The 57671-nt window shown below is 31.4% G+C and carries 63 protein-coding genes, 1 pseudogene and 1 riboswitch (2 of these 65 only partly in view); of the genes and pseudogenes, 9 read left to right on the top strand and 55 right to left on the bottom strand.

Annotated elements, in window-relative coordinates:
• The 13 genes from CLHOM_RS09125 to CLHOM_RS09185 form a co-directional block, all read right to left on the bottom strand.
• On the bottom strand, positions 1-1009 hold the 5' portion of the coding sequence (locus CLHOM_RS09125) for a cobyrinic acid a,c-diamide synthase CobB (RefSeq protein ID WP_052221389.1). The gene continues 365 nt to the left of window position 1, outside the view; the window shows 1009 of its 1374 coding nt (coding positions 1-1009); the start codon lies at positions 1007-1009; the stop codon falls past the left edge of the window.
• 10 nt (positions 1010-1019) lie between these two features.
• A complete protein-coding gene (locus CLHOM_RS09130; RefSeq protein WP_052221390.1) occupies positions 1020-1793 on the bottom strand; it encodes an ABC transporter ATP-binding protein in 774 nt (257 codons plus the stop codon).
• Positions 1794-1796: 3 nt separating this feature from the next.
• The gene (locus CLHOM_RS09135) at positions 1797-2840 is read right to left on the bottom strand and encodes a FecCD family ABC transporter permease (RefSeq protein WP_052221391.1); all 1044 of its coding nucleotides are present in this window, start codon (positions 2838-2840) and stop codon (positions 1797-1799) included.
• A 10-nt stretch (positions 2841-2850) separates the two neighbouring features.
• On the bottom strand, positions 2851-3798 hold the full coding sequence (locus CLHOM_RS09140) for a helical backbone metal receptor (protein WP_052221392.1): 948 nt from the start codon (positions 3796-3798) through the stop codon (positions 2851-2853).
• Positions 3799-3829: 31 nt separating this feature from the next.
• Positions 3830-4915: a nicotinate-nucleotide--dimethylbenzimidazole phosphoribosyltransferase gene (gene cobT / locus CLHOM_RS09145; RefSeq protein WP_052221393.1), complete on the bottom strand. Its 1086-nt coding sequence runs from the start codon at positions 4913-4915 to the stop codon at positions 3830-3832.
• Position 4916: 1 nt separating this feature from the next.
• Positions 4917-6011, bottom strand: a complete 1095-nt coding sequence (locus CLHOM_RS09150) for a pyridoxal phosphate-dependent aminotransferase (RefSeq protein WP_052221394.1) — start codon at positions 6009-6011, stop codon at positions 4917-4919.
• A 13-nt stretch (positions 6012-6024) separates the two neighbouring features.
• A complete protein-coding gene (gene cbiB / locus CLHOM_RS09155) occupies positions 6025-6987 on the bottom strand; it encodes an adenosylcobinamide-phosphate synthase CbiB (RefSeq protein WP_052221395.1) in 963 nt (320 codons plus the stop codon).
• A 1-nt stretch (position 6988) separates the two neighbouring features.
• Entirely contained in the window at positions 6989-8473 is a 1485-nt protein-coding gene (locus tag CLHOM_RS09160; protein WP_052221396.1) for a cobyric acid synthase, read from the bottom strand.
• A 184-nt stretch (positions 8474-8657) separates the two neighbouring features.
• Positions 8658-8843: riboswitch (cobalamin riboswitch) on the bottom strand.
• Between the two features lie 140 nt (positions 8844-8983).
• The gene (gene cobS, locus CLHOM_RS09165) at positions 8984-9724 is read right to left on the bottom strand and encodes an adenosylcobinamide-GDP ribazoletransferase (RefSeq protein ID WP_052221397.1); all 741 of its coding nucleotides are present in this window, start codon (positions 9722-9724) and stop codon (positions 8984-8986) included.
• A gap of 15 nt (positions 9725-9739) precedes the next feature.
• Entirely contained in the window at positions 9740-10288 is a 549-nt protein-coding gene (gene cobU, locus CLHOM_RS09170) for a bifunctional adenosylcobinamide kinase/adenosylcobinamide-phosphate guanylyltransferase (RefSeq protein WP_052221398.1), read from the bottom strand.
• 1 nt (position 10289) lies between these two features.
• Positions 10290-10886: an alpha-ribazole phosphatase gene (cobC, locus tag CLHOM_RS09175; protein WP_052221399.1), complete on the bottom strand. Its 597-nt coding sequence runs from the start codon at positions 10884-10886 to the stop codon at positions 10290-10292.
• A 40-nt stretch (positions 10887-10926) separates the two neighbouring features.
• Positions 10927-11463: a permease gene (locus CLHOM_RS09180; protein WP_052221400.1), complete on the bottom strand. Its 537-nt coding sequence runs from the start codon at positions 11461-11463 to the stop codon at positions 10927-10929.
• On the bottom strand, positions 11460-11939 hold the full coding sequence (locus tag CLHOM_RS09185; protein WP_052221401.1) for a permease: 480 nt from the start codon (positions 11937-11939) through the stop codon (positions 11460-11462). Before CLHOM_RS09185 ends, CLHOM_RS09180 begins: the two co-directional genes overlap by 4 nt.
• A gap of 119 nt (positions 11940-12058) precedes the next feature.
• Between CLHOM_RS09185 and CLHOM_RS09190 the strand changes: the two genes are divergently transcribed.
• Positions 12059-12403, top strand: a complete 345-nt coding sequence (locus tag CLHOM_RS09190; protein WP_052221402.1) for an ArsR/SmtB family transcription factor — start codon at positions 12059-12061, stop codon at positions 12401-12403.
• A 67-nt stretch (positions 12404-12470) separates the two neighbouring features.
• Entirely contained in the window at positions 12471-13244 is a 774-nt protein-coding gene (locus CLHOM_RS09195; RefSeq protein WP_052221403.1) for an EFR1 family ferrodoxin, read from the top strand.
• A 98-nt stretch (positions 13245-13342) separates the two neighbouring features.
• On the opposite strand, the gene CLHOM_RS09200 is transcribed toward CLHOM_RS09195, so the two are convergent.
• The 13 genes from CLHOM_RS09200 to CLHOM_RS09260 all read right to left on the bottom strand — a co-directional run bounded on the left by CLHOM_RS09200 (position 13343) and on the right by CLHOM_RS09260 (position 27674).
• Positions 13343-14119: an enoyl-CoA hydratase-related protein gene (locus tag CLHOM_RS09200; protein WP_052221404.1), complete on the bottom strand. Its 777-nt coding sequence runs from the start codon at positions 14117-14119 to the stop codon at positions 13343-13345.
• A 60-nt stretch (positions 14120-14179) separates the two neighbouring features.
• Positions 14180-15274 (bottom strand): glycerol dehydrogenase, encoded by a 1095-nt coding sequence (locus CLHOM_RS09205; RefSeq protein WP_052221405.1) that lies wholly within the window; start codon positions 15272-15274, stop codon positions 14180-14182.
• Between the two features lie 47 nt (positions 15275-15321).
• Positions 15322-16320 (bottom strand): electron transfer flavoprotein subunit alpha/FixB family protein, encoded by a 999-nt coding sequence (locus tag CLHOM_RS09210; protein ID WP_052221406.1) that lies wholly within the window; start codon positions 16318-16320, stop codon positions 15322-15324.
• 54 nt (positions 16321-16374) lie between these two features.
• Entirely contained in the window at positions 16375-17166 is a 792-nt protein-coding gene (locus tag CLHOM_RS09215) for an electron transfer flavoprotein subunit beta/FixA family protein (RefSeq protein ID WP_052221407.1), read from the bottom strand.
• 23 nt (positions 17167-17189) lie between these two features.
• Entirely contained in the window at positions 17190-18332 is a 1143-nt protein-coding gene (locus CLHOM_RS09220) for an acyl-CoA dehydrogenase (protein ID WP_052221408.1), read from the bottom strand.
• Positions 18333-18659: 327 nt separating this feature from the next.
• On the bottom strand, positions 18660-20138 hold the full coding sequence (locus CLHOM_RS09225) for a sigma-54 interaction domain-containing protein (RefSeq protein WP_139205608.1): 1479 nt from the start codon (positions 20136-20138) through the stop codon (positions 18660-18662).
• Positions 20139-20335: 197 nt separating this feature from the next.
• Complete coding sequence (locus CLHOM_RS09230) at positions 20336-21718, bottom strand: GntP family permease (protein ID WP_052221409.1); 1383 nt, start codon at positions 21716-21718, stop codon at positions 20336-20338.
• A 107-nt stretch (positions 21719-21825) separates the two neighbouring features.
• A complete protein-coding gene (locus CLHOM_RS09235) occupies positions 21826-23379 on the bottom strand; it encodes an acyl CoA:acetate/3-ketoacid CoA transferase (protein ID WP_052221410.1) in 1554 nt (517 codons plus the stop codon).
• Positions 23380-23906: 527 nt separating this feature from the next.
• Positions 23907-24764 carry an arsenite methyltransferase gene (locus tag CLHOM_RS09240; protein ID WP_082204391.1) on the bottom strand — a complete coding sequence of 286 codons (858 nt, stop codon included), beginning with the start codon at positions 24762-24764 and terminating at the stop codon, positions 23907-23909.
• An 80-nt stretch (positions 24765-24844) separates the two neighbouring features.
• On the bottom strand, positions 24845-25156 hold the full coding sequence (locus CLHOM_RS09245; protein ID WP_052221411.1) for a sigma factor-like helix-turn-helix DNA-binding protein: 312 nt from the start codon (positions 25154-25156) through the stop codon (positions 24845-24847).
• A 21-nt stretch (positions 25157-25177) separates the two neighbouring features.
• Positions 25178-26923: an arsenical pump-driving ATPase gene (arsA, locus tag CLHOM_RS09250; RefSeq protein WP_052221412.1), complete on the bottom strand. Its 1746-nt coding sequence runs from the start codon at positions 26921-26923 to the stop codon at positions 25178-25180.
• Positions 26924-26943: 20 nt separating this feature from the next.
• Positions 26944-27315 (bottom strand): arsenite efflux transporter metallochaperone ArsD, encoded by a 372-nt coding sequence (arsD, locus tag CLHOM_RS09255; protein ID WP_052221413.1) that lies wholly within the window; start codon positions 27313-27315, stop codon positions 26944-26946.
• 26 nt (positions 27316-27341) lie between these two features.
• Entirely contained in the window at positions 27342-27674 is a 333-nt protein-coding gene (locus CLHOM_RS09260) for an ArsR/SmtB family transcription factor (protein ID WP_052221414.1), read from the bottom strand.
• A gap of 565 nt (positions 27675-28239) precedes the next feature.
• Between CLHOM_RS09260 and CLHOM_RS09270 the strand changes: the two genes are divergently transcribed.
• Positions 28240-28929: a cytochrome c biogenesis CcdA family protein gene (locus CLHOM_RS09270; protein WP_082204392.1), complete on the top strand. Its 690-nt coding sequence runs from the start codon at positions 28240-28242 to the stop codon at positions 28927-28929.
• 52 nt (positions 28930-28981) lie between these two features.
• Here the strand turns inward: CLHOM_RS09270 and CLHOM_RS09275 are convergent, their stop codons facing one another.
• From CLHOM_RS09275 to CLHOM_RS09310, 8 genes are all read right to left on the bottom strand, one after another.
• Positions 28982-30139, bottom strand: coding sequence for an MFS transporter (locus tag CLHOM_RS09275; protein WP_052221417.1), 1158 nt, complete (start codon positions 30137-30139; stop codon positions 28982-28984).
• 88 nt (positions 30140-30227) lie between these two features.
• Positions 30228-30461 carry a thioredoxin family protein gene (locus tag CLHOM_RS09280; RefSeq protein WP_052221418.1) on the bottom strand — a complete coding sequence of 78 codons (234 nt, stop codon included), beginning with the start codon at positions 30459-30461 and terminating at the stop codon, positions 30228-30230.
• Between the two features lie 143 nt (positions 30462-30604).
• The gene (locus CLHOM_RS09285) at positions 30605-30847 is read right to left on the bottom strand and encodes an ATP-binding protein (protein ID WP_052221419.1); all 243 of its coding nucleotides are present in this window, start codon (positions 30845-30847) and stop codon (positions 30605-30607) included.
• A gap of 36 nt (positions 30848-30883) precedes the next feature.
• Positions 30884-31900 carry a permease gene (locus CLHOM_RS09290; RefSeq protein ID WP_052221420.1) on the bottom strand — a complete coding sequence of 339 codons (1017 nt, stop codon included), beginning with the start codon at positions 31898-31900 and terminating at the stop codon, positions 30884-30886.
• Positions 31901-31905: 5 nt separating this feature from the next.
• Complete coding sequence (locus CLHOM_RS09295; RefSeq protein ID WP_052221421.1) at positions 31906-32271, bottom strand: ArsR/SmtB family transcription factor; 366 nt, start codon at positions 32269-32271, stop codon at positions 31906-31908.
• A 199-nt stretch (positions 32272-32470) separates the two neighbouring features.
• Positions 32471-32881, bottom strand: coding sequence for an arsenate reductase/protein-tyrosine-phosphatase family protein (locus CLHOM_RS09300; protein ID WP_052221422.1), 411 nt, complete (start codon positions 32879-32881; stop codon positions 32471-32473).
• Between the two features lie 29 nt (positions 32882-32910).
• Positions 32911-33972, bottom strand: a complete 1062-nt coding sequence (arsB, locus tag CLHOM_RS09305; RefSeq protein WP_052221423.1) for an ACR3 family arsenite efflux transporter — start codon at positions 33970-33972, stop codon at positions 32911-32913.
• A complete protein-coding gene (locus CLHOM_RS09310) occupies positions 33956-34357 on the bottom strand; it encodes an ArsR/SmtB family transcription factor (RefSeq protein WP_052221424.1) in 402 nt (133 codons plus the stop codon). The genes arsB and CLHOM_RS09310 overlap by 17 nt, the downstream gene beginning before the upstream one ends.
• A gap of 131 nt (positions 34358-34488) precedes the next feature.
• On the opposite strand from CLHOM_RS09310, the gene CLHOM_RS09315 reads away from it, so the two are divergent.
• Entirely contained in the window at positions 34489-35370 is an 882-nt protein-coding gene (locus tag CLHOM_RS09315; protein ID WP_052221425.1) for a LysM peptidoglycan-binding domain-containing protein, read from the top strand.
• Between the two features lie 55 nt (positions 35371-35425).
• Here CLHOM_RS09315 and CLHOM_RS09320 read toward each other — a convergent pair whose 3' ends face one another.
• On the bottom strand, positions 35426-36634 hold the full coding sequence (locus CLHOM_RS09320) for a GGDEF domain-containing protein (protein WP_052221426.1): 1209 nt from the start codon (positions 36632-36634) through the stop codon (positions 35426-35428).
• 62 nt (positions 36635-36696) lie between these two features.
• Positions 36697-37110, bottom strand: a complete 414-nt coding sequence (locus CLHOM_RS09325; protein WP_052221427.1) for an Lrp/AsnC family transcriptional regulator — start codon at positions 37108-37110, stop codon at positions 36697-36699.
• Between the two features lie 109 nt (positions 37111-37219).
• On the opposite strand from CLHOM_RS09325, the gene CLHOM_RS09330 reads away from it, so the two are divergent.
• Positions 37220-37972: an MBL fold metallo-hydrolase gene (locus tag CLHOM_RS09330; protein WP_052221428.1), complete on the top strand. Its 753-nt coding sequence runs from the start codon at positions 37220-37222 to the stop codon at positions 37970-37972.
• A 124-nt stretch (positions 37973-38096) separates the two neighbouring features.
• Here the strand turns inward: CLHOM_RS09330 and CLHOM_RS09335 are convergent, their stop codons facing one another.
• Positions 38097-38279 carry a 4Fe-4S binding protein gene (locus CLHOM_RS09335; RefSeq protein WP_052221429.1) on the bottom strand — a complete coding sequence of 61 codons (183 nt, stop codon included), beginning with the start codon at positions 38277-38279 and terminating at the stop codon, positions 38097-38099.
• A 196-nt stretch (positions 38280-38475) separates the two neighbouring features.
• Here CLHOM_RS09335 and CLHOM_RS09340 point away from each other — a divergent pair, with 196 nt between their 5' ends.
• From CLHOM_RS09340 to CLHOM_RS18800, 3 genes are all read left to right on the top strand, one after another.
• Positions 38476-39279 carry an AraC family transcriptional regulator gene (locus tag CLHOM_RS09340; RefSeq protein WP_052221430.1) on the top strand — a complete coding sequence of 268 codons (804 nt, stop codon included), beginning with the start codon at positions 38476-38478 and terminating at the stop codon, positions 39277-39279.
• Positions 39280-39354: 75 nt separating this feature from the next.
• A complete protein-coding gene (locus CLHOM_RS09345; protein WP_052221431.1) occupies positions 39355-40266 on the top strand; it encodes a DMT family transporter in 912 nt (303 codons plus the stop codon).
• Between the two features lie 184 nt (positions 40267-40450).
• Positions 40451-40585, top strand: a complete 135-nt coding sequence (locus tag CLHOM_RS18800; protein ID WP_278321728.1) for a hypothetical protein — start codon at positions 40451-40453, stop codon at positions 40583-40585.
• 199 nt (positions 40586-40784) lie between these two features.
• Here the strand turns inward: CLHOM_RS18800 and CLHOM_RS17890 are convergent, their stop codons facing one another.
• From CLHOM_RS17890 to CLHOM_RS09380, 8 genes are all read right to left on the bottom strand, one after another.
• A complete protein-coding gene (locus tag CLHOM_RS17890; RefSeq protein ID WP_074782701.1) occupies positions 40785-40955 on the bottom strand; it encodes a DUF1540 domain-containing protein in 171 nt (56 codons plus the stop codon).
• 137 nt (positions 40956-41092) lie between these two features.
• Complete coding sequence (locus CLHOM_RS09350; RefSeq protein WP_082204393.1) at positions 41093-42451, bottom strand: sensor histidine kinase; 1359 nt, start codon at positions 42449-42451, stop codon at positions 41093-41095.
• The gene (locus CLHOM_RS09355) at positions 42412-43104 is read right to left on the bottom strand and encodes a response regulator transcription factor (RefSeq protein ID WP_052221433.1); all 693 of its coding nucleotides are present in this window, start codon (positions 43102-43104) and stop codon (positions 42412-42414) included. The genes CLHOM_RS09350 and CLHOM_RS09355 overlap by 40 nt, the downstream gene beginning before the upstream one ends.
• A 98-nt stretch (positions 43105-43202) precedes the next feature.
• Positions 43203-46241, bottom strand: coding sequence for an efflux RND transporter permease subunit (locus tag CLHOM_RS09360; RefSeq protein WP_052221594.1), 3039 nt, complete (start codon positions 46239-46241; stop codon positions 43203-43205).
• Positions 46242-46257: 16 nt separating this feature from the next.
• Entirely contained in the window at positions 46258-47463 is a 1206-nt protein-coding gene (locus tag CLHOM_RS09365) for an efflux RND transporter periplasmic adaptor subunit (protein WP_052221434.1), read from the bottom strand.
• A gap of 33 nt (positions 47464-47496) precedes the next feature.
• Entirely contained in the window at positions 47497-47742 is a 246-nt protein-coding gene (locus CLHOM_RS09370) for a hypothetical protein (RefSeq protein WP_052221435.1), read from the bottom strand.
• Positions 47743-47926: 184 nt separating this feature from the next.
• Positions 47927-48673 (bottom strand): AAA family ATPase, encoded by a 747-nt coding sequence (locus tag CLHOM_RS09375; protein WP_052221436.1) that lies wholly within the window; start codon positions 48671-48673, stop codon positions 47927-47929.
• Between the two features lie 90 nt (positions 48674-48763).
• Positions 48764-50836 carry an MASE3 domain-containing sensor histidine kinase gene (locus CLHOM_RS09380; protein WP_052221437.1) on the bottom strand — a complete coding sequence of 691 codons (2073 nt, stop codon included), beginning with the start codon at positions 50834-50836 and terminating at the stop codon, positions 48764-48766.
• A gap of 272 nt (positions 50837-51108) precedes the next feature.
• Here CLHOM_RS09380 and CLHOM_RS09385 point away from each other — a divergent pair, with 272 nt between their 5' ends.
• Positions 51109-51792 (top strand): TIGR01906 family membrane protein, encoded by a 684-nt coding sequence (locus CLHOM_RS09385; RefSeq protein ID WP_052221438.1) that lies wholly within the window; start codon positions 51109-51111, stop codon positions 51790-51792.
• Positions 51793-51817: 25 nt separating this feature from the next.
• Here the strand turns inward: CLHOM_RS09385 and CLHOM_RS09390 are convergent, their stop codons facing one another.
• From CLHOM_RS09390 to CLHOM_RS09430, 10 genes and pseudogenes are all read right to left on the bottom strand, one after another.
• On the bottom strand, positions 51818-52939 hold the full coding sequence (locus tag CLHOM_RS09390) for a hypothetical protein (RefSeq protein WP_052221439.1): 1122 nt from the start codon (positions 52937-52939) through the stop codon (positions 51818-51820).
• The gene (locus tag CLHOM_RS09395; protein WP_052221440.1) at positions 52936-53562 is read right to left on the bottom strand and encodes a TetR/AcrR family transcriptional regulator; all 627 of its coding nucleotides are present in this window, start codon (positions 53560-53562) and stop codon (positions 52936-52938) included. The genes CLHOM_RS09390 and CLHOM_RS09395 overlap by 4 nt, the downstream gene beginning before the upstream one ends.
• Positions 53563-53828: 266 nt before the next feature.
• Positions 53829-54082 (bottom strand): annotated as a pseudogene (locus CLHOM_RS17895) (ATP-dependent Clp protease proteolytic subunit); the annotation flags it as partial.
• Positions 54055-54270 carry an AraC family transcriptional regulator gene (locus CLHOM_RS09400; RefSeq protein WP_052221441.1) on the bottom strand — a complete coding sequence of 72 codons (216 nt, stop codon included), beginning with the start codon at positions 54268-54270 and terminating at the stop codon, positions 54055-54057. The pseudogene CLHOM_RS17895 and the gene CLHOM_RS09400, both read right to left, overlap by 28 nt.
• A gap of 224 nt (positions 54271-54494) precedes the next feature.
• Positions 54495-54827, bottom strand: a complete 333-nt coding sequence (locus CLHOM_RS09405; protein ID WP_052221442.1) for a CGGC domain-containing protein — start codon at positions 54825-54827, stop codon at positions 54495-54497.
• A gap of 18 nt (positions 54828-54845) precedes the next feature.
• On the bottom strand, positions 54846-55418 hold the full coding sequence (locus CLHOM_RS09410) for a class I SAM-dependent methyltransferase (RefSeq protein WP_052221443.1): 573 nt from the start codon (positions 55416-55418) through the stop codon (positions 54846-54848).
• A gap of 18 nt (positions 55419-55436) precedes the next feature.
• Positions 55437-55841, bottom strand: coding sequence for an ArsR/SmtB family transcription factor (locus CLHOM_RS09415; protein ID WP_052221444.1), 405 nt, complete (start codon positions 55839-55841; stop codon positions 55437-55439).
• A 58-nt stretch (positions 55842-55899) separates the two neighbouring features.
• Positions 55900-56400 (bottom strand): GNAT family N-acetyltransferase, encoded by a 501-nt coding sequence (locus tag CLHOM_RS09420; protein WP_052221445.1) that lies wholly within the window; start codon positions 56398-56400, stop codon positions 55900-55902.
• 35 nt (positions 56401-56435) lie between these two features.
• On the bottom strand, positions 56436-57254 hold the full coding sequence (gene arsM, locus CLHOM_RS09425; RefSeq protein WP_052221446.1) for an arsenite methyltransferase: 819 nt from the start codon (positions 57252-57254) through the stop codon (positions 56436-56438).
• Positions 57255-57271: 17 nt separating this feature from the next.
• Positions 57272-57671 carry the 3' portion of a MarR family winged helix-turn-helix transcriptional regulator gene (locus tag CLHOM_RS09430; RefSeq protein ID WP_052221447.1) on the bottom strand. 41 nt of this gene lie beyond the right edge of the window, so the window shows 400 of its 441 coding nt (coding positions 42-441); its start codon lies off the right edge, out of view; it ends in the stop codon at positions 57272-57274.

Below are 57671 nucleotides of genomic sequence, written 5' to 3' on the forward strand. Positions count from 1 at the left end.
TTAAATACATAAGCCCTCCGCATTCTGCGTATGTAGGAAGTCCATTTTCTAATTTATCTTTTATGTCTTTTAAAAGTTCATGGTTATTGCTAAGTTCCTTCTCAAAGACTTCTGGATAACCACCTCCAATATAAAGAAAATCAATATCTTCAGGCAGCTTTTTATCCTCTAGTGGACTAAAAGGGATTAACTCTCCAACCCTTTCAAATAACTCTAGATTATCCTTATAATAAAAACTAAAGGCTTTATCATAAGCATAGGCTATCCTAATGGGCTTGCTTACAATAAGGCTCTTAATATATTCAAACTGTTTATTAGCATTCCTACGGTTATATTCCTCTGACTCATCTAAGGAATTTATTATTCCTTCAACATCAACATTCTCTCCCAATATCTTAGAAGAAAGATTTATCTTTTTGTCTAAGTTTTCTATTTCGCTGCTCTGAATTAATCCTAAATGTCTGCTCCCAAGTATTATTCTTTCATTCTTTGGCAGATACCCAAATACTTTTAATGGAGTATTTTTTTCTATAAGCTTTTTTAGCAGCTTGTAATATCCCTCACTAATATTGTTAAGAACTACTCCTTTAATATTTGCATTTTCATAGTTTATAAGTCCTAAAAGCTCAGCACACAGTGTATTGCTTTGAGCCTTTGGTGTTATTACTAATATTATAGGTAAATTGAGGACCTTAGATAAATCATATGTAGAACACTTACTATCGTAGCCTAAACCATCATATAATCCCATAGCTCCTTCAATAATTCCTATGTCACCTTGTCCTTTTGAAAAGCTGGTCTTTACTCCCTCTTCTCCCATTAAAAATAAATCTAAGTTTCTTGAAGCTTTCTTGCATAGATGAGTATGAAAAGCTGTATCTATATAATCTGGGCCAGACTTATAGCCTTGAACACTATATCCCCTATTTATTAATGCTTTCATCAATGCTAAAGTAAAAGTTGTTTTACCTCCACCGCTGCAATTTGACGATATAATTATACTTTTCATTTTTCACCTCCTACACAATAGGAATTACGTAAGGACATTTACTAATAGGATTTTCAATGATTTCTACAGAAAGCTTATATACGTTTTTAATATTTTCCTTGTTTATAACTTCCCAAGGAGTTCCTTTAGCTGCCACTTTTCCATTATTTATTAATATTACCTGATCACTAAAAATGGATGCTAAATTTAAATCGTGTAAGACAGCAATTATTACTTTATTACTCTTCAAATTCTTGAATATGTTTAAAAATTCTATTTGATATTGTATATCTAAATGTGAAGTTGGTTCATCCAGTAGAATTATATCCGTTTCTTGACTTAGAGCTCTTGCAGCTATTACCCTTTGAAGTTCACCACCACTGAGTTCTGTAATAGGTTTATCTTTTAATTTCCACGTATTTGTAGCTTTCATGTATTTTTCTATTATTTTCTCATCCTCTGAATTGAAATCCTCAAATCTTCTTTTATAAGGACTTCTTCCCATCATAACTATATCAAAAACAGTAAAATCATAATCTATTAATGTATTTTGAGGTATTACTGATATTATCTTTGCTAGATTTTTGTTATTAAAACTATAGATATCCTGATTGTCTACAAAAACACTTTTATGCTCTGGTGCTATTAACTTTGATATGTTCTTAATAAAAGTTGATTTTCCTGAACCATTAGGACCTATAATTGAGTAAAAATTGCCCTTACAAAAACTTAAGCTTATATCATTTAAAATTTTTTTATCTTCATAAGAAAAATTAAGATCTCTTATTACTAAATTATTTTTCAATGTTTAACTCCTTTTTTTCATTTTAATAAGCAGATATATGAAATAGGGAGAGCCGATTAATGCTGTAACGGCCCCCACAGGTAACTCAGCTGGTGAAGCTGCGGTCCTTGCAATAGTATCTGCAAATAGTAAAAATATTGCTCCAATCAAAGCCGAAAATGGAATTAATGCCTTATTGTTTGGTCCAAATAAAATTCTTACCATGTGAGGCACTATAAAGCCTACAAAACCAATTATTCCCGAAAAAGAGACACTAACAGCTACAATCATTGATGAAACTATTATTATAAGCTTTTTTAATTTTTCCGTATCAACCCCTAGGCTTTTAGCATTATCATCTCCAATAAGCATCAAATTAAAATCTCTATAAAAAAAGTAAATAATTATTGTACCAATTAATGTTACAGGGGCTACTATGAAAATATTCTTCCAACTTGAAGCATTAAAACTTCCCATCATCCAAAATACTATTTTATGAACCTCTTCTTGATTAAAAACCATTATCACTGAAATCAAGGCTGACATTAAGAAGCTAACTGCACTTCCAGATAGTAATAAATTTGTTGTTGCTACCTTTCCTCTTACCTGTGCTATAGAATAAATCAAAATAGTTGTGCCTAATGCACCTAAAAATGCAAATATAGTTACAGCGCTTAGTTGTATTGTTATAACTGGTATATGTAAAACTATAGCTAAAGCTGCTCCAAGAGCTGCGCCTGAGGATATTCCAAGTACATGAGGATCTGCCATGGGGTTTTTAAATAAAGATTGAAAAGCCGCTCCAACTACCGCAAGCCCCATTCCCACGAGACTGGCCATAATTATTCTTGGCATCCTTACCAAGAATATAATGAGAAAATGTGTACTAGACACATTTTCTTTAATATATTCACCTATACCAGGGATAGTTTTTAAAATGACAATTAAAACATTGTAGGGTGTTATATTTGCACTTCCAATTGAAATAGCCACAATTGCAAGCACAGCATAAGCTACTAATAATATAACAAAGGATTCTTTTCTTCTATTCTTTGTGAATTTGTTCATCTTCTACACCTTACTTAAATAAATCTGGATGAAGTATCTTAGCTAGTGCTTCAACCCCCTCTGCAAGTCTTGGTCCTTGTCTATTTAATAGATTGTCATCTATTTCTATAACCTTGTTATTCTTTACAGCTGACAGTTCTTTATAGCCAGCAGTTGTTATAAATTGTGCTTTCATATCATAGTTTTTTGATAGGACTATATATTCTGGATCATTTTCAATTATCTTTTCAAGACTGTATTTCCATCCTGTTGCATCTTTTGCTATGTTAGTTCCACCAGCCATTTGAATAATTTGTCCTATGAAAGTATCTCCAGTAGCAGTATAATCACCATCTTTACCGAAACCAACAACGTAATATACCTTTGGTGCTTCTTTACCTTCTACTTTACCTTTAACCTCTTGAATCTTTTTCTGCATTGCAGAAACTAAAGTTCTAGCTGTATCTTGAGCATTCACTATTTTTCCTAATGTATCTATAATATCATAAACCCCATTGAAATCCTCAGCATTGTATAGCACAATTATCTTTATACCTAAATCCTCTAATTTCTTAGCTACATCATCTTTAAAATGTGTAGATGCAATAACCACATCTGGTTTTAATTCAATTATTTTTTCAACGTTAGGATTTGTTAATGAACCAATACTTTGAACATTTTTAGCCTCAGCTGGATAATCACAATAGTCTGTTCTTCCAACAAGCTTATTCCCTTTTCCCAATGCATATATTAACTCAGTGACATTAGGAGCTACAGAAATAATTCTCTCTGGTTCCTTTTCTATAACAACTTCTTTTCCTTTTGAATCCTTAACTGTAAGGGGATATTTTGTTACTGAAGCTTCTATATTATCCTTATCCTTATTTCCATTATTATTTGTATTTCCGCAGGCTGCAAAAGTAACCATCATTACTACTGCAAGTAAAGCTACAATAAAATTTTTGACTATTCTTTTCATTATTAATCTACCTTTCTTTTATAAAATTATTTTAATTTTCTTCTCTTATATCTACAAGCTTATCCTTTGACTCCTCACCAATACCTATATCATTAAAAGTAGCCATATTATTAACTACATAAAGAGCTGCCTCTATAACATTGAAAGCAAGAGGGCATCCGCTGCCTTCTCCAAGTCTCATATCTAAATACAGTATAGGTTCTAATCTTATATAGTTAAATACATAATTTACAGCCTTTTCATCAGATTTATGAGATGTAAACATATAATCCTTGCACTCTGGCTTTAAAATATAAGCACAAAGAGCTGCTGCACAGGAAATAACTCCATCTATAACTATTGGCTTTTTATTCTTAGCTGCTGATAAAAAGCATCCACACATTCCTGCAATATCAAAACCCCCTACCTTGCTTATAACATCTATAACATCCTCTTTATTAGGATTATTGATCTTTAAAGCCTTCTTAAGAACATTTTTCTTATTTTTAAACTGCTCTTCAGTTAGACCTACTCCCTTACCAACTAATTCTTCAATATCTACTCCTAAAAGTGAAGCTATAACCGCTGCACTAGTAGATGTATTTCCAATTCCCATTTCTCCAGTTCCAAACAGATCACAGCCTTCACTGCATAGCTTATCTGTAATCTCTATACCAACCTCTATGGCCTTTATGGCTTCTTCCCTAGTCATAGCTGGTCCCTTAGCCATATTTGCTGTACCCTCATTAACTTTTCTGTTTATTACCTTAGGATTATTAATCTTACCTTTTACTCCTACATCAACTACTGTTAATTCAGCATTTGCAAAGGAAGCTAATACACCGACACCTGTTTTCATTTCCGGAATACCTTCTGTCATTACTTTAGTGATTATCTGATCTGCTGAACTTACTCCCTCTTCACATATTCCATTGTCAGAACACATTACAATTATGTTTCTCTTGCTTACCTTATTGAAAACCTCTCCTGTAATGCCAGAAAATTTTGCTGCAATCTCTTCCAGCTTTCCAAGACTTCCAAGAGGCTTAGTTAGATTGTCAATATGTTTCTTCGCTCTCTGTACTGCATCTTTGTCTGCTGGGTTTATGCTGCTAATTGTATTCATAAATTGATTCATATTATTTCCCTCCTATTAACTGCATCTCTAATTCTTTAAAAATATTTAATAACTTTTGGTTATCCTCTCTGCTTTTAATTGCTAATCTTATAAATCTATCATCAAGTCCTCTAAAGTTTCTGCATCGCCTTATAAGTACACCCCTTGAAAGGCAAAAATTGAACATATCTTCACCAGTGATATTTATTGATCTTAAAAGTTGAAAATTTGCATGGGTTTCATAGATCTCATCTATGAAATTAAATCTTTTTAGTTCTTCAATGAAATATTGTCTCTCTATGTTGTGCTTATCTTTAGAAGCATTTATATACTCCTGATCCTTTAATACACTTTTTATTGCTATCTCTGCAAAAGTATTAATATTCCAAGGTATTTGGAGCTTAGATAAACTTTCAATAAAATCTATATCTAAGCTTACTCCATAGCCAAGCCTGATTCCAGGCATTGCGAAGAATTTAGTAAAAGCTCTTATTATAAATAAGCACTTAAAGCTTGAACATTTGTCCACAAAGCTTTGATTTTCATCTTCCACAAATTCTATAAAGGCTTCATCTATTATAATTTTCTTTTTATGTTCCTCACAATAATAGATAATTTTTTCAAAGGATTCTTTATTAATTATTCCCCCATTAGGATTGTTAGGGTTCCCTATAACTAAACCATCACATCCTTTAAGCCTTTCCATAATATCATTGTAGTTATAGCTAAAGTCCTCATTTAAATAGGAAAAGACTATTTCTTTACTATAGGCTTTTGCAGTAGTTTCATACTCAGAAAAAGATGGAACAACAATGCAAGGCTTTTTTAAGGCTCTAATAGAAAGATTTATTATTTCCGCTGCTCCATTGCCTAGAATAATATTCTCTTCCCTTATTCCTGCTTTTAGGTACTCACTAATATGCAGCTTTGCTTCTCTATATTTTAAATCTGGATAACAAATAATATCTTCTAAGGCTTTGTGCACATTATTTGTAAAGCTCTTAGGAACTCCTAGAAAATTAATATTAGAACTAAAATCTATAAGCTCAATACCTTTAAATTTACCTTCTGTGTAGATGTCTCCACCATGCTCCAAAAAGCTTTTATGATCATTCATAAAACATTCTCCTCTAAGTTAGATAAACTATTATTGTGGCAATTGCTGCAAATAAAAACTCAGTTAAAAACATAATTTTGTTTGAAGATACTATATCCTCTCTTTGGAGCTCACGAGTCTTATCTCCAATTGTAGGTTTTTCAACAACTTCTCCAAAATAAATATTATTTCCACCCAGTTGAACCTTTAAAATTGCTGCTACAGCAGCTTCTGGATATGCACAATTAGGACTTTTGTGATTATTTCTATCTCTTATCATGATTTTTAAACTATTATAACAACTAGCCTTCATAAATAAAGCTGTCATGCACATAAAAAATCCAGTAATTCTAGCTGGTATGAAATTAAATACATCATCGGTCTTTGCAGAAAAGAAACCAAAATAAGTGTATAGTTCATTAAGATAACCCACCATAGAATCCATAGTATTTATTCCTTTGTACATCATTGCTAGAGGTGCTCCCCCTATAAATCCATAAAATAAAGGAGCAATCACTCCGTCAGAAGTATTTTCTGCAACAGTCTCCACAGTTGCTCGTATCAACTGTTTTTCATCAAGATTTTGAGTCTCTCTGCCTACTATGTATGAAGTAAACTTTCTTGCAAGGGCTATATCCTTCTTTTCTAAAGCAAAATAAACCTTCATGCTTTCCTCTTTTAAAGACTTTGCTGCAATGGTGGTCCAAAGAAGCATAATATTCACTACATGAAATAATGGTTTTACTGACCAAGTAAAATATAAAATAATTGCTGGTAGTAAAAAACATATTAAAACTACAATTAAAACCATAATTCCACCAAGATACTTCAGTTGTTTATTATTTTTAGCTGTGGCTCTCATTTTATTTTCTATAATCTTTATTAATTTACCAATAAAAATTATTGGATGAGGTAACCAATATGGATCTCCTAGTATTAGATCTATTATTACTGCTGCAATAACATCTAATGAATTGATAACTAAAAAATCTTCCATACTACTTAAGCCTCATTATTTCGTAAATTTTGTTCATATCTAAGGCTTTTCTAACAATGTCAGCTAGCTTATTTAGCTCTTCTTCCCTAAAGCCTTCATACACTGGAGACTTTCTTTGTGTCATAGATTTTTTCGTTCTTATCTTATTCAGTAAATACTCTCTAAATTCTGTAGAATCTAAAATCCCATGTACATAGGTTCCAAAAATGGTTTCACTGTTATTAAAAACACCATCAAGTTTATTAGTTTCAACACCATTTTCCCTATTTATTGTTATAAAGCTGTTTACATCATCGCCTACTATAGTTTTTCCCATATGAATTTCATAGCCATATATATTTCCTTTAAAATTAGGCAGGTTCACATTTCCCTCTACCCTTGTCATTACTTTTTCACTTTCAATAGTTGTGATAGTATCTAAAAGCCCAATTCCTTTTATACTTTCCATGCTGCTTTCAATATTTAAAGGATCTCCAATCTCTTTTCCCATCATTTGGTAACCACCGCAAATACCCAGTGTAATACCCTTTTTACTGTAATCCAATATAGCTTCTTCAAGTCCTGAGTCTTTTATAGTATTTAAATCCTCTATAGTATTTTTACTTCCTGGAATAATAAGCAGGTCTGGCATCCCAAACTCTTCTTTGCTGCTAATAAATCTAACACTCACGTCTTCTTCACACTTTAGGCAATCAGCATCTGTAAAGTTAGACATATGTGGAAGCATTACTACAGCAACATCAATAGGTGCAGTAGCCTTCTTATTTATCTCCATCATTGCTCCATCTTCATCCTCAAGAATTAAGTTGAAATATGGAACAACACCTAAACAGGTTCTTTTAATTATTTCCTCCAGCATGTTAATTCCTGGTGTAAGCAGATCTATATCTCCTCTAAACTTGTTAATAATAGTACCTTTAACCCGTTTTCTCTCTTCTTCTGTTAAAAGAAGCATAGTACCAGCAAGAGATGCAAAAACTCCTCCCTTATCTATGTCTCCAACTATTAAAACAGGAGCATCAACTAACTCTGCCATGCCCATATTAACAATATCCCTATCTCTTAGATTTATTTCAGCTGGACTGCCTGCTCCCTCTATGACGACTATGTCAAAATCACTTTCAAGCTTTAAGAAATCTTCTTTAAGCATATCTTTAAATAGTATTTTTAGATTATGGTATTCCGCTGCTGTATGATTATTATAAACCTTTCCATTTACAATTACTTGACATTTAGCATCAGCCGTGGGCTTTAGGAGTATAGGATTCATGAATACTTGAGGCTCTAAACCAGCTGCATAAGCCTGAAGCACTTGAGCTCTCCCCATTTCCTTCCCGTCCAACGTGATATATGAATTTAAAGACATGTTCTGAGATTTATAAGGACATACTGAATATCCATCCTGTTTAAAAATCCTACATAGAGCAGCAACAATAAGACTTTTCCCAACAGAGGAGCCTGTGCCTTGGATCATTATCTTAGCCATGAGATTCCCTCCTTTCTTTTTATTTAACATAAAATTTAACCTTATAGCCTCCGGTAAACCTGTCTCAAATAAAAAGACAATACGCTTTAAACGTACTGCCACTAGAATTAACATACAACTAAAAAATATAACAACCTATAAATAGTTATAGTTCTCCCTAATAGACCTTCCCTCCGAAAGCATATTAAAAACGCAAATTTAGGCAGGTCTCCTGACTTATGAATCATCCTCATCTTTTCCTTCCCCTATAAGAATAGAGTGGACTATAAAGAATTGTCATCAATTACAGTAGCGGGGGCTGTTGTGGATTCTAACCACATTCCCTTTTCACCTTTACATATATAAAGGCACCTAAATTTTATATTAAATTTTAAGCTTCTTAATTTCGAATTAAATCAACACTCTGTGTAAGTGACTTGCACCAAATCAAAGATTTGGGCAATCTACTTAAGATTTAGGCTCCCTGCTTAAGTATAGAAGCTTTATCCTATAATGTCAATAAATTATCCTCTATGATAATATCATTAAGCTTAATAGAACAACTAATTCATTATTAGCTCCCAAACTGTCTCCAGTGATTCCATCAATTTTAGAATTGCATAATGAATTAAATAGAATAGTTATAACTACAGCTGAAATTAACAAAATTGATGTTTGAAAAATTGAATTAAGTAAAAATCCTATTACTAGAACAAATGCTATATTTACTATTACCTCTTTTATGGTCACAGTGTTAATAAATAAATTACCTGAGCCATTTTCTTTAGCGGATTTCCCAATATAACTAAGTAATATCATAGAAAACCTGCTTATCATAGAAATTAAAATTATACTCATAGCCTTTGAATTAACTGCAAGAAACAAATACCCTTGATATTTAATTAATAAATTCAATACTATGCCTATACATGCAAATGTTCCAATCCTGCTGTCCTTCATTATTTCTATAATCTTATCCTTACCTTTAAAGGCAAAAAAACCGTCGCAGGTATCACCAAAGCCATCAATATGCATTGCTCCAGTAATCAATGCATCAAATATAATAATTGCAATAACAGCAAAATTTATTGCAGTTATCTTTGACAATAAAATAAATAATCCAAATTGACACAATCCAATTAGCAGTCCTATGAAAGAAAAATAATTTGCTCCATTTTTAAAATTTTTATTTTCACAGGGAAGAGATTTCTTTATTGGAACTCTAGTTAAAACCTGAAGCATAAGCAAAAAATCATAATAATATTTTCTCATAACAACCTCTTATATTTATTTCAGCTTTATAGGTAAACCTGAAACTACCAAATATGCTTCGTCACATTCTCTGCCTAATAACTGATTTATCCTACCTGCTATGTCTGTAAAAATTCTTCCTAGCTTATACTCTGATACCAGACCAAAACCAACTTCATTTGTTATTATTACAAGCTGCTTATTAAACTCTCTACAAGCAGTAACTACTTCTGTAATCTGCATGCTAATACTTTCTTCTAGATTCTGAATTTCTTCCTTTGATAAATCATCAAAATCAGTATACTTATCAAAAATCAAATTTGTTATCATAGTAGAGATGCATTCAAGTATAATGTGTTCATGCTCCCATGCTTCAATAACCTTATATAAGTCCTTATACCCCTCGTAGGTTTCCCAGTTTTGATTTCTTCTGCTTTTATGAATAGCGACTCTCTCCCTCATTTCATCATCAGTTATAAAGGAAGTTGCAATATATAAAACCTTGTCTTGTTTCTTTAATAATCCCTCAGCAAAGCTGCTTTTGCCGCTTCTGCTTCCTCCTGTTACTAAAGTAATCTTGCTCAACTTATTCACTCCCCATGGAATTCAATTGTATTATTGAATCAATAAACCAATTGTCATATTGAAACTTTACTATTGATATACTACCATTTTCCGAAGCAAATTTCCAAAAAATATTTAAATCCCCTCCAAGTATATAACAGTAAATCAATCTAATAATTCCTCCATGAGTTACTATAAGGCAATTTTCACAGTTTTCTTTTTCTAGTTCCCTCATAAATTCTACTACCCTGTTGTATACTTCTGACACACTTTCCCCTTCAGGAATCCTATAGTCTATCCAATTTTCTTCCCAAGCCTTTTTTTCTAATGGATGCTTATCACAAATTTCACTATAGGTTTTGTTTTCAAAAATCCCAAAGTCTCTTTCATTTAGTCTATACTCACAAATTATCTCTTTGTCCGCTAAGATTTTAGCACAGTCTAAGGCTCTTTTTCTCTCACTAGAAAATACCTTATCAAAGTGAATAGTTTTAATATACTCCCTAACTTTTTTTATTTCATTCACACCCTGTAATGACAATTCATCATCAAAGCTTCCTAAGTATCTACCTTGTGAATTACTTTCAGTTTGCCCATGTCTTATTAAATACAAATTCATGTTTTTAATCTCCAAAATAATTATTTATATTAAATAAATATTACTCCAGTGCCTGTGCATTTTCAAATATCAAATTCTTTTCTTTTTCTCCAATAACATTTTCTATTATTGTTGCTATAATAAGAATAACTGGTATGTCTAAAATAAATCTCATGCCCATAAAGCCCCATCCTAAAGATGATGCTTCAAATAGTAATAATGGTATCTTTGTTGTAGACCATGCTCCAATAAATATTAAGACATTTGATAGCTTGCTTCCTTTCTTTAATAGTATACCTGCTACTGGGAAAGCCGCATATAAGGGTCCTGCTGCTGCAGAACCAAGTAAAAATGCTATTAATATACCTTTTATTCCAGAATTTGAACCCATATATTTCATCATTGTCTCTTTTTTTACCCAAACATCCATTAAGCCTAATAAAATAAATATAGGCGGAATTACTGAAAGCATCTCTATAATATTTTGACCTGTTATAGAAAAAGACTTTTTACCAATGTCTGGATACATAAATAACATAATTAAGTTTATCAGTAGAAGAATTAAAAACATTCTATATCTCTTTATTATCTTCATCATGTTAACATCACCCCCATTATAATAGCCACAATAAAGGATAGTATAAATGCAAATGCATTTCTTAAAATAGTGGCCCTTTTTCCGAAGTATTTAATTTCCACTGGTATAGTTGCTACTCCTACCATCATAAGAGTAGAAACAAACACAGCTATTTGAGGTATACCAGCACCGCTTTTAAATAATGCTGCCGCCAAAGGAAAGGCAACAAATGCAGGTATTAATGTTATGGCTCCAATAGAACCGGCTATTATCATTCCTATCATTCCTGATTCTTTACCAATCATTTTTGATATAACCTCAGGACTTAATATAGAAAGCATTATACCTATAATAATTAATATTGCCATAAACTGCGGCAATATGTTTTCAAAAGACTTCCATGATTTTTTTAATGCCATTTTTGTTTTTTTCTTATCTTTATAAAAAGAAATTATCAATAAGGAAATTGCTAAAATATATAATATTTTTGTAAACATGTTATTCCCCCTTTCTTATATTCAAAATACCCTATATGGGTATATATTATAGCATATGCCAACTATATGTCAATAAAAATTTATTGACACGTGTGTTTATATGCACATATAATATAATCATGATGAAAAATAATAATATCCATGAAAATACAGAATGTAAAAAGAATATTGATGAAATCTTTGATAGTGAGCTCTTTAAGGTGCTGGCAGAGCCTATTAGATGCGAATTAATTAAATATCTGGCTATAAATGGTCCTAGTGACATTAGTACCATATCAGAAAATTTTACTCAGGATCGTTCTGTAATATCCAGACATCTAAGCCAGATGCATAGACTAAACATATTAAATAAAAAGAAAGAAGCTCGCAGAATTATTTATGATTTAAATGCCAAAGATTTCTTAGCTAAATTTGAATTTGTAGTTGATAAGATACGATTGTTAATCAATGATTGTGATTCGTAAGTGGATAGTATATTTTTTATCTAATATGTGCATATGTGTGCACTAAAGCAATCGAGAGGAGAATTTTATGTCAACAATTTTTTATTTTTCAGGTACAGGAAATTCATTAACTACTGCAAAAGAAATTAGTGATAAGCTTCAGGGAAAGCTAATACCAATTATTCAAGCCTTAAGCATGGAGAATAACCATTTTGAAGATATTATTGGAATAGTATCTCCCGTATACTGTATGGATCTTCCAAAGATAGTAGAAGATTTTTTACAAAACTATAAATTTAAAAAGCAAAGTTATATTTTCGGAATTGTAACTTGTGCGGGTGCTGATGGATTAGCCTTAAATAAAATGAAAACCATATTAGATAAAAGAGGTTTCAAGCTATCCTATGGGAATAAAGTTATACTTCCTGATAACAGCATAATTTTCCCAACTTCTAATGATAAAAAAATGGAACTACTTAATAATCAACAAAAGGTAGTAAATAAAATATTTACTGACATAAGTGATAGAAAAACTAATAGTTATGAGTTCAAAAAATCTATAAGAAATCAGATACTAAGTAAGGGCTTAAAACTAGGATTAAACAAAATCTATAAAATCCAAAATAAAAACATAAATAAAGAAAAATGCATAAACTGCGGCACATGTGAAAAACTTTGTCCTGTTTCAAATATTAACAAAACTAATGGTCAATATATTATAGGTAAGGATTGTGAAAATTGTTTTGCTTGTGCTCACTGGTGTCCTCAAAGGGCAATATCTATAGGGAAATTTGCACCAAATCACAAGACTCACTATACCCATCCAAAAATTACATTGAAAGATATTTTAAATAGAGACTAAAAAATTGTCTATAATAATAAGTTATCTTTAGATACTTACTATTATAGACAAAATATAATAAATTAGAAAATAAACCCTATAAAACCCTTAAAACTTAGCTATTTATAAACAAAATGTTTTTCTTTTTGTTTGTTAACAAATGCACCCATACCAATTTTCTTATCTTCAGTTGCATTGCAAAGGCTAAATGCTTGCAATTCATATGCTAAACCTGTTTCTAAGTCAGTTTCTAAGCCTTTATTCACAGCTCTCTTAGTTTGCTGTACAGCAATTTGAGCATTTACTACTATTTGATTTGCCATTGTTAGAGCTTCAGACATTAACTCTTCATGAGCAACCACTTTATTTACAAGACCAATTGAGAATGCCTCTTGTGCATCTATGATTTTCCCTGTAAAAAGAAGTTCCTTAGCCTTAGCGGCACCAACTATTCTAGGTAGTCTTTGTGTTCCACCAGCTCCTGGAGTAATACCTAATCCAACTTCTGGCTGACCAAATTTTGCATTTTCTGATGCAATTCTAATGTCACAGGACATTGCTAGCTCACATCCACCACCTAAAGTGAATCCATTAAGTGCTGCTATAACTGGTATTCTTAAACTTTCAATTTTTACATTTAAGTCACTTCCAACCTTACCCCATTGTAGAGTTTCTGGTGCTGTAAGTGGAAGCATTTCAGATATATCTGCTCCAGCTATAAATGCTTTCCCTACTCCTGTAATAATAAGTACATAAATATCCTTATCTTTGTCTACTTCAGAAATAGCATTATCAATATCAGCCATAAATTCTTCATTAAGTGCATTTAATATGCTAGGATTGTTTAAAGTTAAAATTGCAATATGTCCTTGTTTTTCTAATAAAACTTTACTCATAACTCAATCCCCCCTATTTTTACTTTAACTGTAAAGCTTTAAAATTTATTTATTTTTAAGTTATTGCTTTCTAGATTTACCGATTTCATCTGCCTTAAATATTGCATTATACACGTCCATTTCGCTTACAGGGAAAGGCATATTTTTTGTAGACTGAGTCTTTACACAAGCTGCCTCTGCAACCTTTTTAATTTCTTCATCTACTACATTTGTTATTCCCATGTCAGCTAAAGTTACAGGCAATCCTACTTGAATACAAAAATCAATAACTTTATATAATTCTTCATCCGAAACCTTTTCTAAAATAAGCTGAACTATTGTTCCAAAGGCAACTTTTTCACCATGTAATGCTCCATGACTTTGTTCAATATATGCAAAGCCATCATTTATAGCATGAGCAGCGGCAAGTCCTCCACTTTCAAAACCAATACCACTTAAGAGGATGTTAGCTTCCAGCACATTTTCAAGAGCGTCTGAAACTTCATTTTTCTCAACGGATTTTTTTGCTTCAATACCATTTTCCATTAATAAATCAAAGCAAAGTTTGCCCATCATTATGGCTGTGTTAGTTGCATTTCCTTTAGCCATTGTTTTAGAATTTGAATTCCTAGAAGCTCTAGCCTCGAAATATGTTGCTAAAGCATCCCCCATTCCCGCTACAAGCATTCTTACAGGTGCTTTTGCAATTATCTCTGAGTCAACTAATACTACATCTGGATTTCTTTTAGAAAAAATAACCTTTACGACAACACCTTCATTATTATAAACAACACTTAACCCGCTGCATGGCGCATCATTAGATGCAATAGTAGGTACTACAGCAACTGGACAATCTGATTTCTGTGAAACAGCCTTTCCTGTATCAATAGCTTTTCCACCACCTATTGCAACCACAACATCACAGCTATTATTTTTAGCAACTTCTACAATACGGTCAATTTCTTCTAAAGAGCATTCTCCATTAAAATAATTAAATATATACTGACACATATTTTCATCAAAACTTAATTTAATGTCTTGTCCGATTCTCTTAAAGGTTCCTTCGCTGCAAATTATTAGAAATTTTCGGCCTAATTTACTTAAATGTTTTCCTATATTCTTTATTTCACCTTTACCCTGAATGTATTTACTGGGAGCCTTTATTATATTTGCCATTTATATTCCTCTTTCTATTTTAATATTAGTTTTAATAATGATTCTGCTTATTTACTAGCTTTTATTTTTTTGATTTTCTCTGTTAACTTAGGTATAATCACATTAAGGTCACCAACTATACCTAAGTCAGCTACATCAAATATAGGAGCTGTGTTATTTTTATTTATTGCTATAATCAAATCTGAACCTTCCATACCAGCAACGTGTTGAATAGCACCTGATATACCTGCAGCTAAATATAAATCCGGTCTAACAGTTTTACCTGTTTGTCCAACTTGACGATCTTTTGCAATCCAGCCTGCATCAACGTTTGCTCTTGAAGATGATATTTCCCCACCTAGAACATCAGCTAAATCTCTTAACATGTCAAAGCCTGCTGCACTTCCAATTCCACGTCCTCCAGAAACAAGTATTTTTGCTTCTGTAATATCTGTTGTATGTTTATTTTCCTTTATAACTTCTCTTATTTTTACATTCATATCAGCGCTTTCAAATTTAATGTCCAAAACCTTCATGTTTCCAACCTTTGTTTCATCTTTTGGCAATGCCTTCATAACTCCAGGTCTTACTGTAGCCATTTGTGGTCTATGATTTTCACATACTATTGTAGCCATTATGTTTCCACCAAAAGCAGGTCTTGTCATCATTAGTAACTTAGTTTCAGAATCAATTGATAAGCTTGTACAATCTGCTGTTAATCCTGTATGAATTCTTGCTGATACTCTTGGAGCAAGATCACGTCCTATGGAAGTTGCACCGAAAAGTACAATTTCAGGTTCAAATCCTTTAATTATTTCATATAAAGCTTTTGTATATGGTTCTGTAGCATATTCAGCTAGCATTGAGTTATCAACAATAATTACCTCATCTGCTCCATGCTGTATTAAACTTTGTCCTTTATCTTTAATATTTGAACCTAAAAGAACTGCTACAACCTTTTGATTTAAATCCTTAGCAAGCTCATTAGCTTTGCCTATAAGTTCCATGCCAACTTTTTGAATTTCTCCATCTCTCTGCTCTACAAATACATAAACATCTTTGCTCATTAGCTTGACATTCCTTTCTTAATCATATTTTTTATCTCATTTTCTTATCATCAATTATATGATGTATTTTTCTTGTAATTTTGCTACTATAGCATCTACTGCTTCGTCAGCACTTACATCTTGAAGCAATGTTCCCTTACCTTTAGCTTGTTTTGTAAATGATTGCTTAACCTTTGTAGGAGAACCTTTAAGTCCTAAGTTTGCCTCGTCAACTGTATCCTTTAATTCTTCTAAAGTCCAGATCTTAACTTCTTTTTCTCTATATGCATCGAATATTCCGCCTATAGACATGTATCTTGGTTCTCCAAGTTCAGTCAAAGCTGTTATAAGGCAAGGAGTAGCTACCTCAATTACATGATATCTGTCCTCAAATTGTCTCTTTACAATTATATTATTTCCTTCTACATCAAGACCTTCAGCATAGCTTACTTGTGGAATTCCAAGATGCTCTGCTATTTGCGGCCCAACTTGAGCAGTATCTCCATCTATTGCTTGACGACCTGTAATTATTAGATCAAAATCAAGTTTCTTTAAAGCAGCAGCAAGTGTTGATGAGGTTGCCCATGTGTCAGATCCACCAAAGGCTCTATCTGTTACAAGGATAGCATCATCACAGCCCATAGCTAAAGCTTCTCTTAAGGCTACATCTGCTTGTGGAGGTCCCATAGTTACTACAGTAACTGTTCCTCCTACTTTTTCTTTTAGCTTAAGTGCAGCTTCAATACCTGCTTTATCATCAGGATTTATTATACTTGGAACGCCTTCTCTAATAAGCGTATTGGTTTTTGGATCTAATTTTACTTCTGTTGTATCAGGTACTTGTTTAACACAAACAACTATCTTCATCTTTATTCTTCTCCCCTCGAAATTTAGTTAATTTTTAACCAACCTGAAATAACCATTTTTTGAACTTCAGAAGTTCCTTCGTATATTTCAGTAATTCTAGCATCACGCATCATTCTTTCTATTGGATATTCTCTAGTGAATCCATATCCGCCAAATAATTGTAAGCATCTTGTTGTTACTTCACTTGCTAATTGTGAACAGTAAAGCTTTGCCATAGCTGCATTAGGTGAAAATGGCTTCTTTTCATCCTTAAGAGATGCTACTTTGTAAACCAATAATTGTGCTGCTTCAATTTTTGTTCTCATATCTGCTATTTCAAACTGAGTATTTTGGAACTGAGAAATTCTTTTTCCAAATTGTTTTCTTTCTTTAACATATTTAATACATTCGTTTAATGCACCTTCGGCAAGTCCTAATGCTTGCGCTGCTATTCCGATACGTCCTACATCAAGAGTCTGCATAGCAATTTTGAATCCATCTCCCTCTTTACCAAGAAGATTTTCTTTAGGCACGATACAATTTTCAAATATAAGTTCACAAGCTGTTGAACCTCTGATACCCATTTTCTTTTCTTTTTTACCAACAGAGAATCCTGGGAAGCTACTCTCAACTATGAAAGCTGAGCATCCTTTTGTACCTTTAGATTTATCTGTCATTGCTATTATGATGTAAGTATCAGCATAGCCTGAATTTGTTATAAATATCTTTGATCCATTTAATACATAGTGGTCTCCTTCTAATACTGCTTTAGTTTGTTGCATAGCAGCATCAGTACCTGCACCTGGCTCTGTAAGTCCAAAAGCACCAAGTCTTTCTCCTTTGCAAAGTGGAACTACATATTTTTGTTTTTGCTCTTCTGTTCCAAATTGATAAATCGGATGAGCGCAAAGGGAAGTATGTGCTGTGTAAATAGTTGTTGTTGTTAGACATACCTTTGCAATTTCTTCAACTGACAGTACATATGTGATAGTATCTGCTCCTGTACCGCCGTATTGTTTAGGTATTGGTATTCCCATGAAACCGTATTTTGAAAGCTTTTCTATAGTTTCAACAGGAAATCTTTCTTCTTCATCTAATTCCGCTGCTAGTGGTTTCACCTCATTTTCTGCGAATTTCCTAAACATTTCTTGAGCTAATAAATGTTCTTTTTTTAAATTGAAATCCATTACTATTCCTCCTTGTAAGCTTTTTATGCCATAAATTAATAGCATTTTATATGCCAAATAATCAGATTGTGATAAGTTTGTTATCCACAAATGGCTTCATTAAAAGAGTTCAATCAATGTATATAAATTTAATATTCTTATATTTAATAGTTTAATTTAGTTAACAAGCTTAAATAAAGAGAGCAACCGTACCATATATGGCACGGTTGCTCTCTTTATTTATGTATTTATTAGTGAAATTTATTATCTTTTCAAGTTTTATCGATAGGTTTTATCATTGTGCCACAAATGGTACTGCGTACAATTAATGGCACATCTATATAATAATTATTTTACAATGCTGGAATATTTGTTAGCATATATTTTTCTTTTTCTCTCAAAAGTCGAAGGACTCATATTCAATGCCTTTGCTGCAACTCTTACGCTGTTATATTTTTCATAAGCCTTAGTAATATATTCAAATTCAATCTTTTCCACAATTTCATTTAAATCAACATTTTTATCTACATCGATTACTTCAAGTTTACTTAATCCCGCAATAGGTAAGTTATCAAGAGTAATTCTTTCATCCTCGCTCATGATTACAGCCTGCTCTATCACATTCTTTAGTTCTCTTACATTGCCAGGCCACTCATACTTAATAAGTGCTTGGTAAACGCTACTGGATAAAGTTTTCTTTAATCCATACTTCTCATTAAGCAGGTTAAGGAACTTTAATGCCAGTGGTACTATATCGTTTACTCTTTCTCTTAAAGGGGGGACTACTAGAGGTACAACATTTAATCTATAAAATAGATCCTCTCTAAATAACTTTTGTTTTATCATTTCCTTCAAATCTCTATTAGTAGCTGCTATTACCCTTATATCAACTTTTATAGGTTCCGTTCCACCTATTTTTTCAAATTCATGTTCCTGCAAAACCCTTAAAAGCTTAACTTGCATATCAAGAGAGAGTTCTCCAATTTCGTCAAGAAAAACTGTACCTTTATCTGCTACTTCAAAAAGACCCATTTTCCCCTCTTTATTTGCACCGGTAAATGCTCCTTTTTCATATCCGAAAAATTCACTTTCAATTAATTTTTCAGAAATTGCACCACAGTTTATACTTATAAATTTTTCTTTTGCCCTTGGGCTATTCTCATGTATATATTTAGCCATCTCACCCTTGCCTACACCAGTTTCTCCCAAAATCAACACAGAAGAATCAACTCTCGCAACTTTATATGCTTTATTCAAAAGATCAATCATTTTCTTATCTTCTGCAATAATATCACGTTTTTTCCATAGATGCTCCCTTATAGCTTCTATCTGACTATGATACTTACTTGCAAGTTTTTCAGCTTCAATTAATTTATCTTTTAATTTTTCTATTTCCTCAAAATTTCTGCTATTGCTAATTATCATGGAGATGTTTCCATTGTCATCAAAAATAGGTATACTCCGTATAAAAGCTTTTCTATTTGTTTTATAAAAATGTAGTTCTAATTCTACGGCTTCTCTCTTTTGCAGAACAAGTAATGATCCTGATTTAGAAATATAATTTCCTTCCATTTCTTTAAGATTAAGACCTATTAATTCTTCTCTATTTAAGCCTGATAATTCCTCATAGGCTTTATTAACTCTAACAGTATTAGCTTCTCCATCTGCAATAAATATAGTGTCTGCAGAATTTTCAATTACTGCATCTAATGCAGCACAAAGCTTTCTAGTTTTTTTTAGCTCCTGTAGAATAGTGCAATAATCACTAGCTAAAATTTCATCTTCACTCATTAACCCAGTTATATCATATGAACTTATTTTGCTCATATTATTCCTCCAATCACACTACGTTGAGCATTTTCTATAAATATTCATTATTAAGCTTTATTATAAGTTCTTAAATTAATTTATACAAGAATCATTTTATTGCTAAATGCTTCTACGACGAACAATATCTAGCACAAAAATGCCCTATAAAACACTTAATTTTACAGGACATTTTTAAATTTAATTTTTTATAATTATTAGAATCCTAAGCCTAATGTTGCTAAAATGATTGCTATGATAACAGTAATTGTTGGTATCACAACGGTACATACACCTATATCCTTATATGATTCCTTGTGAGTAAGTCCGCATATAGTTAATATTGTAATTACAGCACCATTATGTGGAAGAGAATCGAAACCTCCGCAGGCGATAACAGCAATTCTATGAAGAACATCATAACTAATACCGCTTGCATCAGCTAATTTCATGAAATCACCTGATAAAGCTCCAAGGGCAATGGAAATACCCCCTGATGCTGAACCAGTGATACCAGCAATAGCTGATGATGCAATAGCTTCAGTAACCAATGGATTATTTGAAACACCAAAGAAGAATTGCTTAAAGATTTCGAAACCAGCTAGTGTTGCAATTATATTACCATAACCAACTTCAGATGCAGTATTTACTACTGGAAGAAGAGCATTCATAGCTCCCTTACTAAGTTTTGATGCCATACTATCCTTTAATTTATTAAAATGAAGAATTATTGTTAATAAAGATCCTATAATTAATGAAAGAATTAGCGCCCATTTCCCAAGAACACTGCTTAGTTTTGTATTAAATGGAGCTGAAGCAAGATAGCCTGTATCCATTTGAGGAATAATCCAATAAGTGAATGCTAGATTACATATGAAGAACACTAGTAAAGGAGTAATTGCAGTAACAAAGCCCGGTAAGTTGGATTCATCAACTTCTGTTATATTGTCAATATGATCACCATATCCTTCTCCAGCAACACGAGCTTTTCTTAATCTTAAGTTAAGCCAAGACATACCAAGAGTAAGTTCTATTGCAGCAGCTACTAAACCTAACACAGGTGCAGCATATAAAGTTGTTCCATAGTAAGCCATTGGAATTGCATTTTGTATTTGTGGTGAACCAGGTATGCAGTATGTAGCAAATGTAAAGGCTCCAAAAGCTATACATCCAGGTATAAAACGTTTTGGAATATCCGCTGCTCTGAAAAGTGCAACTCCTATTGGATAAATAGTAAATGCTACAACAAATAGCGAAACTCCTCCGTAAACTAATACTGCTGTAGATAATACAACAGCTAGCAATGCCTTATCAGAACCAAGCTTTTTACCTATAAAGTTAGCAATTGACTTAGCTGATCCACTTTGGTCAACAAGTTGTCCAAATACCGCACCTGTCAAAAATAGAGGAAAGTTATTTTTCGCAAATGTAGCGAACTGAGCCATATATACTTCTGTATATGTAGCTAAAAGTGGTACACCACCATTGATTAAAGCCGCAAGTGTTGCAAGTAATGGAGCTAATAAAATAACTGAATGGCCTTTATAAGCAAGATACATAAGCAAACCAAGTGATAAGATAATTCCAAAAACACCTAACATAAATTTACCCTCCCTAATAAGTTAATCGTTTTCATAATTCAAAATAGTACCGTCCTACACCAATACTAATTTTATCTTCTTTTATTTTATGTAAAATTTTCTATAATTTATTTTGATAATCCCATAATCCCATCTCTAAAAATTCGGCTATCCATTAGTTTAGGTTCACCATCCATTTTAGGAACGAAGTTCATTTGATTAAGAATTTGAGTCTTTATATCAATACCAGGTGCAACTTCTGTCAAATACATTCCATCTTTTCTAAGTTCAAATACAGCTCTTTCTGTTATATACATAACTGGCTGACCTATTTTATTTGCATATTCTCCGCTGAATGTGATTTGTTCAACAGCATTAATAAATTTCTTCTCTGAACCTTCTTGAATAATAATTAGCTTGCCATCTTTTATTTCTGTTTTTAAACCACCTGTTGTGAATGTACCGCAGAAAAATACCCGTTTACAGTTTTGTGTAATATTAATAAATCCACCGCAGCCAGCGATTCTTGTTCCAAACTTGCTAACGTTAATATTTCCAACTGCATCTGCCTGAGCTAGTCCTAAAAATGCTAAATCAATTCCTCCTCCGTCGTAAAAATCAAATTGAACATTTTGTTCAAGAATACATTCTGGATTTGTAGAAGCTCCAAACTGTGCACCACCGCTAGGTACTCCTCCAACTGGACCGGCCTCAACTGTAAGTGTCATATAATCTCCTATTCCCTCTTCAGCTGCCACACTTGCAACATATTCAGGAACGCCTATACCAAGATTTACAACTGCATCTTCTGTAAGTTCCATAGCAGCTCTACGTCCAATAACCTTTTTAACACTTAAAGGAGGAATATCCATTCCACTTACAGGAACGCGTATATCTCCAGTTAAAGCAGGATTATAATCAAATCCTAAACTTTGCTGATTACTTTCAGCATCACCTACAATAATAGCATCAACATAAATTCTTGGAATCTTTACTAGTTTAGGATCCAAAGAACCATTCTGAACAATTCTCTCTACCTGAACAATTACTTTGCCTCCGCTATTTTTACAGGCTTGAGCCATTGCTGTTGCATCTAAAGGTGCAATTTCTTTTTCTAAAGTAACATTTCCCGCTTCATCTGCATATGTACCTCTTAATAAACAAATATCAATTGGAAATGCCTTGTATAACAGTTTTTCCTGTCCAAGAATTTCCACTAGTTCAACTAGATTTTCCTGTGTCTTTGAATTAAGCTTTCCTCCACCATTTCTTGGATCAACAAAAGTATTCAAGCCTACATGAGTTATTGTTCCAATTTTATTTGCAGCAATATCTCTGAATAGGTGTGCTATTGTACCCTGTGGAAGATTATAAGCTTCTATTTTATTAGAATTAGCTAAATCACCCATCTTAGGTGCCTGGTTCCAGTGTCCACCAATAACCCTTTTAACCATTCCCTCATGAGCAAAATGGTCACTTCCTTTACCATTTCTTCTTCCTTGTCCTGCTGCATAAATTAATGTTAAGTTCTTAGGATTGCCAGTGTTAAGAAATCTCTCTTCTAAAGCTGATGTTAAAGCCTCTGGGCAACCACTGCTGACAAATCCGCCAGTCACTACACATTGTCCGTCTTTGACTAGTTCTGCTGCTTCTTTTGGTGTTAAAACAGTCTTATTCTTCATAGTTTCATCCCCCTTTAATTCTAAATACTTATTCAATAACAACGGATATGAATATTAATAGCATTTTACATGCCAAAGCTGCATTAGTTCTTACTATTTAATTAATTCACAGCTGTAGATGTTGAACTTACAAGACCTTATACAAACTAAATAATATTTTCACTTATTTTCTTTGTTAATAAAAATACTAATAATAAAAGCTACCGTTCCATTAATGAAACGGTAGCTTTTTTCTTTAATATTTTTAAAAAGCTAACCTACATTTAATTCTTTGAGTTTTTTTCAATAATATTAACCTTTTTTTAAATGTGTGCTATATTTGGTACGCTGTGCAATTTACAAAACACGCTTGTAGCTTGTTAATATTTATTCATTTTCATATAAAATCTCTACATCATTATAAATTTTTATAATTTTACTGTAATATCATATTAATATTTTTGCAAATAAATTTTTTCTTATTTGCTAGTATCTAATTAATATAACAAAAAGAAGCCCTTATATAGGCTTCTCATAAGCATTATTTTTTAGCAGCACTTACCATTTGATGTTGAATGAGTACAACATGTTTTACTGATTTTTATCTTAGCCTCTTCTTTTGTTGCCTCAATTATATAAGAAGCAACAAAATCTTCAATATTCTTACCAGGTGCCCATGAATTTATAATTTCTCTACTGTTATCTTTCGGTGTCATTCGGATATTGCTAAAGCCAGCATTCTGTAACATCGTTTTTATATCTTCAACATATTCAGCCCCTCCAATACAACTTGCAATCAATGCTAGGTCCTTCTTAATATTTTCAGGTAATTGTGCTGTAGCAACAACATCAGATGTTGATAACCTTCCACCAGGTTTAAGAACCCTGAAAGCTTCTTTAAACACCTGTTCTTTATCAAGAGACAGATTAATTACACAATTAGATATGATAACATCCACTGTGCTATCTGCAACCGGTAAATGTTCAATTTCTCCTAATCTGAATTCCACATTGGTATACCCACTATTTTCTACATTCTTCCTAGCCAACTTAATCATATCAGGTGTCATATCGACCCCTATAACATACCCAGTTTCACCTACCTGCCTTCTGGCAAGGAAACAATCAAATCCACCCCCGCTTCCAAGGTCAAGAACTACTTCACCATCTTTGAGAGCTGCAATTACGATAGGATTTCCGCATCCTAATCCCATATTGGATTCAGGTGGCACATTAGAAAGGTCACCTAGGCTATAACCAATCTTGATAGATGCTTCGGAAATATCCAACAGAGTACCACTACAACTGCATCCTCCACCACAACACCCTCCTTCAGAGCCTTTCTGTGCCACTTCTGAATAGTTTTTTCGAATAAAATCCCTAATTTCTTCTTTATTACTTATCATATATAACCTCCATATAAAATATGTTTTCATCTGTAAAGACGTATGAAAATAAAAAAGGACGCATCTTTACTCTCGACTTTTTAACAATATTTACATTGACTACTTTTATGCTTATAGCCGATGATATTGCCTCTTCTGTCCATTTCTAGCTCACAGCAGCCTAATAGCATTTCTTTCAACATTTTCCTTGCACGTTGTACCCTTGATTTTGTTCCTGAAATAGAAATCCCTAATTTATCACTCAACTCTTTCTGTGTCATGTTTTGAAATTCCGTCTGAAGAATCGCCTGCAAAATATCTTCAACGTCTTGTTCATTCGATACTCGTTTCTTAATATACTTTTTGAGTGGAATTTTGAATTCTTCCCAAATACACTTTATACAAACATCCACAATAAATCACACCTTATCCCATTATTTTAGCAGTTCTAAAAGTGTCTCTCCCTTAACTTCTTCCTCTTTCCACTCTATTACAGCAAAGTTTCCTTTTGAAATTTTATTGACTTTATTAATCCACTCTATCTCATTACTTGCTTTAGCTTTAAGAATCTGATTTGCTGTATCCGTTGCATAAAGACTTGAATTAATAACCCACCATTTACTGTTAATACCTGCTCGTTTTAAATCTTCTTCTAACCTGATTGCCTCATATACCGGCGTAGCTTCAGCTAAAGTTACTATTATAACTTCAGTATCATTAGCATTTCTTAGTCTTGGTAAAAGTTTTTTCACTGATTCTGGTGTATCTCCCTGAGAACGTTGTATTTCCTTATTATAGCTTTCTGTTGAATCTAAAAGTAGTAATGTATGCCCTGTAGGAGCTGTATCAATAACAACTACCTGATTTTCCGATTTTTCAACTATCTGCGCAAAAGCTCTAAACACAGCAATTTCTTGAGTGCATGGAGATTTTAAATCTTCTTCTATATATTCTATATCTTCATTACTCATAGTTTCTCTTGCTTTACTTAAAACTTCTTCTCTATACTTATCAAGTTCCTTTTTCTCATCAATACTACTTAAAGTAATACCATAACTTTCATCTAAAACAAACTTCAGATGTGCTGCAGGGTCCGTAGTTGTAAGATGAACCCTTTTACCTTTTTTAGTAAGTCCTAGTGCAATCATAGCTGCTATAGTAGTTTTACCTACACCACCTTTACCCATGGTGAAAATAACTTTTTTATCTGATTTATAAAGATCCTCTACAATATCTTTTACTTTTTGAATTTTATCTACATTTAGCTTTTCGTTACTATATTTTAGATTATCCTCTTTTAAAAATGCTCTTACATTTTCAAGTCCTGTAACATTGTATGGTCTTAATGGAATCTCAAAAGTTTCTAAGCCTTTTAAGAGTTCTGGCATACCTTTAAGTGCATTTTGCTGTTTATTGAATATACTAGTTGATAAAGTATCATTAGTATCTTTGAGAATACCATTTATAATAAGTATTTGATTATTTACTCCTATCTCTTGAAGCTCTTTAGCTGCTCTTTCCCCTTCCTTCAGAGCAGATATTTCAGGACGTGATACAAGTACAAGTGTTGTCATAGCTTTATCAGCTAATGTTTTAACTGCGTTTTTGTAAACCTTCTTTTTGTCTTCAAGTCCTGATAATTGACCAAGACAGGATGCTCCATGAGTACTTTCACTAATAAAATTACTCCAAGCTGATGGAAGTTGTAACATTCTCAGAGTATGACCAGTTGGTGCTGTATCAAATATTATGTAATCGAAGTCTTCTTGAATCCTTCGATCTGTTATAACATTTGAAAATTCATTAAAAGCTGCTATTTCAACTGTACATGAACCTGAAAGCTGCTCTTCCATATTCTTTATTACTACATCAGGTAGCTTCCCACGGTAAGGAGCAACAACGCTTTCTTTATATTCTCTTGCAGCTTCTTCAGGATCAAAGTTAGCTACTACTAGATTTGGTACTTCTTCTATTTGAACTCCTTTATTATTTAAATCTGCATTAAATACATCCTGTAAATTTGAGGCTGGATCTGTACTTATAAGCATTATTCTCTTTCCTTGGTCTGCTAAAGTTATAGCAGTAGCACAGGCAGTAGAAGTTTTCCCAACCCCGCCTTTACCTGTAAAAAATAAATACTTAGTAAAATTTATTTCATTGGGACTAAAATTTTTGAACATTAGTGCACCTCTTTTCTAAATTAGCAACATCCATCACTACAACCACAACCTTTGGATTTAATCTTTAGTGTAGCTTTAAGGTAGTCCTCTGGAACTTCTAACATTTCACAAAGTTCTTTATTTGTAGGATAAGTTTTAGTTTTAACAACCTCTCCATCAACCATTGTTACTGGTAATATATCTACACCTTCATTGTTCAATAGTCCATTTATAGTCTTATTGTCTACAAAGGCTTGTGGATTACTTGCTAAGTTATGTCTTTCAACTGTAATACCTTTTTTACTTAAACTATTTAAAACTGTAGACATTCTTAATAATTCTGGATCTACTGATGGTCCACATACTCCTGTTGAACAACACATTGCAGGATCAAAAATAATCATTTTTTTCATAATCTACATCTCCTTAATATATAAATTTATTTGCAACAAGTTTTGTTTTTATAATTACTTTTGCATACACAATTATCTTCTGTATCTGTTATAAGGCTCATTAAAAATAAAGCTAGCTTATTTGAATTTGTAATATCTAATGAATAATAATTCCATAGTCCTTCTTTTCTAGCTTTAACAAGACCACATTCCATAAGAACCTTCATATGATGTGATAAAGTTGGTTGGGTAAACTCAAAGTTCTCTAGTATATCACATGCACATTTTTCCCCACAAGAAAGAATATCAATAATTTTTAATCTACTTGCATCTGATAAAGCCTTAAATATCTTAGCGTTAATTTCATAATTTTTAATCATTAATTCACCTCTATATAGATAATCTTCTATATATAGTATAGATAATTATCTATACAACCACAATATACGCAGTTAAGTTTACACAAGTTTAACGCTTATATATATTATCTTCTATATGCCAACATTGTATGCACGTTTTTTATATGTGTTCCTCTAGACTTTTAAAGTTTAACAACCCAAATAAATGACCTGAACATTTTTAGTTCAAGTCATTTTAATTCTATATTCATAACAAAATTTTTTAAAGCTTATTTTTCTTAATAATATGCTACGGTATTGCATTTAAGATTTCTTTTACTTCCGAGGAATATAGACATGAATAAAAGGAACATTATTATAATTTCTATTGTTTTTATATCACTCATTACTCTCTTTATAGTTAAAACTTTTATACAAAATGAGAACAAGCCTATAAGTTTTACGGATTTAAAAACTCAGTATAATTACATAAAAACTTCTTCTAAACCTTCAATAATTATATTTTCATTTGACGCTGATTGCTGTGAAAACACTAAAAAGTTTTTTAATGACTATAATAGTATGGCAAGAAAGCTCATGAAAAATTATGAAGGAAAATTCATTTCATTATTTAATAATGAACTTAAATATAGATTCTAGCTTAATATCTGTTTTACTTATAGTTTTTTCTACGGGATTTATAGGTGGACTCAGTCCTTGCACATTTCTAACAGTAGCCTTTATTATTGCATATGTTAGCGGTAATACAAATTACTCTAAAAAAAGAGGCTTTATTCTATCTCTATTCTTTATATTAGGAATTGCCTTAATGCTTTCTATTCTTGGTGCTTTTGCAGGTTTACTGGGAAATGTACTACTAAAAACTGACTTATTAAATTACATTATTGCTTTCGTTTTAATCCTAATGGGATTTTGGTTATTAGATGTGTTTAATTTTTCAGGAAATGGAGTTGACTTTAAACATAGTCTCAAAAATGGAAGTGGTCTTTTAGGTTCCTTTCTCCTTGGAATACCCTTTGGAATATTTGCATCTCCTTGTACTATGCCAATAGCAGCATCAGCTCTAGCCTATTCTGCCATAAAGGGTAGCCCTCTTTATGGTATGATCTTGATGTTTACTTTTGCTATAGGAAGAAGCCTTCCTTTGCTAGTAGCTGGAACCTTTACAGGAGTGCTAACACATATAAACTGGTTATCAAAGTATCAGCACACTATTGAAAAAATAGGTGGTATTATAATGATTATCCTAGCACTATATTTTATATGGATAGCTTAATCCTCAATACCACCTGAATATTTCAATATCATAAAATATAACTTGTATAAATTTACTTACTTGCTTTTATTACTACAAATCTACCTAAGAAACCAACAATAATTAAAATAACCCCTGCAATTAGATAAATATCGCTTATCTTATAATTATTTAAGATTTGCCTATTTACTGTAGTTCCAATAGCTCCCCCTACAAACATATTAAATGAAGCTAGAGACATTGCCGTTCCTCTGAGTTTTGGCATAGTTTCTTGTGCTGTACTTACTAGAGTAGACTGAAGGAATACAAATGAAAGTCCAAATCCAAACAGTGTAACTCCTATAGCTATTATTAAACTTGATATAGAGAATAGCAATAATGATACTCCTCCTAAAACTCCTGCAAACACAAGAAATTTGTTTTGCATCTTAATCCTAAGTTTTGGTGCCTTTCTTCCTCCAATTACTGTGGCTATACCATAGATTGTTAATATAAGGCCTACTATAAGTATATTGTATCCTGTTCTATCTTGAACAAATTTTCCTGAATAAGTAAAACTTCCAAATACACTAAACCCAACTAAAAAGATTGTGCCTACTATAGAAATCAACTTTGTGTTAGATAAAGCTTCTCCATAAACCCTTCCAAAATTTAATTTATCAATAACTCCTGGAGTCTTTTCAAGATATTTTACCATGAATAAAGCTATAATAAATTCAGCAAATCCATATATAAAATAAACCCATCTCCAAGATCCAAAATATGCTATAGCTCCTCCTACTGCAGTAGCTGAAGCACCTCCTAAAAACATCATTCCCATAACCTTACCAATGGCACCTTGGCGTTTTTCAGGCTGAAAACTCTCTCCGATTAATGCCATAGTAACTGGAAATATTCCTGCCCCAAAGGCTCCATTTAGTGCCCTTACTGCCATAAGATAAGGTAAATTATATGCAAAAGCTCCTAACATACTAAATATTGCTGTTCCAAAAGCTGTTATATTTATAATTTTGGTTTTTCCATATCTATCTCCAAGAGGTCCAAATACTATAGTAAATAGACCGAATGTTAACATATATGCTGTTACGGAAAGTGCTGCATTACCGATACTTATATTTAAGTCTCTAGAAATATCTATAAGAAGTGGTGATACCGCATAATTATCTCCATTAGCAAAAAAAGCCATAATACCTAAAATAAATACCATTTTATTTAATTTTTTATAGTCCATATTACCCCTCCATTTATACCTTACCCTAGTTAGGTATGTTGTTTTTATTTTTAAAGTAGGAAGTTTCCTTCCTACTTTAAAAATAACTTTAGCCTTTCAATATTTCTTTTATTTCTTCAACCTTTGGAACTCTACCCATCACTTTTACTTTCTCATCCACTACAAGTGCAGGAGTTCTCATTACTCCATAGGACATAATTCCTTTCATATCTTCTACTTTTTCTACTGTAGCATCAAGTCCTAATTCTTCTATAGCCTCTTTTGCATTAGCCTCTAAGTTCTTGCAATTTTTGCATCCTGTTCCTAAAACTTTAACTATCATTACATTTCCTCCCTATCTTTAATTTATCCTTATTTATATAATTTAAATTTCATATCATTACTTTACGCTGGTAAAATAGTTTAGCTTAGTCGCTATTATCTAATCTCTAATCACTACTCTAGCGATTAGAGATTAATGTTTAATTAAGAGCAGCCACATCCACAATCACAACTTCCCGAAGTAGTTCCCATATCTCCAACATATTCAATAGCTCCTGATGGACAAAGTTTTTGACATCCTCTACAACCATCAATACAACCTTCTGTATAAATTACCACAGGCTTTTCTTTTGTTTTGTCATAAACTCCATGAGTGCATTTATTAATACAAGCTTTGCACTCTATGCAATTTTCATAATTAATTACTGGATACCAGTTTTTTGACATAAATACTCCCCCACTCTTATTATTTCATTATAAAATTTACATAAATATATATGCAAAGGCATTAAACAAGTAACCTATGATGATTATTCCTGTAGAAACTATTGCCACAAAAATTCCTAATAGCTTGCGCTTAACTACTTTACTTAACATAACTATAGATGGTAGTGAAAGTGCAGTTACAGCCATCATAAAGGATAATACTGTTCCAATTCCTACACCTTTTCCAAATAAAGCTTCTGCTATTGGAAGTGTTCCAAATATATCAGCATACATAGGAATACCTACTACAGTTGCAAGCAATACAGCAAATGGATTATTTCTTCCAATTATATTTTCTATTACTGATTGAGGAATCCAGTTATGAATTGTAGCTCCAATTCCAACTCCAATTAGTACATACAACCATACCTTAGTAATAATACTTTTAACTTGATCTTTTGAATATTCTATTCTTTCTTCTCTAATTAATTCTATAATTTCAGCATCAACATTTTCTATCTCTTTAACATAACTTTCTACATATTTTTCAAGGCCTAACTTGTCTATCATAGTTCCACCAATAACAGCTAATATTAAACCAACAATAACATAGGCTATAGCAATCTTAGGACCAAAGAAAGACATTAACAGTAGTAATGATGCCAAATCTACCAATGGCGAAGAAATTAAGAAAGAGAAGGTTATACCTAAGGGAAGCCCTGCTGAGGTAAAGCCTATAAAAATAGGGATACTAGAGCAGCTGCAAAAAGGTGTAATGGTTCCTAGAAGTGCTCCTAATATATTACCCTTAATTCCTTTTATATTTCCAAGTATCTTTTTAGTTCTTTCCGGTGGAAAATAACTTTGAATGTAAGATATTACAAAGATAAGTACTGACAATAGTATAAATATCTTTATAACATCGTAAATAAAGAAATGTATACTTCCACCTAGTCTTTCTTTTATTGATAAACCAAATACTTTTTCAACAAGGAGACGTATAAGTTCAGAAAGCCATGTCATTTTCAGTAATTGATCATTAAAGAATCCAAATATTTGTGTTATTATACTCATTTCAATCACCTACCTTGTATATTTTCATATTGCCTTTTACATGCTGTAACATATTCTTCTGCTTTATTTAGTTTTTCTAAATCCTTTTGTATAGTAGCGTATTCCTTATGACTTAGTACTATTTTTTCTAATACTTCTTTTAGAAGTGTGTTTTTATCATCTAAATAATAGTATATGAATTGTTCTCGTCTTTCGTCATTTACAAAACCCATATCTCTTATCTTTGCCAAATGCTTGGAAATTTTAGGTTGAGATTCCTCAAGTATTCCCTGAATTTGGCATACGCACAATTCTTTATGATAAAGTAAAACTAAGATTCTTAATCGTGTTTCATCTGACAGTATCTTAAATAAATCTGTAAGTTTATCCATGTGTTCACATCCTTCTTATATTTATCTTAAACTTTAAATTAATAATATGATATAATACTTATATACCCATATGGGTATATAAGTATTATATTCCTATACCTTAGTATTGTCAATAAAACTGTTATTTCTTTTATAGATATAAAAAACTCAAGCTAAAGCAGATATTAACTGACTTTGGCCTGAGTTTTTCTATATTAAACTATAAATTTATTTCTTTATTTTCTATTCTTTTAGCTAAATCTTTAACCTTTTCTTCAATTGTTTTTGCTACTTTTATAAATTCTTCATCACTCTTTCCAGTGGGATCATCTAATCCCCAATCTTCCACATGCTTTGCAGGTAAATATGGACATACAACATTACAGCCCATTTTTATTGCAATTTGAACTGCTGGTATATCTTGAAGCAACTTAGAGCTTTGAGTTTTGTTCATATCAACATTATATAAGTCCTTTACTATTCTTACTGCATCTTGATTTATTTGTGGTTTTGTTTCAGTTCCTGCTGAGTATGACTCAAACACATCTGCTGCAAATAACTTTCCTAATGCCTCTGCCATTTGAGATCTGCATGAATTGTGAACACATATAAAAGCTACCTTTGGTTTCATAATAGAAATCCTCCTTAAAGTTTCAATTATTAATTTTCCTTGTTAGGGAACCAACCCCTTGTATTATTAGCTATTTTTACTAAGGTAAGCATAACTGGTACTTCTGTTAAAACCCCAACCACTGTTGCAAGGGCTGCTCCTGACTGTAATCCAAATAGGGATATTGCCACTGCCACTGCAAGCTCAAAGAAATTACTTGCACCAATCATACCTGCTGGTGCTGCTATATCGTGAGGTAATTTCCAAATCTTTGCCCAACCATAAGAAAAGAAGAAAATTAAAAAAGTCTGTATTGTAAGCGGTATTGCAATTAAAGCAATATGAAGTGGATTATTTAGTATTGTTTCTCCTTGGAAAGAGAAAATAATTACTAAAGTTAATAGAAGTCCACCAATTGTAACATTATCAAATTTCTTTAAAAATACATTCTCAAAGTATTCCATTCCCCTATGTTTTACGATGTACTTTCTTGATAGATATCCTCCTGCAAGAGGTATAACTACGAATAATACCACTGATAAAAATAACGTATCATATGGAACAGCTACATTACTTACTCCAAGTAAAAATGCTACTATTGGAGTAAACGCAATTAATAATATTAAATCATTAACTGCAACTTGAACTACAGTATATGCCGGGTCCCCCTTAGTTAAATGACTCCAAACGAATACCATAGCTGTACATGGGGCCGCCCCTAGAAGTACTGCTCCTGCAAGATACTCCTTAGCTAAATCTGGTGCTATCCACTGTTTAAATACTATATTTAAGAAAAATGCTGCTATTAAATACATAGTAAAAGGTTTAATAAGCCAGTTTGTAACACAAGTTACTGTAAGTCCTTTTGGCTTTTTAGCAGCCTTTACAATGCTGGAAAAATCTATCTTTAGCATCATAGGATATATCATGAGCCATATAAGCGCAGCAACTGGTATTGAAACCTTAGCATATTCAAACTTACTTAGTGTCTCTGGTATAATTGGTAGTACTTGACCAACAACAACCCCAAGGACAATACAGATAGCAACCCACAGAGTTAAATATCTTTCGAAGAAACCTATTCCCTTGTTTTCTTTATTTTTTACACTCATAATTCCCCTCCAAATAACTAATTACTTTTTCTTTATCTTCTCTTATTTGTTCACAAGTAAAAGCACTGCATTTGTATTTATGCAATTTTTTTATGTCCTTTTCATATGAATCACTGCTTGTTAGTTTTTCATTAATATAATCATAGAGCATTTTATTTTTTGATATAAATTCTTCATCTATAAAATAGTAAACCCATTGTGCCTTCTTCTCTGCACCGATAATCTTTAAACTCTTTAGTTTATTTAAATGCCTAGAGGCATTGGATTGTGTCATTCCAAGTATGCTCTCTATTTCACATACACATAGTTCCCCTTCTTTTAACAGGTTAAGTATTCTTATTCTGTTTTCATCTGATAATGCTTTAAATATCTCTATAAATTCCATTTCTTCACCTCTCTATATGATTATATGAGCTTATACTCATATAATATGCCATATATACTCTTTTGTCAACAAGGTAATTTTTAATTTCTCCAAAGAATATAATGTAGCAAAAACTAAAAAAGGAGATTAGGATGATATATTTTATTAAGAAAAATGATACCCTATCCAAAATTGCAGCAAGATTTAAAACAACTGTTAAAACTATAATAAATGCAAATGTTATTTGTAATCCTGGTTTAATTTTTATAGGTCAGCCTCTAATAATACCTGATAATAACATTCAACTTCCAAGAGCAGGTGCAGGACCTTATTATATTGTACAGCCTGGAGACACATTATCTTGTATTTCAGAACAAACAGGAATAAGCTTACAAACACTGATGGATATAAATAATATAAAAGATCCTAATATTCTTTATGTAGGAAAAGAGCTTATCCTTACTCCACCTACTACTAATGATCCTAAAGAATTAAAGCTTACTTGGGAAAGAAGTCCTGATGAAAATTGTAATGTTTATGGTTTTACAGAACATGGTGTTTACTACAATGGTTCCTTTGAATGGGCTGCCTTTGGAGGGGAAGCTATAGATTATTTGTTGGAACTATTAAAAAATCCCTGTGATATTGTACGTAGATATGCTGTTATTAGTTTGGGTCGTCTTGCTTTAAATGGGAAGGTTAGAAAAACTCTTAATACACTTGTAAATGATGAATCTATTTCTGATATGGTAAGATTGGCCATTCGTCGAATTGACCTTAATGCCATGGGATTAGATAGAATTCATGTTAATATTATGGATAATAACCTATTAAGTGAGCCTAATCTTTCCTCAGCATCAGTGAAATTGCCAAAGGGCTCTGGAGTAATAATATTGAAATGGTTTATTCCCAGTCCTACTGGGGAAGAAGGTCCAAGGGGAGGCATTCAGATTTATGACTATGTACAATTTATAAGTACAGGGCAAATAGGGTTTGTACCACGAGTAGGCTATGCGGAAATCCCTTATATTTAAATTTTATTGAAAGTCACTCCCCATTTAAAAATAGTAATATTTTATCTGAATACTTCTAATAATATATAACATTATTACGTTTTTTCTTAGCTTGATATAAAGCATTATCGGTAGTCCTAATTAATTTTTCAATAGAGGATTCATCAGATGGGATGAGAGTATGGACTCCTAAACTAATTGTAACATACTTGGAAATGAAAGAATATGCATGGGGTATAGCTAGTCCTTCAACGTTTTTTCTCAATTGTTCAGCAAGCTCTAATGCTTTTTCTTTATTGATACGAGGAAGAATAATTACGAATTCCTCACCTCCATACCTTGCTACAATATCCGAGAAAGGTTTTGCAGAGGCTACTAAAGCTCCTGCTACTTGTCTTATGCAATCATCCCCAGCCTGATGTCCATAGTTATCGTTAAATAATTTGAATAAATCTATATCTACCATAATTAATGATAAAGGTTCTAAACTTTCTTTACACCTTTCCCATTCCTCCTTCATTGTTTTATCAAATACTAGTCTGTTTAGGATGCCAGTTAAACTATCAGTTTTAGATAGTTTTTCTAGCTTTCGATTTGCTTCCTCTAACTCCTTGTTTACCCTATTTAGTTCATAAGTCTTCTCTTCTATTATCTTTTTATTATTGAATTCTTCAATATAATTCTTGTATCTTATACCTGAGATTACCCAGGATGATATTAAAAAGAAAGTGCTATTAACAATATTCCCAAATACAATTTCACTGGATTTCTGAAAATATGGTAAAAGTATAATAAATAATGCTTGAGAAATTAAATAAATTATAAATAACTCAGTTGGTTTAAATATTGGAACTACAGCAACTGACATTATTGCTACAACATAGACAATAATTTGACCATATGATAATTGATCTATTAAAGATATTCCTACACACCAAGATACTAGAGTTATTGAAAAAATTATCCCAGTAATCTTTATACTTGTACCATTTTGGGGAATATTTTTTTCTAAGTTAAGATATATAATTAAGTATATTATCATAGCTATAATCAATATAACATACATAACTCCATAATACATATAAGGTGGTTTTAGCATATCCCCTTTCTTTAAAATTAAAGAAGATATTATCATTATAAGTTCCATAAGTATAAAAGTTATTGATATAACCTTACCTCTAACTAAATTAATACTATTAAGACTAATTTCAAACTCCCTTGCGTATTTTTCTGATACTGATACTTGTATAAGACCTCTTACTAACTTTAATAAATTAAAAAACATCCAAACTCCACCTAACTTCTTATACTATTCCCTGATATTAATTTACCATAAAATCAAAAAATTTACTTTACTTTTTCAATCGATAAATTCAGCTTATAATTACCATATTTCAGTATCTCATCTAATATTCCTATAATCTCTTCTTGAGTAGATGCATTTACCTTTAATAAATAGCATCCTTCTCCACTAATTCTATTTGCTTCAGATATGCTAGGGTTACTTTGAATATATTTTTGAAATGAAGCATGATCTGTGGTTTTCATAAAAATTGTTACAAAGGCAGTTAACCCTTTCCCCACGCTCTTAGGATCGATTTTTATGGTATAACCCTGAATAACTCCTGACTTCTCCATTCTATTTATTCTATTTCTAACAGCCTGTCCGGTTAAATGAACTTGTTCACCTATTTCCTGCATCTGCATTCGTGAATTTTCTGTAAGTAACCTTAATATTTCAATATCTGTCTGATCAAGCATAATTAAATAAATCCTTTCATGGTGAAATCATTTTTACTTAAATCATTTCTCTAATCAACTAATACTAATAATATAATAAATATATCATAAAGATTTGGAGGTATAAATATTGAAAGTTCAATTGATTCGTCACGCTACCTTAATAATATCCCTAAACAGCAAAAGGATCTTAGTAGATCCTATGCTAAGTGAGACAAACTCTATGGCTCCTATACCAAATGTTCCTAATCAGAACTATAATCCATTAGTAGATCTGCCAATAGCTGTTTCAAATATTATAAATTGTGATGCTGTACTCTTAACTCATATTCATAGAGATCACTTTGATGATGCAGCTACAAAACTACTTCCAAAGAATATACCAATGTTCTGTCAGCCAGAAGATGAAACTAATTTACTCTCTTACGGCTTTACTTATGTACATCCTATTCATGATAGCTACACTTGGAATAATATAACATTTAATCGAACTGGCGGAAAGCATGGTCATGGTTTTATTGCTAAAAAAATGGCACCAGTATCAGGATTTATTATATCATGTCCTGAAGAACCCTCAGTATATATTGCAGGCGATACAATATGGTGCAAGGAAGTTGAAAAATCCATAGAAAAATACAATCCACATATAATTATTTGCAATTGCGGTGCTGCACAATTTCGCTTTGGCCGGCCAATTACTATGACCAGCAAAGATTTATATAAATTGCGATACAAATTTGAAAAAATAAAAATTGTTGCTGTTCACATGGAAGCATGGAATCATTGCAGATTGTCAAGAAAAGATTTAAAAATTTACCTCGCTTCTGAAAACATTGAAGCCAATGTATTTGTACCTAAGGATGGAGAAATATTAAATTTTTAGATTTAGATAAAAAAACGGAACTACTATTTTATTAGCAGTTCCTAATTTTAATTAAGGTAATATATTCATGTAAAATATCCCCATAAAATTATCTTCTACATTTCATATTTATATAAGCTTATAATCAAGCTGTTCTTATTGCTCCCATTGGGCAATAATTTACGCACTTTTTGCAATCAATGCATTTATCTTTATTAATTTTCGGTGCACCAAAACCTCTTTGCTCTATCGCTCCTACTGGACAAACTCTTACAGCTGGGCAAGGATGGTTTTGAGGACATCTATTTTCATTAACAACAATCGCCATAAATTCACCTCTCTTCAAAATCCCCAGACCTTATATACCCCCCATAGGTATATAATATCACATATTTATTCTTATTTCAATATAGAATCTAAATTAGAATTTATAGCTTTTTTTAAGCTAGTCATTATTGTTATAATATTTTTATGTTGAAACTTATATATTTACATGATTACTTTAAATATAAATTGGAGGTACTATGGAAGGTAAAGGGATAAGGTATTATTTTAATGACATGAATGGAAACATAGAGATAAAAAATTGCTCAAACTCTGTTCATTCTTCAAGGGCACATTTTCATAATGAAGTTTCAATAGCTTTAGTTGAAAGTGGTGTTAGTAGAACAGAAATAGGAGATGCAATGTATGAAATTACCGGGAACACATTTTTAATAATTCCACCAGGAGTAGTTCATAAATGTAATCCCTATAATTATAACGATTGGAATTTCAGAATGCTTTATATAAGTCCTAGCTGGTTTGAGTCTGCTTTTAATATTAAAGGTGAACAGATTAAGTTTTCTTATGTAAAATTAAATAAAACAACATCTTTAGCAATAATTAATCTCCTTAACAATATAGAAAATAATATAATTGACGTAGAAGGCGAATCTAGATTGCTTAACTCTATTTCACTTTTATTTGATGCTGAAAACACTAATAAAGAGATTTCTAAAATTACTTACCAAAGACAATTAGATAAAACAAAGGAATTCTTAGATGCTAACTATTTAAGTACTATAACCCTTGATGATCTTATACAAGTGTCAGGAATAAGTAAGTATTATCTAATAAGGCAATTTGAAAACTCTTATGGCTTATCTCCTCATAAATATATAACCAACTTACGTGTAAATCACTCAAAAGAACTTCTGAAAACTAGTATGGATTTTTCTGCTATTGCATTAGAAAGCGGCTTCTATGATCAAAGTCACTTTTCAAAATGTTTTAAAGAGTATACTGGAGTTACACCTAAAAAGTATAGAAATAATTTTACTCTGTAACTGCAACTTTTTACAATATATATTTTTTGCTTTAGTTTATAATTACTCTAAAGCAAAGAAAGAGGGTAATTTCACATGCATAATAAAAGTTCTTTAGGACATTTTTTGGCAATTATTACAATACTAATTTGGGGTACAACCTTTGTGTCAACTAAAATATTACTAACGGTATTTTCACCTATAGAAATACTAGTATATCGCTTTGTAGGTGCATTTCTAATATTGGCTTTAATTTGTTATAAAAAGATTAAAATATTATCTACAAAAGAAGAATTCCTATTTTTCTTATTAGGAATTACTGGAGTAACAATTTATTATTTTACTGAAAATCTAGCTTTAAAATATACCTATGCCTCAAATGTAGGATTAATAGTATCAGCAATTCCTATATTTACAGCCCTGGTTGCTCATTTTGTAACCAATGATGAAAAGTTCACTATTAATTTGCTCTTAGGCTCTGTCATTGCAATGATCGGAATTTTTATTGTTATCTATAATGGAAAGACATTAAAACTAAACTCAACTGGTGATTTTTTAGCATTAATATCTGCAGTTTCGTTTTCTTTTTATTCAGTATTAATAAAAAAAGTAAACAAAAGTTATAGCCAAGCTTTTGTTGTTACAAAGACATTTTTTTATGGAATAATTACTATGATACCAATTTTAATTATTTCAGATGCTTCTTTATTTAAGGTTTCTGATTTATCAATCAAAATAATTTTAAACTTATTATTCCTTACAATTTTAGCATCTTTACTGTGTTTTATAATGTGGAATAAAGCAATAACTTTAATAGGTTCAGTAAAAACTACAAACTATATATACTTAGTTCCTTTAATTACGATAATATCTTCCGTGATTATTTTGAAGGAAAAAGTAAATATATTGATGATATTTGGAGGTCTATTAATATTCCTTGGTGTTTTCATAAATGAGAACAGATGGTTATCGAAGGTATTTAAGACTAACACTTTAGATTTAGATTAATACATTAATTGATGTAATAAATATAGGCAAAGAATAAAGAAGTAGTAATGTCATTCTTTATCCTTTGCTTATTTCATTTTTTTAGTCCATGATTAAAAACTCTTCAAAAATTTTAACACAATCTTAATTAATATATAACATAATTGATATATATTTAAAGTGTTATATGAAAGAAGGTGAAAAATTGAATAAGGAATCAGTATTAATAACTCCTGAAGTTATTGAGGAATGTCTATGTGAGTGCCTTGATGTTTTAGAAAAAAATACTTCATCTCTTGAAAAGAGCACTCCTCATATAGCTCCAAGTAAAAATCATTAAGACAGCCTCAAGGCTTTTTTTATTTTTTGATTAGCATGTAAAAATTCTAAAAAAATATTATGCATTGTTGACTTTTATAATATTTCTCTTATTCTCCTTAAATAAAAAAATCATGGATGATCCAGTATAGCAAACTGATATCTTTCCATGATCTTTAGGTTAAGCCTATTTGTTTTTCACATTTCTCAAAATATATAGCTTATTTTTCAGGAATAAAAGTTGCACAATCTGTTTGTTCTGTACTGCTAGCATTTCTTGGTTGAACCTCTATTCTTTCTGCAGAACATTGATCACCTTTCATGTAATAATGACAAGTGTTTACTACACATTTAATTCCTGCATTTGCATGATCCATTTTATTTACTTTCATTTATTAACCCTCCTTTAATGAAATATTGACTACCTATAATATTATTTGTAGATTCTAATATTTCATGCTGGATATTATTTCTATTTTGTATTTTTTAATCTATTAATGTCATAGCTTTTTCTATGGTAATTAGTATATTACATAGGTATTGAAAACTTTACTCCGAATCCCTTATCTTTCATATTATAAGCCTTTATTTCTCCAAAATGAGCTTCTACTATGCTCTTACATATTGCTAGTCCTAATCCGCTGCCACCTTTTTCTCTGGAACGTGATTTATCAACCCTGTAGAAGTTGCTGAAAATTCTGTTAAGTTCATCCTCAGGAACTCCATTACCGTTATCTTCAACACTAAACCATACAAAATTATCTATAACTTCGCATCTCATATTAATCTTAATTAGTGAATCTGCATATTTTATAGCATTGCTAATGAGATTAGCAAATACTCTTCTCATTTTGATTATGTCAATATGAATAATACTATTATTATTCACTTCACATCTATAAACAAATTCTGCATTGAAACTAGCTAATTCTTCAGAATACTCTTCACATATAGATTGAAAAAAGCTCTTTATATTCACTGGCTCTATCATCATTTTTGTCAGTGAATACTCATTTTTTGTATAATCTGAAAATTCCTCAATAAGTGTTTCAATATCCTTGGATTTCTTATATATTATTTCATAATACTCCTGCTTCTTTTCTTCAGTCTTAATATTGGCGTTTGAAAGCCTTTCTACATATCCTATTATTGATGTAAGTGGTGTTTTTAAATCATGAGATATTGATGAAATCATCTCTACTTGTTGTTGGTAAGAGGCTTCTAATTTTTTTAGCATAATATGAAATTTTTTGTATAAATCACCTATTTCATCATTACGTTTTAATGCTTCAGTGGAAGTATTGCTTCTATAGTTTACATTCTCAAGACCTTTCTGAAGCTTAGTTAATGGCTCAACAATATAATGATGTAGATATATTATTAGCAGTATCATTGCAAAAGATAGTGAAATTAGTATGAAATTTAAAAGTTTATTTTCTGGAAGCATACTAATAATCTTTTTAAGCATGTAAGGACTTTCAACACCTACTAGGTATACAATCTTATCATTTATTTTAACAAACTTCTGAGTACTAAAACTCATGCCCCCATTGTTATTTGCAGTAACCTGAAGTAGTATATCTTCATTTGTATTAAATACTTTAATTTCAACATTTTTTTTAATAGCAAAATCATGGATATACTTATCTATACTTTCTATATCAGGATAACGCTTTCCTATTTCTGCTGAGGTTTCTTCAGCTACACTATCTAATTCTAATCTAAATGCTTCAAGATTCACTCTTATCTCTTTTAGTGCATAGTATTTAAAAAATACTAATACAGCAGCCATATATATTAAAAATCCCACTATTATTACAAGAGGCAATTTAAATTTTATACTAATCTTCACAGCATACCTCCAACAAATTTGTAGCCTATGCCCCATACAGTTTTTATAAAAGCATTCTCCTTATCAAGCTTATTTCTAAGATTCTTTATATGAACCGTAACAGTATTCATATCTCCAAACTCGCTGTTACCCCATACAGCATCATATATTTGTTCTCTGCTCAACACTTTATTTCTATTTTCAGCAAGGTATAAAAGTATCTGGAACTCTCTTGTAGACAAATCAATCTTTGTATTATCTTTGAAAACCTCATAGGTTTCAGAATTTATTTTCATATTTTTAAAAACTAAAACATTTGATAATCCTTTTCCTTGACTTGTATTTCTCTTTTCTCTTCTAATATGTGCATTTACTCTAGCTATCAGTTCGTTTAAGCTGAAGGGCTTTGTAACATAATCATCTGCTCCAACTTCTAGTCCTATAATTTTGTCCAATTCCCTATCTTTTGCACTTAATAAAATAATTGGAGCAGAAAAATCATTTCTTACCCTACGGCATACTTCTAAACCATCCATATTAGGCATCATAATATCAAGAATCACTAATGCAATATCTTCTTCCAACTTAGTTAATACTTCTTTTCCATCATAGGCTCTTAAAACACTGTATCCCTCGTCCTCAAGGCTTTCTGCTATAAGCTGTACGATTTCCCTATCATCGTCTGCAATTAATATCCTTTTATTCTCCATATTCTTCACCCTTTAATTATCCATATAGCTTATTATACTGTGAACTTACCCCACCCACAAGGGTACGAAGTTTTACGGGCTGAATTATAAAACAAACCTTATTTAATAATCCTTTCTACTTTACCAATTACAATACTAAATACTACTGGTATCACAATTAGGGTTAATAATGTGGCAACTATTAGTCCCGCCATTAATGCAATAGACATTGGTTCAAACATACTGCTTCCAGAAAAAGCTAGTGGGATTAGCCCTATGACTGTAGTAATAGTTGTTAACATTACTGGCCTAAATCTCTTCCCTGCAGCTTCCCTACAGGCTTCATCAAGTGATATTCCTAGTCTTCTCTCGCTATTAATATAATCAACTAATATTATAGCATTATTTACAACAATACCTGCTAAGCTGACTATTCCAAAAACTGCTGTAAAAGATAGTGGTTCCTTAAATATAAATAGTCCTAAAACAGATCCAATAATTGAAAGAGGAATTGTCAGCATTATAATTATTGGCTGTATTAGTGAGCCAAACTGAACCATAATAATCATGTATATTATAAGAATTGCAAACAGTGCTACTACACCCATATCTCCAAAATTTTTAGTTATTTGTTCTCTTTCACCATCAAAAGTAGCTTTTACATTGCCTAAATTTTTTGAAGCTAGTTTTTCCTCTAGAATATTCTGTACCTTAACAGAACTATAGCCTTGACTTATATCACTAGTTACCACTACATTGATATTTTTATTGTATTTTTTTATTAATGTGTTTTGTGGCAATAAATTAATTTCTCCAACTTGCTTTAGTAGAATTTTCCCACCTGTTATTGAAGATTTTAAGCTTAGATTTTCTAATTCCTCTTTAGAGCTTATATCACTACTAACAATAACGTTATACTCATTTCCTTCTTCTCTATAGACTGAAGCCTTACTGCCCTTTAAAGCCATATTTATTTGCTTTTGAATATCATATTGTGTTAATCCAAGATTAATTGCAGTTTCACTATCTACATCAATAAAATATTCATATCTTTTATTTGGAACATCTGAATTTACATTTACTGCTCCATCTATACCTCTAAGAGTTTCCTTCACAACATCAGAGGCTTGAATAATCTCATCTAAATTATTTCCAGATACTCTTACTCTTACTGGACTTCCAATAGGTTGACCATTTTCAAGTTCTTTCACAGCTACCTTACCACCTGAAATTTTTGTGTCAAAAAGCTGTTGAAGATAATCTACTAATTCTCCATTAGTTTTAAACCTGTTTCCTTTTCCTAAATCCACTGAAATCATAGTTTGTGCATTATCTATAGCTTGTACTCCTGGTGTTACAGAGAAAAAGAATTTTGGTAAAGGTTCACCTATAGAAGTTGTATAGCTTAAAATTTCACTTTGCTCTGAAAGTATCTTTTCCACCTCATTAGCTATTTTCTCTGTTTTGTTTATATCAATAGCATTTTCTGCATTAATATTTAAATAAATTATGTTTTTATCCGCTTTAGGGAAAAATTCAAGCCCTAAATTTTTAATTATTCCTAAAGAGCCACCTAAAGCTGCTATTGCAAGAGCTACAGTTATTATTTTTTTCTTCATTGCAAGTTGCAGCAATTTACTGAAGAAGTTCTTTATACAGCTGGTTTTTTCTTTTCTGCTGCTCTTTTTAAATAAAATGTAAGCCAATGTTGGAGTTATAAATATAGCTACTCCAAAGGAAGCAAGTAAGGATATTATACATATTTGTGGTATACTCTTCAAAAAATTACCTGCTGCCCCTGCCAAAGTTAATAGCGGCGTAAACACGGCAATGGTAGTAAGTGTTGATGTAAATACAGGCAGGGCTGTTTCTTTTGCACCTTTTATACAAGCTTCCAGCTTATCCTCATCATTATCTATTCTTACTTGTATTGCATCGCTGATTACTATAGCATTATCCACCAGCATTCCTAATGCAATTATTAAAGCGGTAATTGAAATCTGATGAATCTTAATACCAAATAGATTCATAAAGGAAAAGGTTATAAGCATTGATATAGGTATTGCTGTAGAAACTACTATGGCATTTCTAAATCCTATACCAATAAATACCACTAACATTACAAAGATCATTCCCTCAATTAGGTTAATTACGAAGCTATTAACTGAACTTTGTACATCCTTAGGCTGATATAAAACTTTATCTATAGTTAAATTGCTTGGCAAATCCTTCTTTAATTCATTTAGTTTTGCCTCAACTTCATCACCAATTAACACAATATTTTTATTTTCTCTGAAATATCCTGTAAGCAGCACTGCATTTTTCCCATTATGCTTTATCTTATAGCTGGAATCTTCTAAGGCCATTTGTACCTTGGCAACATCTTTAAGTCTTACTAAAGCACCTGTTTCCTTCGATGCATAAACAACAGTACTTTCCATATCTTCTATTGAATTATAAGCTGAAGATGTTTTTACATTTATTTTTGATTCTTTACTACTTATTGCTCCTGCTGGTATTTCTACACTTTGAGCTTTTATTGCATTTGAAATATCTTCAATAGAGATTGGATAATGATTTAATTTATCTTGATCCACTATAATCTTAAGCTCTTTTTCAAGTTTTCCTTTAACTTCAAATCTTGATACACCCTCAATTGTAGATAACTCATTTTTGATTTTATCTGCATATGAAGCTAGTTCTTCATAGCTATAGTTGTCACCAGAAATACTTAAAATCATACCTGCAGTATCAACAAGATTTGTATCTACTTGGATTTCTTGAGCCTGCTCCGGAAGCTCACTTTGAATATTACTTATGCTTCTTCTTAACTCATCCCACGACTTGTCTACATTAGCATCATTAGTGAGAAATATATTTACAATGGAAATACTATCTCTTGAATAAGACTGACTGTAATCATAGCCTTCAATACTTGAAATTTCATCTTCTATCTTACTGGTTATAAGCTTCTCCACTGTTTCAGAGGATGCTCCTGGATATACAGTGGTTATTTTAGCAACAGGTGCACTTATATCTGGAACTTCTTGTCTAGGCATTATATAATAGTTGTATAAACCAGCTATAGCTATAAGAACTATCATAAATAATGTAATTGTTTTATTTTTAATAGCTCTATATATTAATCCTTTTTTCATATCCACTTCACCCCTTCTATTGCTGAGCAATAACCTTAACTCCACTGCTTAAGGATTTTATGCCTTCAATAACCAATATATCTCCTTTTGAAACTCCTGATATTTTTACTTTATCCCCTAAAGTATCTTCAATTTTTATTGGCTTTTTTTCAGCTTTTCCATTAACTATTGTGTACACATAGTCTTCAGTATCATGCATTATTGCATTAATTGGTATAAGCATTCCTGTACTTTCTTCTAGAATAATAGAAGTCTTTCCAATGGCACCAATAGGGAAATCTCCCTTACTTAGTTCAATTTCTGCATTATAAGTCCTACTTTGTTTATCAGGAACCTGATCTATCCTAGTTATTTTACCAGTGCTCTCCTTATCATCTATATTTACCATTACATTTGTTCCTACCTTTACCCTTTGCATATCATCTTGTGATAAACCAATATTAACAATTTCACTTTCGCCTCTTACAGCTATTACAGGATATCCTGCTGCAACTATTTCTCCTGGCTTACTTAGTACATCCACTATATACCCCTCCATTTCAGCTGTAAGCAGTGAGTCCTCTGCAAGTTTTTTCTTGGATTCATAATTAATTTTTGCAGAATCAAGCTGACCTTTAAGAGCCCTAATATCCTCTGAGGATGCCCCTTTTCTTATTTGGTTTAAAGTTTCATTTGCAATATCTAAATCCAGAGCCTTAATATTCATCTCAAGCTTTGCTTTGTCTAGTTCTTCTTTGGTTACTTTTTGCGAATTATACATCATAAGTACCTTTTCATAGGTATTTTTTGAATAGTCATAGGCCTCCTGTGCTTTTTGAACTGTTAATTCAGCTTTCTTTATATCTTCCTCGGAAGCTCCTTTAACTGCTTTATCATATTGAGCCTGAGCAACATCCATCTGGGCTTTTGCTGCATCTATTGAGAAAGACAAATCTTTTGTATCCAGTGACACAAGCTTTTGCCCCTTAGCAACTTTCTGTCCCTTTTCTACATATACATTAGATATCTTTCCAGCACTCTTAAAACTATATTTACCCACTTCTTTTGCATTAACTATTCCTGTATATGTAATGGAATTCTGAATACCCTCTTCTTCAATTTTCATAGTTTTAACTGGTATTACTTTCTCTTTAACTTCAGCTTTATTATCCTTTGCTGAACAAGCTGTAAAGGATACAGCAATTATTATAGTTAATACTAAACTCCCTAATCTTCTCTTCATAATTAACCCTCCATTCTTAACTTTACGACCTTATTAAATCACATTAAAGCCTTCTGTAAGCTTCCTCAAAGCTTCAGCCATATTAGAAAGCTGACTTGTCATTGCCTCTATTTCTTCCATAGTGCTGTACTGTTCTTCAACGCTGCCACTCATCTGCTCAGCTCCTGAAGCCATATCTACAGCTGCTGAAGCTATATTATTCATTGCTGTAGAAATTTCACTAGTAATCCTAGCCTGTTTTCCCACAGCTTTGTCAATATTCTCAATTTCGGGAACCACTTTTCATCACCTCAACTCATTGTATATATGAGTTTATCAGCAAAATCTAAAATAAAAATGTTGAAATTATGAAGAATTATAAAGAAAAAAAGTTGTGGATAAATACATTGTAAAACTGTATTTTATCCACAACTTTCTAATAACTTTTTGCTTTCTGAAAATATGTTCAATTTAATCATTCATTTTAATCATTCATAAGAATATCAAGCATCTTATCTGTATTATTAATAAAACTTTTCATTATCTGATAATGTTCAGTTTCTTCATAATTAACTTTTCTAATTGCATCTTTAATTTCATATACAACAGCGTTAGGATATGCCATTATAATTGGAGAATGTGTTGCTATAACAAATTGGGAGTCCTGTTTAACTAATTCATGTATCTTTGAAATCATAGCCATTTGCCTTGATGGTGACAATGCAGCCTCTGGCTCGTCTAATATATACAAGCCTCTTCCTCTAAACCTGTTCATAAATACTGAAAAGAAGGATTCTCCATGAGATTGCTGGTGTAATGATCGTCCCCCATAAGATGATAAAAGCCCTGGAACTTCTCTTTCAAGATCATCAATATTTGTAGCAAGATTATAAAAACTCTCTGCTCTAAGAAAGAAACCATCCTTTGGAATTCTAATACCTTTAATTAGTTTAATATAATTATGTAATTCTGAATGGGTTTCACTTGTACTAAAATTAAAATTCCTCGTTCCTCCCTCAGCATTGAATCCAAATGCTACAGCAATAGCCTCTAATATAGTTGACTTACCAGAACCATTCTCTCCTACAATAAAAGTAACCTTTGGATGAAATTCTAAACTCTTTAAATGCTTTATTGATGGTAAACAAAAGGGATATTCCCTAAATGAATTGATACTCTCTCTTTTAAGTTCTATACTTCTTAAATACTGATTATTTTGAAATATAACCATATCTACCTCTCTACTTAATTTCTTAAATCTTCATCTTACTTTCTTTGCTTTAATTAATTGTTACTATTACTCCCGCAGTAGTATTAAATATTATGGATAAATATCAGAAAACTCAATACTAATCTTTTCCACCTTGCTTTCATATAACCGATTATCGCTTATTTCTTCTTTCTCTGTAAGCCTAACTGGTAATTCGATAATAAAATCACTGCCTTCTCCAAATTTACTCTTAACCCTAATATTACCATTGTGCATATCTACTATTGACTTTACAAGTGATAATCCTATTCCACTACCTTCACGATTACGAGAAAGAGTTTTGTCTACTTGCCCAAATCTATCAAAAATAATACCTAATTTATCTTGTGGTATCCCTATTCCTGTATCCTTAACAGATATAATTACGCTTTCTCCTACATCCCATAAACTTACTAATATTTGTCCACCTTCGTTAGTAAATTTAATCGCATTAGAAAGTAAGTTTAAAATTATCCTTTCAATTTTATCTACATCAATAGCCATTATCTTTTCTTCAACATCTGTATCAAATATTAATTCAATTCCCTTATTCTCTATATAATCGGCTACTGATAAAGTGATATCTTCTATGACATTTACGATATTGTAGTTCTTTAAATTTAATTTAAAGTAACCTGAGTCAAACTTTGATAAATCTATCAAATTATTTACAAGTCTTAAAAGCCTAAAACAATTTTGTTTCATAACCTTTAGATATTTAACCCTCCTCAATTCAGCTGAGTTATTAAAGGGCTCATCAATAGGCAATAATAATATCTGAATGGCTCCAAATATTACATTAAGGGGAGTTTTAAGTTCATGGGATATATTAGCAAAAAACTCAGTCAGCATTTTATTCAAATCATTTGCCTTCTTTATAATTTTCTTATCTTCCTTTATGTCATTTTTAAGTTGTGCTATTTGCTTTTTAGAGCTAATGTCCCGAAGCATAACTAAAACTGCCGATTCTCCATGATAAGTAAAATAACAATTTAAAATTTCAACATCTAATAATTGACCATCTAGTCTTAATATTTTAGTTTCCATGAATGGACTAGCTTCTTTACGCTCTAAAACACCATTTATTCGTTTAAGTGAATTGTGTCTAACTGCCTCTGGTATTAGTGCATTTATTTCTAATCCTACTATATCATCAGCATTTGAAGCTCCCAACAGCTTAACTACTCTTTCATTGGCAAATATAAACTTATTTTCACAAATTCCAAGAATTGCATTATCACAATTATCCATTATAAAGTTGTAACATTGCTCATTTTTAAATATTATATTTTCAAACTGTTTTATCTTATTATCAGCTATGTCCAAATCATGGCTTATAATATCATATGGCCTCTTCAAGCCTACCTCAACAACCCCTTTATACAGAAAATATGATGAAATGACTTTTATAATATGCCCCATAATACTTGTCCAATCATTTATAAATATATAATTAGTAAAAAACATTTCTGATATTGTAGACAATATTAAAAACCATTCAATATAAACAAATAAACTATGACTTACCTTTTCTCTTAATCTATAATATATAATAGCAGCAATCATAAACGTAACAGCAATAGTATATTCACTCACTATTTTGAAGCTTGTAAGCCTCTCATTTATTACATAAGAATTTGGAAAAACTTTAAAAAATAAAACTGATAATACTAAAAGTATAGTTATACAAATATAAGTGATAAATAGAGTATACGGGTTAATCTTTTTCTTTGGTTTTGCTATCAGAATTACAGCGATTAAAGAAGTAAAAGAATCAATATACCTTGATATAATCCACAATTTAGGTGAAACGTCAAAATTTTCTATGTTACTCAAGAATGGCATACCGTTATATGTAAATAAGTGAAGTATACCTGTTATACCTACAAAAAAATACCCAGTACCCAAAATCAGCAAAAAATTATTTTTATTAATATTATAAGTATTCATTATAAATATGAACGCTACAATAAAAATAAAATTCATAAACAACTCAATTGAAGTATGGAAAATCAGATTATTATGATTATTCATAAGTAATAAAAATAATATAAAAACTGAGAAAATGCTTCCTTCTACAAATGACTCAAATGGTATTTTTTTAATTTTATTGTTTATTGCCCTAAAACCTCTTGCAAATTCCATATCCAATCCCCCTACAAACCTATCTTATACCTTATATTCCAACTTATTGTATGTTATTATGATATTTTCCATTTTACTACTTGCATATTAGTTTGTAAATGTATACCTATAACTTGTAGATAATTGTAACTATGGAGGACACTGCAAATCTTTATAAGTGTTTATTTATAAAATTGTAGGTTTGTAAAAAAGTTAAATACTTCATATCTTCTTCATATTTTTTTCTTATAATTCTTACTACACATAGAAAATTTTTAAATGGGGGTTATAGGATGTATTTACCTAGTTACACACATCAAATCAGAACAAAAAACCAAAGAAAATATAAATTACTTCAAATATTATTTTCTTTAACCTTTAGTTTGTTTATTATTGGTACATCAGTGAAATTTACCTTAATGTTTAAGCCTTTATACTATTTTGATATAGAGTATTTAAATATCGTAGAACAATCAAATTTTAGTAAAGCTGAAATAGTAAAAAACTACGATTATGTTATTGATTATCTATTAAATCCAAAAGCTCAAGAGTTTAATCTTCCTTCCATTCCATATTCAAAATATGGACAAATTCACTTTAAGGATGTTAAAAATATCTTTACTTCTATTGATGTTTTGCTAATTGTAACTGGACTTCTTAATGTTTTTGGATTGATTATTAATCTCAAACGTAAAAACTTTAATTTTCTAAAGCAGACTTCTTCAATATTAATAATACTTCCCATAATACTTTTAACGGCTTTCATGATAAACTTTGATGCCTTTTTTACTATATTTCATAAGATATTTTTTAGAAATGATTACTGGATATTTGATCCAGAACTAGACCCTATTATCAAAATACTTCCTAAAGAATTTTTTTATCACTCTGCGTTATTAATAGTAATACTAATAATATTAATCATCATATTTTTAAAATTGCTCTATAAGAAATTAAGTAAAGTAAAGCTCTACTAAATAGTATATTACACTTTTTCATCAATTATTTTATTAGTATATCTTCAACTAAATGCCTTGGTGTGGTACCCTGTGTTTTTTTTGTAGACTCTTGAAGTCCTAATATTAATAAAACATTTCCGTATTCAGAATATGCTTTACTAAATTCTTTATTGACTTCGAGCATTTCAGGATAAGTCTGTAAAACTTGGACACTAGGACGTATATTTCCACCTTTAACTTCATTAAGAAGATGTTGATAAAATCTACCTGCTTGAATAAAGGCTTCAACAGACTCTTCTCTTGAACAAACCAAAACATATGCACGTTCATCAGCTAATCTTTTTTCGAACGTCTGTATACTTTGCTTACCAAAAGATGACGGATCTTGTGCACTATATTCCATCATAACTTGAGCAAATGGTTTTACAATCATTGGTATATTACTAAGTGTAAGTCCATATCGATATTTATTTTTTGATTTTTCTGTCCATTGAAAAATAGAGAGTAATTCTTTGGTCGCATCTAAGCTCTTTGCTTCTATCTCAGTGCCTTTTCGAAGCCATTCTCTCAGTTTGTTCTTTTCTAAATCATTTGTAATAAAAGCATAAGATAAATTCGGAAATTCTACTCCAACTTGCTCAAGGAGCTTTTTTAAATCTTCCTCTGAAAACTCTTCAGTATCATTGTAGATCCAGCTTGCTGAAATAGTGCTATCAACCTTTTGCCTATTATTAGGTTGAATTGAAATTGTCGCTACATGTGGATAAAGATCGTTAAAGTTAGGATTATGAAGAATCACTTTTGTCTCATACCCAAAACGTTTTGCAGCTTGAGTATAGTTCTCAATAAATGCTCCATGTCCCATCAAAAGTTGTCTATGATCCCGATCAGCTATTTTCAAATCCTTCTTCATATCTGCAAATAACTGAACTTTATCTTCAGATAATTCTTTGACAAGCCATGGTTGCATGTTGTGACTGGAAGATGCCTTAATTCCTTCAGCAATCAATCTCCTCTGGTCATTTTCAAGTCCTTGAACATATTTATCTTGCCAAACCATTGAGTAAATCTTAGCTGAGAATGTACCATCTAAAATAATAATTATCAATAAAACAGATATCACTACTATAACAAATATCATAGCCATTAATTTCCCCTTTCTCACACTATCACCTCTTTCAAAAAGTTCTTCATTAACTCTAAATGTTCACATTTCATAGTGTTCACATCATGTCCATAATATCTTTCTAGCCAAATTCCTTTATCCTTTATGAGTTTTGAGAAACCTAGCAAACTTGACCAGATGAATAATGACAAAATTTCCTCGTTTACTTTAAATCTAACACCATTTGCAACAGCTTTTTTTATCAGAATAGAAATCTCATAGGTATTAGCAATTTCACGGATTTCTTCAACCTGCCTAGAATGACTTTCGTAATATAAACTTTCATTATACTCAACAATCAAATTTGCCATTACATCATTAGTAGTCATAAAATCTAAATATACTGTTCCTAACTTTACAATTTGTTCTTCAAAAGAATGATCTGCTGTAATACTGTAAGCATAACAAAGTTCTTGATTTAATTGCAAAAAACTGTATTTTACTAACGCTAAATACATTTCCGTTTTACTTTCATAATACTTATAAAGTGTTCTTTTACTAATCGCAGCAATTTTAGAAATCTCAATTGATGTTATAGAATCGAGAGTTTTAGTTTCCATTAATTTCAGCAGACCCACTATAATTCTGTTATTGATATCGTTTTTTCTCTGTTCTCTTTTCATAATAACCTCACCCTAATATGTAAACTATCAGTATACTTTTATTATAATATTTTTTTCTCTGATTACAAGAGCATTTTTAAAAAACATTTTTCAATCGTGCTAAACATCTATATATTTCATTTCAATATAGTTTCTTAATGATGTTGGCAGGATGCTCCTGCTTTTGAAATACAAAAAACGCCCTTAGGCGTTTGCTTATTAAATAATACTTTATAAATATTGTAAATATCCTTTACCACATCAGGACCAGAATTTTTTAACAAGTCCTATCTTACAAGGACTTTGTCTATTATTCCATAGTCCAATGCTTCCTCAGCAGACATGAAAAAATCTCTTTCCATATCCTTTTCTATTTTTTTCAATTGGCTGACCTTTAAAACCGCCATAAACCGATGGCTGCAAGTCCTACACATATTGTAGATACGTCTGGTTTAATATATTGCATTGTATCATATATTGCCATTTCAGCAGTAATAGATCCTCCAGGACTATTTATATAAAAGTTAATATCTGCATCTGGAGATATTCTGTAAGCCTTCTCTTTCTTATATATTCAGCCACAGACTCACCGACAACAGCATGAAAAACCCTATGAAAATGGTACTTTGATAGAAAAACCTTATCTGCAAGATCTTTAAGTTCTATTTTATTATTCAGATTATGTTCTATATGTTCAATAGACTTCTTAATACAATCATCATAATTCATATTACTATACCTGCCTCATTAATCTTTTTATATATTATAACTTAACTCCTAATAGAATTCCTGTTCTTTTTTGCTAACTAAATATATCGAATAGTTAGATTGTAGAGATAAATTATTTGTTAAAAGTAAAAAATATGGATAAGATACATTATAATACCTGCACTTTATCCATATTTTTAATACGCATCTCATATCTTTTAAATTCATACTTATCTAATGTTTAATCAATGAGTATAATCAATAATTTTAATATCGTCGCCTAATTTCTTTACAATTGCTTCCTTCATTTTTTCTGCATGTGGACAAGCAAAACCTATAGGATTTCCTTTTGTAATGCATGATGCAAATACAATAGTATCAGCACCTCTTTTCACCATTTCAGCGGCCCTTGTTACAGCTTTCTTTCCCGGGCAACCACCACAAGTATTTACTCCTACTACTTCGATATCTTCTTGGATACCTTCAAAGGCTAACTTTTTTGTGCTCATCACTTTAAAGCAAGTAGTTGCTGGACACATATCCTCTGTTTGCATACATCTAATTAACCCTACTTTCATAATTTCTCATCCTCCATTTTATTTTTTAAAAATTAATCCAAAATGATATGGTTGAATCTCAATCTGTTTTTCTAAAGTAAACCCTACCTTTTCTGCCCATTCTATAATCATTTCTGGTTTCGGTCTGATTTCCATAGACGGACCTCTTGGAGTATCTCCATATTTCCAGTGTATTACGCCTATCTTTCCTTGTTGGTCAAGCATACCATAAACATGAGTAAGTAACTTAATGGGTTCTTCGCAATGTAGAATATTAAATAAAGTAATATAATCAATTTCTTCTATATATTTTTTTAAGGCTTTTGTAGTATCTTTCTCGCTAATGTCACCATAAACTAGATCTATATTTAAGACACTATTTTCTTCTACCTTCTTTTTGCATACCTCTATCATTTCCTTATCAACATCTATTCCAATAACTGTTCCATTAATAATTTCAGCAGCAGGTAATAGAAAAGTCCCATATCCACAACCGATATCGACTAAGTTTCTTATATTTTTTCTCACTTCCATTTTTTCAAGAATTTCTGTTGGACTAAAAAATGTGTCCCAAAGTTCCTCTGAAGGCATTCCCGATTCTCTATATTTCATCTTTGAAATTCCTCCTACTTAAATTTCATTTATTAAATCTATATTTTTCTTCATATGCTCAATCATTGCATCTCTCATAATTGTACAGGCTTCAAGGGTTTTAGGGTTTGCAATTTTATAATATATTTTTGTTCCTTCTCGTCTCGTCACTACTACACCCTTTTCACGCATAACGGATAAGTGTTGAGATATATTTGAGACTCTAACTTTCATCTTTTCTGCAATTTCATCAACGCATAATTCTTCACTACCTAATAAAAACATTATTTCTATTCGTTTTGGATTAGCCATGAATTTGCAAAACTCTGCGTGTAATCTATAAATTTCTTTATCATTCATAATATTATCTCGCACTTCCTTATTTTCGATAATTTGAATATATGAAACTAAGAAAATTGTACTATATATTTCTATTATGGTCAAGCGCTAACTCTTTGTCCAATCCTAAATCATCACTAAAAGCTGATAAACCACATTGCGTTTAATTTATTCCCACAATATCACTTCTACGTTCCATTAATACTACATCATGCCATTCTCCATTACTCATTTTTCCTACTCTTTCCCTTATACCTATTTCTCTGAAACCACAACTTTTATGCAGCTCTATACTTGCAATATTTTCTTTAATGATCCCTGATTGCAAAGTCCAAAATCCATTTTCTTCTGACATTTTAACTAAAGTTCCTAAAATAGATTTCCCTATACCTTGTCCTCTATATTCCTCACCTATATATATGCTAACTTCCGCAACCCCTGCATAAACACATCTACTGGAAGTTGGACTTAAAGCTCCCCATCCTAATATCCTGTCCCCTAAACGCGCAACTAACCTACAAGTTTTAATATGACCATTATTCCAATCATTCCAGCTTGGTATCTCTGTCTGAAATGTAGCTTTACCTGTATCTATACCTTGTAAATATATTTTAGCTACTCCATCCCAATCTTTATGGGTCATTTCTTCAATTTTATAATCCATTCTATACACTTCCTCTATATATTTCAAATCTTTTTCTAACGCTTATATGCCTTTACATGGGCACCTGCATAAGCACCATCAAGCAGGTCAGTATCAATTTTACTGTATACATCTCCTAAATTCTTTTGCTTTGCTATGTCTTCAATTATTTCTTTAGTATATATATTTACTGGTGTAATCTCAACTTCCTTAAATCCAACTTTTTTGAGTATATCTATATATACATTTATATCTAATGCACCTGCAATACATCCTACCCACATTTCAGCACTTTGCTTAATATCTTTAGGAACTTCTTTTAATTGAACAATATCAGCTATAGCGATTCTGCCACCTTTCTTTAAAACTCTATAAGCTTCTCTTAAAGCAACTTCTTTATCTTCACATAGGTTTATTACACAGTTTGAAGTAATAACATCTATAGTTTCATTTTCAAGTGGAATATCCTCAATATAGCCTTTTATAAATTCTACGTTGTTTACTCCCATTTTCTCCTTATTTTTATTTGCCAGTTCAAGCATTTCATCCGTCATATCAAGTCCATAAACTTTACCTTCTTCACCAACATACTTAGAAGATATAAAAGCATCTATTCCTCCACCGCTTCCTAAGTCTAAAACTGTTTCTCCTTTCTTAAATGCTGCCAAAACTACTGGGTTAGCACAGCCTAAAGAAGCATTTACAGCATCCTCTGGTAATCCCTCTAAATATTCCTTTGTATAAATATTTGAGTTATTACTTATATCTCCACAACAAGCAGCACCACATCCACAAGATGCCTTTGAATTGTTGCTTACCTTTTTAGCAATACCTCCATAGTATGACTTAACTTTGCCTTTAATCTTATTATCCATTTCCTATCCCTCCTTAATTAACAACACTTATTTTGTTTTGCTGCTTTAATTATTAATTGTAAACTCTCTAGTACCTGTTCTCTTTTTTCTTTTGGTATGGAAGAAAAAATGCTTTGATAATACTTTTCCATGCTATTTTCAATGTTATCAAATACCTTAATCCCTTCATCGGTTAATTTAATTGATACATATCTTCTATCCTCAGGATGCACCTCTCTAATTGCTAAACCTGAATCTACTAATTTATTTATAGTTCTGCTCATGGTGCTCTTATCTAATGTCAATAGTTCAGCCAGTTCATTTAGCGATGTATCCTTTGCCCTGCCTATCTCAACAATAGCATGACATTGAGAAACTGTTGTTCCGCAACATGTGGCTTCGCTTTCTTCTAGTATCCCTAAGTTTCTAACAAGAACT

The sequence above is a fragment of the Clostridium homopropionicum DSM 5847 genome, assembly GCF_001263795.1.
Classification (GTDB): Bacteria; Bacillota; Clostridia; order Clostridiales; family Clostridiaceae; genus Clostridium_H; species Clostridium_H homopropionicum.

Coding starts and splice junctions, on each gene's coding strand:
- CLHOM_RS09135 (WP_052221391.1), bottom strand. CDS start 2,840: ATGAACAAATTCACAAAGAATAGAAGAAAAGAATCCTTTGTTATATTA.
- CLHOM_RS09140 (WP_052221392.1), bottom strand. CDS start 3,798: ATGAAAAGAATAGTCAAAAATTTTATTGTAGCTTTACTTGCAGTAGTA.
- cobT (WP_052221393.1), bottom strand. CDS start 4,915: ATGAATCAATTTATGAATACAATTAGCAGCATAAACCCAGCAGACAAA.
- CLHOM_RS09150 (WP_052221394.1), bottom strand. CDS start 6,011: ATGAATGATCATAAAAGCTTTTTGGAGCATGGTGGAGACATCTACACA.
- cbiB (WP_052221395.1), bottom strand. CDS start 6,987: ATGGAAGATTTTTTAGTTATCAATTCATTAGATGTTATTGCAGCAGTA.
- CLHOM_RS09160 (WP_052221396.1), bottom strand. CDS start 8,473: ATGGCTAAGATAATGATCCAAGGCACAGGCTCCTCTGTTGGGAAAAGT.
- cobS (WP_052221397.1), bottom strand. CDS start 9,724: ATGAGAAAATATTATTATGATTTTTTGCTTATGCTTCAGGTTTTAACT.
- cobC (WP_052221399.1), bottom strand. CDS start 10,886: ATGAATTTGTATTTAATAAGACATGGGCAAACTGAAAGTAATTCACAA.
- CLHOM_RS09180 (WP_052221400.1), bottom strand. CDS start 11,463: ATGATGAAGATAATAAAGAGATATAGAATGTTTTTAATTCTTCTACTG.
- CLHOM_RS09185 (WP_052221401.1), bottom strand. CDS start 11,939: ATGTTTACAAAAATATTATATATTTTAGCAATTTCCTTATTGATAATT.
- CLHOM_RS09190 (WP_052221402.1), top strand. CDS start 12,059: ATGATGAAAAATAATAATATCCATGAAAATACAGAATGTAAAAAGAAT.
- CLHOM_RS09195 (WP_052221403.1), top strand. CDS start 12,471: ATGTCAACAATTTTTTATTTTTCAGGTACAGGAAATTCATTAACTACT.
- CLHOM_RS09200 (WP_052221404.1), bottom strand. CDS start 14,119: ATGAGTAAAGTTTTATTAGAAAAACAAGGACATATTGCAATTTTAACT.
- CLHOM_RS09205 (WP_052221405.1), bottom strand. CDS start 15,274: ATGGCAAATATAATAAAGGCTCCCAGTAAATACATTCAGGGTAAAGGT.
- CLHOM_RS09210 (WP_052221406.1), bottom strand. CDS start 16,320: ATGAGCAAAGATGTTTATGTATTTGTAGAGCAGAGAGATGGAGAAATT.
- CLHOM_RS09215 (WP_052221407.1), bottom strand. CDS start 17,166: ATGAAGATAGTTGTTTGTGTTAAACAAGTACCTGATACAACAGAAGTA.
- CLHOM_RS09220 (WP_052221408.1), bottom strand. CDS start 18,332: ATGGATTTCAATTTAAAAAAAGAACATTTATTAGCTCAAGAAATGTTT.
- CLHOM_RS09225 (WP_139205608.1), bottom strand. CDS start 20,138: ATGAGCAAAATAAGTTCATATGATATAACTGGGTTAATGAGTGAAGAT.
- CLHOM_RS09230 (WP_052221409.1), bottom strand. CDS start 21,718: ATGTTAGGTGTTTTTGGAATTATCTTATCACTTGGTTTGCTTATGTAT.
- CLHOM_RS09235 (WP_052221410.1), bottom strand. CDS start 23,379: ATGAAGAATAAGACTGTTTTAACACCAAAAGAAGCAGCAGAACTAGTC.
- CLHOM_RS09240 (WP_082204391.1), bottom strand. CDS start 24,764: ATGATAAGTAATAAAGAAGAAATTAGGGATTTTATTCGAAAAAACTAT.
- arsA (WP_052221412.1), bottom strand. CDS start 26,923: ATGTTCAAAAATTTTAGTCCCAATGAAATAAATTTTACTAAGTATTTA.
- arsD (WP_052221413.1), bottom strand. CDS start 27,315: ATGAAAAAAATGATTATTTTTGATCCTGCAATGTGTTGTTCAACAGGA.
- CLHOM_RS09260 (WP_052221414.1), bottom strand. CDS start 27,674: ATGATTAAAAATTATGAAATTAACGCTAAGATATTTAAGGCTTTATCA.
- CLHOM_RS09270 (WP_082204392.1), top strand. CDS start 28,240: ATGAAGGAAAATTCATTTCATTATTTAATAATGAACTTAAATATAGAT.
- CLHOM_RS09275 (WP_052221417.1), bottom strand. CDS start 30,139: ATGGACTATAAAAAATTAAATAAAATGGTATTTATTTTAGGTATTATG.
- CLHOM_RS09280 (WP_052221418.1), bottom strand. CDS start 30,461: ATGATAGTTAAAGTTTTAGGAACAGGATGCAAAAATTGCAAGAACTTA.
- CLHOM_RS09285 (WP_052221419.1), bottom strand. CDS start 30,847: ATGTCAAAAAACTGGTATCCAGTAATTAATTATGAAAATTGCATAGAG.
- CLHOM_RS09290 (WP_052221420.1), bottom strand. CDS start 31,900: ATGAGTATAATAACACAAATATTTGGATTCTTTAATGATCAATTACTG.
- CLHOM_RS09295 (WP_052221421.1), bottom strand. CDS start 32,271: ATGGATAAACTTACAGATTTATTTAAGATACTGTCAGATGAAACACGA.
- CLHOM_RS09300 (WP_052221422.1), bottom strand. CDS start 32,881: ATGAAACCAAAGGTAGCTTTTATATGTGTTCACAATTCATGCAGATCT.
- arsB (WP_052221423.1), bottom strand. CDS start 33,972: ATGAGTGTAAAAAATAAAGAAAACAAGGGAATAGGTTTCTTCGAAAGA.
- CLHOM_RS09310 (WP_052221424.1), bottom strand. CDS start 34,357: ATGGAATTTATAGAGATATTTAAAGCATTATCAGATGAAAACAGAATA.
- CLHOM_RS09315 (WP_052221425.1), top strand. CDS start 34,489: ATGATATATTTTATTAAGAAAAATGATACCCTATCCAAAATTGCAGCA.
- CLHOM_RS09320 (WP_052221426.1), bottom strand. CDS start 36,634: ATGTTTTTTAATTTATTAAAGTTAGTAAGAGGTCTTATACAAGTATCA.
- CLHOM_RS09325 (WP_052221427.1), bottom strand. CDS start 37,110: ATGCTTGATCAGACAGATATTGAAATATTAAGGTTACTTACAGAAAAT.
- CLHOM_RS09335 (WP_052221429.1), bottom strand. CDS start 38,279: ATGGCGATTGTTGTTAATGAAAATAGATGTCCTCAAAACCATCCTTGC.
- CLHOM_RS09340 (WP_052221430.1), top strand. CDS start 38,476: ATGGAAGGTAAAGGGATAAGGTATTATTTTAATGACATGAATGGAAAC.
- CLHOM_RS09345 (WP_052221431.1), top strand. CDS start 39,355: ATGCATAATAAAAGTTCTTTAGGACATTTTTTGGCAATTATTACAATA.
- CLHOM_RS17890 (WP_074782701.1), bottom strand. CDS start 40,955: ATGAAAGTAAATAAAATGGATCATGCAAATGCAGGAATTAAATGTGTA.
- CLHOM_RS09350 (WP_082204393.1), bottom strand. CDS start 42,451: ATGGGGCATAGGCTACAAATTTGTTGGAGGTATGCTGTGAAGATTAGT.
- CLHOM_RS09355 (WP_052221433.1), bottom strand. CDS start 43,104: ATGGAGAATAAAAGGATATTAATTGCAGACGATGATAGGGAAATCGTA.
- CLHOM_RS09360 (WP_052221594.1), bottom strand. CDS start 46,241: ATGAAAAAAGGATTAATATATAGAGCTATTAAAAATAAAACAATTACA.
- CLHOM_RS09365 (WP_052221434.1), bottom strand. CDS start 47,463: ATGAAGAGAAGATTAGGGAGTTTAGTATTAACTATAATAATTGCTGTA.
- CLHOM_RS09375 (WP_052221436.1), bottom strand. CDS start 48,673: ATGGTTATATTTCAAAATAATCAGTATTTAAGAAGTATAGAACTTAAA.
- CLHOM_RS09380 (WP_052221437.1), bottom strand. CDS start 50,836: ATGGAATTTGCAAGAGGTTTTAGGGCAATAAACAATAAAATTAAAAAA.
- CLHOM_RS09385 (WP_052221438.1), top strand. CDS start 51,109: ATGTATTTACCTAGTTACACACATCAAATCAGAACAAAAAACCAAAGA.
- CLHOM_RS09395 (WP_052221440.1), bottom strand. CDS start 53,562: ATGAAAAGAGAACAGAGAAAAAACGATATCAATAACAGAATTATAGTG.
- CLHOM_RS09400 (WP_052221441.1), bottom strand. CDS start 54,270: ATGAATTATGATGATTGTATTAAGAAGTCTATTGAACATATAGAACAT.
- CLHOM_RS09405 (WP_052221442.1), bottom strand. CDS start 54,827: ATGAAAGTAGGGTTAATTAGATGTATGCAAACAGAGGATATGTGTCCA.
- CLHOM_RS09410 (WP_052221443.1), bottom strand. CDS start 55,418: ATGAAATATAGAGAATCGGGAATGCCTTCAGAGGAACTTTGGGACACA.
- CLHOM_RS09420 (WP_052221445.1), bottom strand. CDS start 56,400: ATGGATTATAAAATTGAAGAAATGACCCATAAAGATTGGGATGGAGTA.
- arsM (WP_052221446.1), bottom strand. CDS start 57,254: ATGGATAATAAGATTAAAGGCAAAGTTAAGTCATACTATGGAGGTATT.